The 52,674-nt window shown below is 73.3% G+C and carries 52 protein-coding genes; 25 read left to right on the forward strand and 27 right to left on the reverse strand.

Annotation, left to right across the window (positions count from 1 at the left end):
• Window positions 1–162 precede the first annotated feature (162 nt).
• Together KMS84_RS18290 and KMS84_RS18295 are read left to right on the forward strand one after the other, a co-directional pair.
• On the forward strand, window positions 163–1,794 hold the full coding sequence (locus KMS84_RS18290) for a phospho-sugar mutase (RefSeq protein ID WP_256917311.1): 1,632 nt from the start codon (window positions 163–165) through the stop codon (window positions 1,792–1,794).
• A 188-nt stretch (window positions 1,795–1,982) separates the two neighbouring features.
• Window positions 1,983–2,786 carry a DUF899 family protein gene (locus tag KMS84_RS18295; RefSeq protein WP_256917312.1) on the forward strand — a complete coding sequence of 268 codons (804 nt, stop codon included), beginning with the start codon at window positions 1,983–1,985 and terminating at the stop codon, window positions 2,784–2,786.
• A gap of 36 nt (window positions 2,787–2,822) precedes the next feature.
• On the opposite strand, the gene KMS84_RS18300 is transcribed toward KMS84_RS18295, so the two are convergent.
• A complete protein-coding gene (locus KMS84_RS18300; RefSeq protein ID WP_256917313.1) occupies window positions 2,823–4,640 on the reverse strand; it encodes a hypothetical protein in 1,818 nt (605 codons plus the stop codon).
• A gap of 306 nt (window positions 4,641–4,946) precedes the next feature.
• The gene (locus KMS84_RS18305) at window positions 4,947–5,642 is read right to left on the reverse strand and encodes a PH domain-containing protein (RefSeq protein ID WP_256917314.1); all 696 of its coding nucleotides are present in this window, start codon (window positions 5,640–5,642) and stop codon (window positions 4,947–4,949) included.
• Window positions 5,643–5,765: 123 nt separating this feature from the next.
• Here KMS84_RS18305 and deoC point away from each other — a divergent pair, with 123 nt between their 5' ends.
• The 3 genes from deoC to KMS84_RS18320 are packed head-to-tail and all read left to right on the forward strand — an operon-like array spanning window position 5,766 to window position 9,059.
• Entirely contained in the window at window positions 5,766–6,725 is a 960-nt protein-coding gene (gene deoC / locus KMS84_RS18310) for a deoxyribose-phosphate aldolase (RefSeq protein ID WP_256917354.1), read from the forward strand.
• A gap of 5 nt (window positions 6,726–6,730) precedes the next feature.
• Window positions 6,731–8,179, forward strand: a complete 1,449-nt coding sequence (locus KMS84_RS18315) for an aldehyde dehydrogenase family protein (protein ID WP_256917315.1) — start codon at window positions 6,731–6,733, stop codon at window positions 8,177–8,179.
• Window positions 8,172–9,059 (forward strand): aldehyde dehydrogenase family protein, encoded by an 888-nt coding sequence (locus KMS84_RS18320; RefSeq protein WP_256917316.1) that lies wholly within the window; start codon window positions 8,172–8,174, stop codon window positions 9,057–9,059. Before KMS84_RS18315 ends, KMS84_RS18320 begins: the two co-directional genes overlap by 8 nt.
• Before the next feature lie 114 nt (window positions 9,060–9,173).
• On the opposite strand, the gene KMS84_RS18325 is transcribed toward KMS84_RS18320, so the two are convergent.
• Complete coding sequence (locus KMS84_RS18325) at window positions 9,174–9,581, reverse strand: hypothetical protein (protein ID WP_256917317.1); 408 nt, start codon at window positions 9,579–9,581, stop codon at window positions 9,174–9,176.
• A gap of 59 nt (window positions 9,582–9,640) precedes the next feature.
• Between KMS84_RS18325 and KMS84_RS18330 the strand changes: the two genes are divergently transcribed.
• Window positions 9,641–10,348: a uridine kinase gene (locus tag KMS84_RS18330; protein WP_256917318.1), complete on the forward strand. Its 708-nt coding sequence runs from the start codon at window positions 9,641–9,643 to the stop codon at window positions 10,346–10,348.
• A 282-nt stretch (window positions 10,349–10,630) separates the two neighbouring features.
• Here the strand turns inward: KMS84_RS18330 and KMS84_RS18335 are convergent, their stop codons facing one another.
• Window positions 10,631–11,374, reverse strand: coding sequence for a SigE family RNA polymerase sigma factor (locus tag KMS84_RS18335; protein ID WP_256917319.1), 744 nt, complete (start codon window positions 11,372–11,374; stop codon window positions 10,631–10,633).
• A gap of 550 nt (window positions 11,375–11,924) precedes the next feature.
• Here KMS84_RS18335 and afsQ1 point away from each other — a divergent pair.
• From afsQ1 to KMS84_RS18360, 5 genes are all read left to right on the forward strand, one after another.
• Window positions 11,925–12,602, forward strand: coding sequence for a two-component system response regulator AfsQ1 (gene afsQ1, locus KMS84_RS18340; RefSeq protein WP_057584528.1), 678 nt, complete (start codon window positions 11,925–11,927; stop codon window positions 12,600–12,602).
• Window positions 12,599–14,203 carry a sensor histidine kinase gene (locus tag KMS84_RS18345; RefSeq protein ID WP_256917320.1) on the forward strand — a complete coding sequence of 535 codons (1,605 nt, stop codon included), beginning with the start codon at window positions 12,599–12,601 and terminating at the stop codon, window positions 14,201–14,203. The genes afsQ1 and KMS84_RS18345 overlap by 4 nt, the downstream gene beginning before the upstream one ends.
• Window positions 14,200–14,835 carry a hypothetical protein gene (locus KMS84_RS18350; RefSeq protein ID WP_256917321.1) on the forward strand — a complete coding sequence of 212 codons (636 nt, stop codon included), beginning with the start codon at window positions 14,200–14,202 and terminating at the stop codon, window positions 14,833–14,835. Before KMS84_RS18345 ends, KMS84_RS18350 begins: the two co-directional genes overlap by 4 nt.
• A 241-nt stretch (window positions 14,836–15,076) precedes the next feature.
• A complete protein-coding gene (locus tag KMS84_RS18355) occupies window positions 15,077–15,628 on the forward strand; it encodes a VanZ family protein (RefSeq protein ID WP_256917322.1) in 552 nt (183 codons plus the stop codon).
• A gap of 94 nt (window positions 15,629–15,722) precedes the next feature.
• Window positions 15,723–15,926: a PspC domain-containing protein gene (locus KMS84_RS18360; RefSeq protein WP_256917323.1), complete on the forward strand. Its 204-nt coding sequence runs from the start codon at window positions 15,723–15,725 to the stop codon at window positions 15,924–15,926.
• Window positions 15,927–16,011: 85 nt separating this feature from the next.
• Here KMS84_RS18360 and KMS84_RS18365 read toward each other — a convergent pair whose 3' ends face one another.
• Window positions 16,012–16,365 (reverse strand): ATP-binding protein, encoded by a 354-nt coding sequence (locus KMS84_RS18365; protein WP_256917324.1) that lies wholly within the window; start codon window positions 16,363–16,365, stop codon window positions 16,012–16,014.
• A 139-nt stretch (window positions 16,366–16,504) separates the two neighbouring features.
• Window positions 16,505–17,668 carry an adenosine deaminase gene (locus tag KMS84_RS18370; protein WP_256917325.1) on the reverse strand — a complete coding sequence of 388 codons (1,164 nt, stop codon included), beginning with the start codon at window positions 17,666–17,668 and terminating at the stop codon, window positions 16,505–16,507.
• Window positions 17,669–17,781: 113 nt separating this feature from the next.
• Here KMS84_RS18370 and KMS84_RS18375 point away from each other — a divergent pair, with 113 nt between their 5' ends.
• Complete coding sequence (locus KMS84_RS18375; RefSeq protein WP_256917326.1) at window positions 17,782–18,543, forward strand: prolyl oligopeptidase family serine peptidase; 762 nt, start codon at window positions 17,782–17,784, stop codon at window positions 18,541–18,543.
• A 19-nt stretch (window positions 18,544–18,562) separates the two neighbouring features.
• Here the strand turns inward: KMS84_RS18375 and KMS84_RS18380 are convergent, their stop codons facing one another.
• Window positions 18,563–19,525: a LysR family transcriptional regulator gene (locus KMS84_RS18380; protein WP_256917327.1), complete on the reverse strand. Its 963-nt coding sequence runs from the start codon at window positions 19,523–19,525 to the stop codon at window positions 18,563–18,565.
• A gap of 63 nt (window positions 19,526–19,588) precedes the next feature.
• Here KMS84_RS18380 and KMS84_RS18385 point away from each other — a divergent pair, with 63 nt between their 5' ends.
• Both KMS84_RS18385 and KMS84_RS18390 read left to right on the forward strand, forming a co-directional pair.
• Complete coding sequence (locus KMS84_RS18385; protein ID WP_256917328.1) at window positions 19,589–20,917, forward strand: MFS transporter; 1,329 nt, start codon at window positions 19,589–19,591, stop codon at window positions 20,915–20,917.
• Between the two features lie 203 nt (window positions 20,918–21,120).
• The gene (locus KMS84_RS18390; RefSeq protein ID WP_256917329.1) at window positions 21,121–22,137 is read left to right on the forward strand and encodes a sigma-70 family RNA polymerase sigma factor; all 1,017 of its coding nucleotides are present in this window, start codon (window positions 21,121–21,123) and stop codon (window positions 22,135–22,137) included.
• Here the strand turns inward: KMS84_RS18390 and KMS84_RS18395 are convergent.
• The 11 genes from KMS84_RS18395 to KMS84_RS18445 all read right to left on the reverse strand — a co-directional run bounded on the left by KMS84_RS18395 (window position 22,021) and on the right by KMS84_RS18445 (window position 34,179).
• Window positions 22,021–22,374: an STAS domain-containing protein gene (locus tag KMS84_RS18395; protein ID WP_256917330.1), complete on the reverse strand. Its 354-nt coding sequence runs from the start codon at window positions 22,372–22,374 to the stop codon at window positions 22,021–22,023. The two genes, KMS84_RS18390 and KMS84_RS18395, sit on opposite strands and share 117 nt — an antisense overlap.
• A gap of 53 nt (window positions 22,375–22,427) precedes the next feature.
• The gene (locus KMS84_RS18400; protein ID WP_256917331.1) at window positions 22,428–23,012 is read right to left on the reverse strand and encodes a Uma2 family endonuclease; all 585 of its coding nucleotides are present in this window, start codon (window positions 23,010–23,012) and stop codon (window positions 22,428–22,430) included.
• Between the two features lie 132 nt (window positions 23,013–23,144).
• Window positions 23,145–24,428: a thymidine phosphorylase gene (locus KMS84_RS18405; protein WP_256917332.1), complete on the reverse strand. Its 1,284-nt coding sequence runs from the start codon at window positions 24,426–24,428 to the stop codon at window positions 23,145–23,147.
• A gap of 86 nt (window positions 24,429–24,514) precedes the next feature.
• The gene (locus KMS84_RS18410; protein ID WP_256917333.1) at window positions 24,515–24,916 is read right to left on the reverse strand and encodes a cytidine deaminase; all 402 of its coding nucleotides are present in this window, start codon (window positions 24,914–24,916) and stop codon (window positions 24,515–24,517) included.
• On the reverse strand, window positions 24,913–26,172 hold the full coding sequence (locus KMS84_RS18415; protein ID WP_256917334.1) for an ABC transporter permease: 1,260 nt from the start codon (window positions 26,170–26,172) through the stop codon (window positions 24,913–24,915). The genes KMS84_RS18410 and KMS84_RS18415 overlap by 4 nt, the downstream gene beginning before the upstream one ends.
• The gene (locus KMS84_RS18420; RefSeq protein ID WP_256917335.1) at window positions 26,172–27,293 is read right to left on the reverse strand and encodes an ABC transporter permease; all 1,122 of its coding nucleotides are present in this window, start codon (window positions 27,291–27,293) and stop codon (window positions 26,172–26,174) included. The genes KMS84_RS18415 and KMS84_RS18420 overlap by 1 nt, the downstream gene beginning before the upstream one ends.
• A complete protein-coding gene (locus tag KMS84_RS18425) occupies window positions 27,290–29,059 on the reverse strand; it encodes an ABC transporter ATP-binding protein (RefSeq protein WP_256917336.1) in 1,770 nt (589 codons plus the stop codon). Before KMS84_RS18425 ends, KMS84_RS18420 begins: the two co-directional genes overlap by 4 nt.
• A gap of 174 nt (window positions 29,060–29,233) precedes the next feature.
• A complete protein-coding gene (locus KMS84_RS18430) occupies window positions 29,234–30,286 on the reverse strand; it encodes a BMP family lipoprotein (protein WP_256917337.1) in 1,053 nt (350 codons plus the stop codon).
• 233 nt (window positions 30,287–30,519) lie between these two features.
• Entirely contained in the window at window positions 30,520–31,551 is a 1,032-nt protein-coding gene (locus tag KMS84_RS18435; protein WP_256917355.1) for a BMP family lipoprotein, read from the reverse strand.
• Window positions 31,552–31,983: 432 nt separating this feature from the next.
• A complete protein-coding gene (locus tag KMS84_RS18440) occupies window positions 31,984–33,210 on the reverse strand; it encodes an amidohydrolase (RefSeq protein WP_256917356.1) in 1,227 nt (408 codons plus the stop codon).
• A gap of 282 nt (window positions 33,211–33,492) precedes the next feature.
• On the reverse strand, window positions 33,493–34,179 hold the full coding sequence (locus KMS84_RS18445; RefSeq protein ID WP_256917338.1) for a TetR/AcrR family transcriptional regulator C-terminal domain-containing protein: 687 nt from the start codon (window positions 34,177–34,179) through the stop codon (window positions 33,493–33,495).
• Window positions 34,180–34,252: 73 nt separating this feature from the next.
• Here KMS84_RS18445 and KMS84_RS18450 point away from each other — a divergent pair, with 73 nt between their 5' ends.
• On the forward strand, window positions 34,253–35,644 hold the full coding sequence (locus KMS84_RS18450) for an FAD-dependent monooxygenase (protein ID WP_256917339.1): 1,392 nt from the start codon (window positions 34,253–34,255) through the stop codon (window positions 35,642–35,644).
• A gap of 51 nt (window positions 35,645–35,695) precedes the next feature.
• Here the strand turns inward: KMS84_RS18450 and KMS84_RS18455 are convergent, their stop codons facing one another.
• The 8 genes from KMS84_RS18455 to KMS84_RS18495 all read right to left on the reverse strand — a co-directional run bounded on the left by KMS84_RS18455 (window position 35,696) and on the right by KMS84_RS18495 (window position 44,575).
• On the reverse strand, window positions 35,696–37,276 hold the full coding sequence (locus KMS84_RS18455; RefSeq protein ID WP_256917340.1) for an acyl-CoA mutase large subunit family protein: 1,581 nt from the start codon (window positions 37,274–37,276) through the stop codon (window positions 35,696–35,698).
• A gap of 297 nt (window positions 37,277–37,573) precedes the next feature.
• Complete coding sequence (locus KMS84_RS18460) at window positions 37,574–38,770, reverse strand: hypothetical protein (RefSeq protein WP_256917341.1); 1,197 nt, start codon at window positions 38,768–38,770, stop codon at window positions 37,574–37,576.
• Complete coding sequence (locus tag KMS84_RS18465) at window positions 38,770–39,429, reverse strand: RNA polymerase sigma factor (protein ID WP_256917342.1); 660 nt, start codon at window positions 39,427–39,429, stop codon at window positions 38,770–38,772. Before KMS84_RS18465 ends, KMS84_RS18460 begins: the two co-directional genes overlap by 1 nt.
• A 300-nt stretch (window positions 39,430–39,729) precedes the next feature.
• Window positions 39,730–40,683 (reverse strand): hypothetical protein, encoded by a 954-nt coding sequence (locus tag KMS84_RS18470; RefSeq protein WP_256917343.1) that lies wholly within the window; start codon window positions 40,681–40,683, stop codon window positions 39,730–39,732.
• A 111-nt stretch (window positions 40,684–40,794) separates the two neighbouring features.
• Window positions 40,795–41,448: an RNA polymerase sigma factor gene (locus KMS84_RS18475; protein ID WP_256917344.1), complete on the reverse strand. Its 654-nt coding sequence runs from the start codon at window positions 41,446–41,448 to the stop codon at window positions 40,795–40,797.
• 138 nt (window positions 41,449–41,586) lie between these two features.
• On the reverse strand, window positions 41,587–41,997 hold the full coding sequence (locus KMS84_RS18480) for a hypothetical protein (RefSeq protein WP_256917357.1): 411 nt from the start codon (window positions 41,995–41,997) through the stop codon (window positions 41,587–41,589).
• A 236-nt stretch (window positions 41,998–42,233) separates the two neighbouring features.
• Window positions 42,234–42,806, reverse strand: coding sequence for a hypothetical protein (locus tag KMS84_RS18490; RefSeq protein WP_256917345.1), 573 nt, complete (start codon window positions 42,804–42,806; stop codon window positions 42,234–42,236).
• Window positions 42,807–42,973: 167 nt separating this feature from the next.
• Window positions 42,974–44,575, reverse strand: coding sequence for a beta-N-acetylhexosaminidase (locus KMS84_RS18495; protein ID WP_256917358.1), 1,602 nt, complete (start codon window positions 44,573–44,575; stop codon window positions 42,974–42,976).
• A 273-nt stretch (window positions 44,576–44,848) separates the two neighbouring features.
• Here KMS84_RS18495 and KMS84_RS18500 point away from each other — a divergent pair, with 273 nt between their 5' ends.
• From KMS84_RS18500 to KMS84_RS18525, 6 genes are all read left to right on the forward strand, one after another.
• Window positions 44,849–45,403: a 2-oxo-4-hydroxy-4-carboxy-5-ureidoimidazoline decarboxylase gene (locus tag KMS84_RS18500; RefSeq protein ID WP_256917346.1), complete on the forward strand. Its 555-nt coding sequence runs from the start codon at window positions 44,849–44,851 to the stop codon at window positions 45,401–45,403.
• Window positions 45,404–45,674: 271 nt separating this feature from the next.
• Window positions 45,675–46,055: a succinate dehydrogenase, cytochrome b556 subunit gene (gene sdhC / locus KMS84_RS18505; RefSeq protein WP_078504082.1), complete on the forward strand. Its 381-nt coding sequence runs from the start codon at window positions 45,675–45,677 to the stop codon at window positions 46,053–46,055.
• A gap of 5 nt (window positions 46,056–46,060) precedes the next feature.
• A complete protein-coding gene (locus KMS84_RS18510; protein ID WP_256917347.1) occupies window positions 46,061–46,543 on the forward strand; it encodes a succinate dehydrogenase hydrophobic membrane anchor subunit in 483 nt (160 codons plus the stop codon).
• A 19-nt stretch (window positions 46,544–46,562) separates the two neighbouring features.
• Window positions 46,563–48,317, forward strand: coding sequence for a succinate dehydrogenase flavoprotein subunit (sdhA, locus tag KMS84_RS18515; protein WP_256917348.1), 1,755 nt, complete (start codon window positions 46,563–46,565; stop codon window positions 48,315–48,317).
• Complete coding sequence (locus tag KMS84_RS18520) at window positions 48,317–49,096, forward strand: succinate dehydrogenase iron-sulfur subunit (protein ID WP_069771348.1); 780 nt, start codon at window positions 48,317–48,319, stop codon at window positions 49,094–49,096. The genes sdhA and KMS84_RS18520 overlap by 1 nt, the downstream gene beginning before the upstream one ends.
• A 142-nt stretch (window positions 49,097–49,238) precedes the next feature.
• On the forward strand, window positions 49,239–49,838 hold the full coding sequence (locus KMS84_RS18525) for a Uma2 family endonuclease (RefSeq protein WP_256917349.1): 600 nt from the start codon (window positions 49,239–49,241) through the stop codon (window positions 49,836–49,838).
• Between the two features lie 6 nt (window positions 49,839–49,844).
• On the opposite strand, the gene KMS84_RS18530 is transcribed toward KMS84_RS18525, so the two are convergent.
• A complete protein-coding gene (locus KMS84_RS18530; RefSeq protein ID WP_256917350.1) occupies window positions 49,845–50,282 on the reverse strand; it encodes an SMI1/KNR4 family protein in 438 nt (145 codons plus the stop codon).
• Window positions 50,283–50,405: 123 nt separating this feature from the next.
• On the opposite strand from KMS84_RS18530, the gene KMS84_RS18535 reads away from it, so the two are divergent.
• The 4 genes from KMS84_RS18535 (at window position 50,406) to KMS84_RS18550 (ending at window position 52,648) form a co-directional block, all read left to right on the forward strand.
• Window positions 50,406–50,813, forward strand: coding sequence for a VOC family protein (locus KMS84_RS18535; protein WP_256917351.1), 408 nt, complete (start codon window positions 50,406–50,408; stop codon window positions 50,811–50,813).
• Between the two features lie 101 nt (window positions 50,814–50,914).
• Entirely contained in the window at window positions 50,915–51,331 is a 417-nt protein-coding gene (locus KMS84_RS18540; protein WP_256917352.1) for a hypothetical protein, read from the forward strand.
• Entirely contained in the window at window positions 51,328–51,852 is a 525-nt protein-coding gene (locus KMS84_RS18545) for a thiol-disulfide oxidoreductase DCC family protein (RefSeq protein ID WP_438818953.1), read from the forward strand. The genes KMS84_RS18540 and KMS84_RS18545 overlap by 4 nt, the downstream gene beginning before the upstream one ends.
• Window positions 51,853–51,862: 10 nt before the next feature.
• Window positions 51,863–52,648: a TetR/AcrR family transcriptional regulator gene (locus tag KMS84_RS18550; protein ID WP_256917353.1), complete on the forward strand. Its 786-nt coding sequence runs from the start codon at window positions 51,863–51,865 to the stop codon at window positions 52,646–52,648.
• Window positions 52,649–52,674: the final 26 nt, after the last annotated feature.

Raw genomic sequence — 52,674 nt, forward strand, 5'->3', positions numbered from 1 at the left:
CCCCCGTACGACCGCCCCACCCCGCACCACCGTCCCGGCCCCGAACGGGCCCGGCCCTCACACTCCCCCAGACCCCACAGGGGCGCCCTCCCGCAGGCCGGTCGCCCCCGGCCCGAGCCGGAAGACGACCGGCGTCCCCCACGCAACCGGAGGCTGACTCCCGTGCACGACGATCTCCTCTCCCGCGCCCGGTCCTGGCTCGCCGAGGACCCGGACCCGCAGACCCGCGCCGAACTGGCCCGGCTCATCGAGGCCGGCGACGTCGCCGAGCTGGCCGACCGCTTCGGCGGCACCCTCCAGTTCGGCACCGCCGGTCTGCGCGGCGAGCTGGGGGCCGGCCCCATGCGGATGAACCGCTCGGTCGTCATCCGCGCCGCCGCCGGGCTCGCCGCGTACCTCAAGGGCAAGGGCCGGCAGGGCGGCCTCGTCGTCATCGGCTACGACGCCCGCCACAAGTCCGCCGACTTCGCCCGCGACACGGCCGCGGTCATGACGGGCGCCGGGCTGCGCGCGGCCGTCCTGCCCCGGCCGCTGCCCACCCCCGTCCTGGCGTACGCCATAAGGCACCTGGGCGCGGTCGCCGGAGTCGAGGTCACGGCCAGCCACAACCCGCCCCGCGACAACGGCTACAAGGTGTACCTGGGCGACGGCTCGCAGATCGTGCCGCCCGCGGACGCCGAGATCGCCGCGGAGATCGACGCCGTCCGCGGCCTGGACGAGGTCCCCCGCCCGGAGGGCGGCTGGGAGATCCTCGACGACGCCGTCCTCGACGCCTACCTGGCCCGCACCGACGCCGTCCTCGCCCCGGACTCCCCCCGCACGGCCCGCACGGTCTACACCGCGATGCACGGCGTCGGCAAGGACGTCCTGCTCGCCGCGTTCGCCCGGGCGGGCTTCCCGGCGCCGGTCCTCGTGGCCGAGCAGGCCGAGCCCGACCCGGAGTTCCCCACCGTGGCCTTCCCCAACCCGGAGGAGCCCGGCGCGATGGACCTGGCCTTCGCCGCGGCCCGCGCGAACGCCCCCGACCTGATCATCGCCAACGACCCGGACGCCGACCGCTGCGCCGTGGCCGTCCCGCACGCGGGCGACTGGCGCATGCTGCGCGGCGACGAGGTCGGCGCGCTGCTCGCCGCCCACCTCGTCCGGCGCGGCGCGCAGGGCACGTTCGCCGAGTCGATCGTCTCCTCGTCCCTGCTCGGCCGGATCGCCGAGAAGGCGGGTCTGCCCTACGAGGAGACCCTCACCGGCTTCAAGTGGATCGCCCGCGTCGACGGCCTGCGCTACGGCTACGAGGAGGCCCTCGGCTACTGCGTGGACCCCGAGGGCGTGCGCGACAAGGACGGCATCACCGCCGCCCTGCTGGTCACCGAACTCGCCTCGGAGCTCAAGGAGCAGGGCCGCACCCTTCTGGACCTCCTCGACGACCTCGCCGTGGAGCACGGTCTGCACGCCACCGACCAGCTGTCCGTGCGGGTGGAGGACCTCTCGGTCATCGCCCGCGCGATGGAGCGGCTGCGCGCGCGGCCCCCGGCCTCGCTGGCGGGCCTGGCCGTCACCCGGGCGGAGGACCTCACCCAGGGCACGGACACGCTGCCGCCCACCGACGGCCTGCGCTACACGCTCGACGGCGCGCGGGTCATCGTCCGGCCCAGCGGCACGGAGCCGAAGCTGAAGTGCTACCTGGAGGTCGTGATCCCGGTCGCCGGCCACGACGGCCTGCCGTCGGCCCGCGCGCAGGCGGACGCCGTCCTCGCCACGATCAAGCGGGACCTGTCGGCGGCGGCCGGCATCTGACCCCGCGCTCCTCGGCGGACCCCGCCGGGGAGCGCACGCCGGGGCGGGCCCGCAGCAGGCCCGGCGGCCGGGCGCGCTCCGGGCCCGCCGCGATGAGTTCCACCCGCTTCTCCGGTCTGCACCCGTGACCGTGGGGACGTCGTCCGACGCCCCCACGGCGCCCGGCACCAGACACCACGGAGGACGCCATGACGACCACCCCGGACCGGCCGACCGCCGCGACGGACCGTCCCACCGCCGCCTCGCCCGGCCTCCCGCCCGTCGTCGACGCGGCCGCGTGGCAGGCCGCCCGCGACGAGCTCCTGCTGCGCGAGAAGGCCCACACCCGGGAGGGCGACGCCATCGCCGCCGCCCGCCGCCGGCTGCCGATGCTGGAGTGCGACGGCACGGTCGAGGTCGTCGGCCCGGACGGCCCGGTCCCCTTCCTGGACCTGTTCCAGGGCCGCGACGAGCTCGTGGTCTACAAGCACATGTGGTACGACGGCGCGCCGCACCAGGGGCAGTGCGAGGGCTGCACGATGGTGGCCTGGCACCTGAGGGACACGGTCTACCTCGACGCCCGCGGCGTGTCGTTCGCCGTGCTGACCACCGGCCCGTGGGAGGAGGTGGCCCCGTTCGTCGCGTTCATGGGCTACACCCGGCCGTGGTACTCGGTGCGCGACCTGGCCGAGCCGGTCGGCGGCGCCATGGGCCACCTCGCCTGCTTCCTGCGCGACGGCGACCGCGTCTTCCTCACGTACTCCACGACGGGCCGCGGCAACGAGGCGTTCAGCGGGTCGTTCGCCCTGCTGGACATGACGCCGTACGGGCGCCGTGAGGCATGGCAGGACGGTCCCGAGGGCCGGCCCGAGGGGGACCACCCCTGCTGGTACTGGCGCTCGGACGCGGACGGCGACGCCACCTGGGGTCCGACCAGCCGCCCCGTCCCGCAGTGGACCCGCCCCGACGCGACCCCCGTGGAGACCCTCGGCCGGCGCGGCCCCTGCCACTGACCCGACCGGGACCGGCCCGCAAATCCTGCGCCGCCGTCAGCGCAGGAAGACGACCGCGCCCGCCGCCAGCGCTCCGAGGACGACCGCCTGCGGCCACAGCGCCCGCCCGCGCAGCCGCTCGTCGGCCTGGCCCGCCGGCCGCGTCGCCGGGTCCCGCCAGAGCACGGTGATCTCGGCGGCCGTCCGCTCGTACGGGTGCGGCACGCCGAGCCTGCGCTCCAGCCACGGCCAGCGGAAGGAGACCACCCGCCAGTCGTCGAACGACGCGCGCGTGGCGCGTATCCGCAGCCGGCCGCCCTCGTACTCGACGGCCCGGACGTCCTCCCAGGCCAGGCGGCGGACGCCCCACAGCCCGTTGAACCACAGGCCGTCGCGGTCGGCCGTGATCCGCCACAGGAGCCGACGGGGCGCTATCAGGGCGGCGATCAGGGGCGCCGCGAGGCCGTACAGGGAACCCCGCCACGAGGGGTCCGTGCACAGGAGCGCGAGGAACAGCGCGGCCGGCGCGACCAGGAGCCAGTCGGCCCATCCGGCGCGCCACCGGGGTATCCGCTCGCATCCCCGCGGGCCGGCCTCCTCGGCCCGGGCGGCCGCGGCGGCGACGGCCGCCTCGCGCCGCTCCCCGCGACGGCCCTCGCGGACGGCCCGGTCCCGCTCGGCCCTGCCCCGCCGCCGCAGGGCGGCCCCGGTCACCGGCCGCACGGGTCCCAGGGACGTCTCCACCACGGGCGCGGCGCCGTCCTTCGCGGCGGCCGCGAGCAACACGACCTCGGCGCCGTCGTAGGGCGTCCCGTACAGCACGGCCTCCCGCAACGGCCCGGCCCGACCGGAGTCGGCCCGTTCGACCAGCTCGCGCAGCGCGCTCGCCTCGTCCGCCTCCCGGTGCTCCGCCCGACCGGCGTCACCCGCCTCCTGCGCGGACTCCGGCTCCGCCGTACGCGGGCCGTTCGCCCGGCCCGCGGCCTCCGCGAGGTCCCTGGCCGCCTGCTCCGTGTCCCCCGTCTCCCCCGTCTCCCCCGCCTTCTCGGCGCGGTCGTCCGGCGTGCCGGCGCCGTCGGCGGTGGACACCGTGAACAGGGGGCGCCGGGCGGCGAGGTCGTCGGCGGCGTAGACCTCCGTCTCCAGGTCGCCGTTCACCCGCGCCAGCACCCGCAGCACCGGGACCGGCCCACAGCGCGGCCCGACGGCACGGCGGCGGGCCAGGGCCGCGGAGAGCAGCACCGTGAGTCCGAGGCCGGCGAGGCACCAGCCCGCGGCCGGGACCGCGTTCGGGCCGCCGGGGCCGTCCCGCAGGGCCGCGACGGCCCGCAGGACGCCACCGGCGGCGAGCAGGACGAGCCCGCCCCCCAGCAGGAACGTCCCGCGCGGCGCGCGCCCGCCCATGCCGTCCGGCGCCACGGCCGTCGTGCCCCCGGCAGCGGCGAGGGCCGCCGCCCGCTGCCGTCGGCGCGCCGCCAGCCGCAGGCCGACGGCGGCCCAGAGGCCGGTCTGCCAGGCCGCGAGCCCGACGCGCACCGGCAGCGGAAGCCCGTCCCCGGTCGTCAGCACGAGGACGACGCCGACGGGAGCCCCGACGGCGGCCGCCTCGGGCCGGAGCACCGGCCACACCAGGCTCAGGGCGACCAGGGCGGCGCCCCACGCGGGCAGCCCGCCGTACCCGCCCAGCAGTCCCGCGCCCGCCACCGCCGCCGGCGGCAGCGCCGCGAAGGCCCACTCGGGCGCCCGCACGGGCACCCCGCGCGCGGGCAGCGCCCGTGTCCAGCGCAGCGCCGACCCGCCGTCCCACGCCGCGATCCCGTCGGGCGCCACCGCGCCGGACGGCAACCGCGACACTCCACCGGAGCGCGCACCCATCGTCTTCCGTCTCCCCCTGCCGTCCCGAAGCCCGTCCCGTCGAGGGCCGCACGCGACCGACCCGCGCCGTCGGGCGGCCCGGCGGCCCACCGGCCCCCGTCGCCGCCTCCGAAAAGCCGTGCACGACCGCCGAACGGCTCCCCCGCCGACACGGCCGCCCCGCACCCGACCGCCGCACCCGACCGCCGCACGCGACCGATCCGCCCGCGGCCACCGCACCCGCCCGTCCCGGGCGCCCGCACCGCACGACCGGGCCGGCCGCCCGGACTGCCGCGCCGGACGCCCTCGCCCGGCGACCGCCGTGGCTCAGCCCGCGGCCAGCAGGATCGCCAGGACGACGGCCCCCGCGGCGGCCGGGCCGAGGATCTCCCAGGCCCAGCGGACGCTCACCTCGCCCTGTGCGTTCTCGTCCTTCTCGTGCGCCTCCCACAGCTCGCGCAGGTCCTCCATGGCCCGGTCGCCGCCGGCGCGCGCGGAGGCGTCCCCCGAGGCCGCGCCCCCGCGTCCGAGACCGCCGCCGAGCGCGCCGCGGCCGCCCCGGCCCTCCTGCCCGGCGGCCGCACGCGTCTGCCGGCGGTTCGCCCGCTTGCGGGCCCGCAGCGAGACGGGGATGGACCACAGCTGGTACTTGGTCCCGGCGACGGTGAGGACCTCGTTGGAGTAACCGGAGCGCAGCGTGGCGACCTGTCCCCAGGGCAGCGTGATCACCCGGAAGGGGTTGCGCACCCGCACCTGCTCGTGACCGGCGAACACGGCGGGCCGCAGGGTCAGGGAGACGATCAGCGGGACGAGGAGGATCATCGCGGCGAGCGCCAGCCACGGGGTGCGCCCCTCGCCCGCGACGATCGCGTCGATGCCGAGCCAGCCGACGAGGGCGAGCATCACGACGCCGCCGGCGATGCCCGCGGACGACCGGTACACGCGGTCCCTGATCACGGGACCCGAGGGTTCCGAGGGCCCCGAGGGCCGCGGCGCTGGTGACTGGTCTTCCGGGCTCGTCATGGGCCCGATTCTGCCCGACGCCCGGCGCCCGGTCCCACGCGGAGCCCCGGCACGCCCCGAGCACCGCGACGACTTCCGGGGGTGTACACCCGCTACGCGCGTAGATATGCTCGTCTGGTGACCATGCCCACCAATGCACCCAGCGCGGCCCGCGCCCTCTCGGACGTCACCTCGTCCGACAGCACGCTGCGCCGCTTCCTCCACGGGCTGCCCGGCGTCGACGCGGTCGGCCTGGAGGCGCGCGCCGCCGCGCTCGGCACCCGTTCCATCAAGACGACCGCGAAGGCGTACGCCATCGACCTCGCCATCTCGATGGTCGACCTGACGACGCTGGAAGGCGCGGACACCCCGGGCAAGGTCCGGGCGCTCGGCGCGAAGGCGGTACGCCCCGACCCGACCGACCGCACGGCCCCCGGCACGGCCGCGGTCTGCGTCTACCCCGACATGGTGGCCGTGGCCAAGGAGGCCGTCGCCGGTTCCGGCGTGAAGGTCGCCTCGGTCGCCACGGCGTTCCCGGCCGGCCGCGCCGCCCTCGACGTGAAGCTGGCCGACGTGCGCGACGCGGTCGCCGCGGGCGCCGACGAGATCGACATGGTCATCGACCGCGGGGCGTTCCTCGCGGGCCGGTACATGAAGGTGTACGACGAGATCGTCGCCGTGAAGGAGGCCTCGGGGGCCGCACGCCTCAAGGTCATCTTCGAGACGGGCGAGCTGTCGACGTACGACAACATCCGGCGGGCGAGCTGGCTCGGCATGCTGGCCGGGGCGGACTTCATCAAGACGTCCACCGGCAAGGTCGCCGTCAACGCCACCCCCGCCAACACCCTGCTCATGCTGGAGGCCGTGCGCGACTTCCGCGCGCAGACCGGCGTCCAGGTCGGCGTGAAGCCGGCCGGCGGCATCCGCACCAGCAAGGACGCGATCAAGTTCCTGGTGCTGGTCAACGAGACCGCGGGCGGGGACTGGCTCGACAACCACTGGTTCCGCTTCGGCGCCTCCTCGCTCCTGAACGATCTGCTGATGCAGCGTCAGAAGCTGGCCACCGGCCGCTACTCCGGCCCCGACTACGTGACGGTGGACTGATCACCATGGCATCCGTATTCACCTCCGCGTTCGAGTACGCCCCCGCGCCCGAGTCCCGCTCGGTCGTGGACATCGCCCCCTCGTACGGCCTGTTCATCGACGGCGAGTTCACCGAGGCGGCCGACGGCCAGGTCTTCAAGACCGTCTCGCCGTCCACCGAGGAGGTCCTCTCCGAGATCGCCCGGGCGGGCGAGGCGGACGTCGACCGTGCCGTACGGGCCGCCCGCAAGGCCTTCGAGAAGTGGTCCGCGCTGCCGGGCGCCGAGCGTGCGAAGTACCTCTTCCGCATCGCCCGCATCATCCAGGAGCGCTCCCGCGAGCTGGCCGTCCTGGAGACCCTGGACAACGGCAAGCCGATCAGGGAGACGCGCGACGCCGACCTGCCCCTGGTCGCCGCGCACTTCTTCTACTACGCGGGCTGGGCCGACAAGCTCGGCCACGCCGGCTTCGGCGCGGACCCGCGCCCGCTGGGCGTGGCCGGCCAGGTCATCCCGTGGAACTTCCCGCTGCTGATGCTGGCGTGGAAGATCGCCCCGGCGCTCGCCACGGGCAACACGGTGGTCCTGAAGCCCGCCGAGACGACCCCGCTGTCCGCCCTGTTCTTCGCGGACGTCTGCCGTCAGGCGGGCCTGCCGAAGGGCGTCGTCAACATCCTCCCCGGCTACGGCGACGCCGGCGCGGCGCTCGTCGGCCACCCCGACGTGAACAAGGTGGCCTTCACCGGCTCCACGGCCGTCGGCAAGGAGATCGCGCGCACGGTCGCGGGCAGCCGCAAGAAGCTCACCCTCGAACTGGGCGGCAAGGGCGCGAACATCGTCTTCGACGACGCCCCGATCGACCAGGCCGTCGAGGGCATCGTGAGCGGCATCTTCTTCAACCAGGGACAGGTCTGCTGCGCGGGCAGCCGTCTGCTGGTCCAGGAGTCGATCCAGGAGGAGCTGCTGGAGTCGCTCAAGCGCCGTCTGTCGACGCTGCGCCTCGGCGACCCGCTCGACAAGAACACCGACATCGGCGCGATCAACTCCGCCGAGCAGCTGGCGCGCATCACCACGCTTGTCGAGCAGGGCGAGGCGGAGGGCGCCGAGCGCTGGTCCCCGGCCTGCGAACTGCCCACCTCGGGCTACTGGTTCGCGCCCACGCTGTTCACGAACGTCACCCAGGCCCACACCGTCGCCCGCGACGAGATCTTCGGCCCGGTCCTGTCGGTGCTGACCTTCCGCACGCCGGACGAGGCCGTCGCCAAGGCCAACAACACGCCGTACGGCCTCTCGGCGGGCATCTGGACGGAGAAGGGCTCCCGGATCCTCGCCGTCGCGAACAAGCTCCGGGCCGGCGTCGTCTGGTCCAACACGTTCAACAAGTTCGACCCCACCTCGCCGTTCGGCGGCTACAAGGAGTCGGGATTCGGCCGCGAGGGCGGCCGCCACGGCCTGGAGGCGTACCTCGATGTCTGACCGACTGTCCGTGCTGAAGACCTACAAGCTGTACGTCGGCGGGAAGTTCCCGCGTTCCGAGAGCGGCCGGGTGTACGAGGTGACGGACTCCAAGGGCAAGTGGCTGGCCAACGCGCCGCAGTCCTCCCGCAAGGACGCCCGTGACGCGGTCGTCGCCGCGCGCAAGGCGTTCGGCGGCTGGGCCGGGGCGACGGCGTACAACCGGGGCCAGGTCCTCTACCGCGTCGCCGAGATGCTGGAGGGCCGCCGGGGCCAGTTCGTCCACGAGGTGGCCGACGCCGAGGGCGTGTCGAAGTCCAGGGCGGCCGAGCAGGTCGGGGCGACGATCGACCGCTGGGTCTGGTACGCGGGCTGGACCGACAAGATCGCCCAGGTCGTGGGCGGCGGAAACCCGGTCGCGGGCCCCTACTTCAACCTCTCCTCGCCCGAGCCGACGGGCGTGGTCGCGGTCCTCGCGCCGCAGGAGTCGTCGTTCCTGGGGCTGGTGTCGGTGCTGGCCCCGGTGATCGCCACGGGCAACACGGCGATCGTGATCGCGAGCGAGCGCGCCCCGCTCCCCGCGCTCTCCCTCGGCGAGGTGCTGGCCACCTCGGACGTCCCCGGCGGCGTCGTCAACGTCCTGTCGGGCCGGACGGCGGAGATCGCCGCGCCGCTGGCCTCGCACCAGGACGTCAACGCGATCGACCTCGCGGGCGCCGACGAGGCGCTGGCGAAGGAGCTGGAGATCGCGGCGGCGGACAACCTCAAGCGCGTCCTTCGTCCACAGCCTGTGGACGACTGGTCGGCGGTTCCGGGCACCGACCGCCTGACGGCCTTCCTGGAGACGAAGACGGTCTGGCACCCGACGGGCTCGCTGGGCGCGTCCGGCTCGTCCTACTAGGGGCGCTCGCCCCGGGCCCGGCAGGAGCCCCGGGCGCCCCCGCGCACGCGGAAGCCGCGCCGCCCCTCCGTCCGGGGGCGGCGCGGCTTCCGTGCGCCGTGCCGTGCGGCGAGGTCAGCCGCCGAGCACCTTCGCGACGTCCCCCACCACCGGGATCGAACCGATCGACTGCGCCTGCGCCACCGGGCCGGTGAGCATCTGCGAGGTCAGCGGCTTGAAGTCGGCGAGCTGGGTGCCGACGCCGTTGTCGAGGGGGTCGACGCCGGTGCCCGCCAGCGGGTTGGGCTTGAGACCGGAGACCGCGCCGGTGACGTAGGTCAGGGAGCCCAGCGCGCCCTGCAAACCCGCCTGCGGGTCGATCCGGCCGACCGAGGTGGGGCTCGTGCGCACCAGATCGACGGCGGGCTCGCCGGTGGCCGCCGCGGCGCTCCCGGCGCCCGCGCCCAGCGCCACTCCGGCGGTCGCGAGGGCGGCGAGGGCGCGCCGGCCGGTGGAGGTCTGGGGGGATGCGTGTCGGGCCATCGTCAATGCCGCCTTCTGCTGCGCAAGGTGATCCGGTCGACACGAAGGGTAGTTGAGGTGTGACGCGCGCATCAAAGCCGACCCGCGGGGTCGTTGACGGCCCGGGGTATGCCTCACACTGGTGTCCCGTGACCTCCCCTCCGCCCATACCCACGCGAGTCGTGCTGCTCTGCGGCCCTTCCGGCTCCGGCAAGTCCCTGCTCGCCGCCCGCTGCGGCCTCCCGGTTCTGCGGCTCGACGACTTCTACAAGGAGGGCGACGACCCGACGCTGCCGCTCGTCGCGGGGAGTTCCGACATCGACTGGGACCACCCCGGCTCGTGGGACGCGGACGCGGCCGTCGCCGCGATCGTGGAGCTGTGCGCCACCGGCCGCACGAACGTTCCCGTGTACGACATCGCGCTCAGCGCCCGCACGGGCGAGGAGGAGATCGCGATCGGGCGGCCGCCGCTGTTCCTCGCGGAGGGCATCTTCGCCGCCGAGATCGTGAACCGCTGCCGGGAGCTGGGCGTCCTGGCCGACGCCCTGTGCCTGAGCCGCGGTCCGGTGAAGACGTTCCGGCGCCGCTTCCTGCGCGATCTGAAGGAGGGCCGCAAGTCGGTGCCCTTCCTGCTGCGCCGCGGCTGGCGCCTGATGCGCGCCGAACGCTCCATCGTGGCCCGCCAGACCGCGCTGGGCGCGCACGCGTGCGACCGCGACGAGGCGATGGCCCGGCTGGCCGCCGCGGCGTCGGCCGACAGCAGCCCGACGGCGCACACGACCGTCTAGGACGACAGGCGGGCGGGCGGCGGGCGACGCGGACCGGCCGGCCGTGCCGGCGGGCGGACGCGAAGAAGCGGGACTGGACGGACCCCCCGGCCCTCCAGTCCCGCTCCCTCTCTTTCCCCCGTGCTTCCCCTTTTCCCCTGTTTCCCCGTTCCCCCCCGGGGTGGTGCTTGCGCGGTACCGCTCCCCCTGACGTCCCCCGTCGGGTCCCCCCGGTACCGCTCCCCCGTGTTTCCCCCGTTCACCGGCTCCGTCGAGCGGAGCCGGGCCTTCCCCCGTTCACCCTCAGGCCACAAGCTCCCCGAAGGCGTCCTCCTCGTCACGGCCGAAGCTGAGGACCTCGTCCTCGCGCAGCCGGCGCAGCGAGCGCCAGATGCTGGACTTCACCGTGCCGACACTGATGTCGAGGATCTCCGCGATCTCCGGGTCGGTGCGGCCCTCGTAGTAGCGCAGGACCAGCATCGTCCGCTGGAGTTCGGGCAGCCGGGCCAGCGCCTGCCACAGGACCGCGCGCAGCTCCGTGCCGCGCATCGCGTCCGTGTCGCCGGGCGTCTCCGGCAGTTCCTCGGTCGGGTACTCGTTCAGCTTGCGGCGGCGCCACGCGCTGATGTGCAGGTTGGTCATGGTCCGGCGGAGGTATCCGCCGACCGCGGCCTTGTCGCTGATCCGCTCCCATGCCCGGTAGGTCGAGAACAGGGCGCTCTGCAACAGGTCCTCGGCCTCGAAGCGGTCGCCGGTGAGGTGGTAGGCGGTGGCGTACAGGGAGGCGCGGCGCTCCTGGACGTAGGCGGTGAACTCCGCCTCGGTCAGGGAGCGACGCTCCCCCGTGTCCTCCCCGTACGCGGCTCCCCCGTGAGCCGCCTGTTCCCCCGCGTCCACCACCGTCATGTAGGCGGTGTGCTGACGCCCGGCGCCACGACCGCACCCCCGAGCGGTCACCGCGCCGGACTTCTCGGAACCCCGGTTCACGTCGTGCAGACGCGTGACGACTGCGACTGCGTTGGTGCTCATACCGTGCAGCGTGTTCATCTCGCGCCCCCCGTCGTGGACTTACGGTGTTCGGTCTCCCACTCGGCCGGGCTCCGCTGTGCTGTTCGGCGTCGCCCTGCCTTGTGACGAAAAGATTGCCCGGGCCACTTCATCGCCGTGTCCGCCGACTGTCACAGACCTGTCACAGGGGCCCGTCACCGCGGACGCACGGATCGTCCACAGTCGTGCGCGGTACGGGGGCGCCGGGCCGGCGGCGGGTGTGTTCGACGGGGGCGGCGTCCTCGTGACCGGGTTCCCGGTCGGCCGGGACGGGGTGCGCGCCGTCCGGCGAGGGCGGCGGGGGTCGTCCGGTCGGGGCGGGCAGGCGGCCCCCGCGCGCTCCCGAGGGGTCGTCCGTGTGGCTCGAAACCGCAGGTCCAGGGGCTGCGGACCGGGCGGGCGCACGAATCGGGCGCCGGTGGCCGCGGGACGCCGACGGCCCGCCGCACGCCGTGCGCGCCCCCGCGGCCGCCCCGCTCCGGCGCCCGCCGCCGAACGGGCCCTGCCCCACAGGTCGAACGACAGCCCCCTCATGGGCCAGAATGAGCCCGTGCCTTCCCTGTTGCTGATCGAGGACGACGACGCCATCCGTACGGCCCTGGAGCTCTCACTGACGCGCCAGGGACACCGGGTGGCGACCGCTGCGAGCGGTGAGGACGGTCTGAAGCTGCTGCGCGAGCAACGGCCGGATCTGATCGTGCTGGACGTGATGCTGCCCGGCATCGACGGCTTCGAGGTGTGCCGTCGCATCCGGCGCACCGACCAGTTGCCGATCATCCTGCTCACCGCGCGCAGCGACGACATCGACGTGGTCGTCGGGCTGGAGTCCGGGGCCGACGACTACGTCGTCAAGCCCATCCAGGGCCGGGTGCTGGACGCCCGGATCCGGGCCGTGCTGCGCCGCGGCGAGCGCGAGTCGAGCGACGCGGCGACCTTCGGCAGCCTCGTCATCGACCGCGCCGCGATGACCGTGACGAAGAACGGCGAGGATCTTCAGCTCACGCCGACCGAGCTGCGGCTGCTGCTCGAACTGAGCCGGCGGCCCGGCCAGGCGCTGTCCCGGCAGCAGTTGCTGCGCCTGGTGTGGGAGCACGACTACCTGGGCGACTCGCGGCTGGTGGACGCCTGTGTCCAGCGGCTGCGGGCCAAGGTGGAGGACGTGCCGTCGTCGCCCGTCCTGATCCGTACCGTGCGCGGCGTCGGCTACCGCCTGGACGCCCCTCAGTGACCCAGGCGCAAGGGGGGCTCCGCGGCTGGTCCGCGGCGCGCAGGAAGAAAGTGTCACGGCTGCGTCTGACCAGCCTGCGCCTGCGGCTGGTCGTGGTCTTCGGCGCGGTGGCGCTGACCGCCGCGGTGTCCGCGTCCGGCATCGCGTACTGGCTCAACCGCGAGGCGGTGCTGACCCGCACCCAGGGTTCGGTGCTGCGCGACTTCGAGCAGGAGATGCAGAACCGGGCCGGTGCGCTGCCGGAGAACCCGTCACAGGACGAGCTCCAGCACACCGCCGGGCAGATGGCCAACAGCAGCCAGCGCTTCAGCGTGCTGCTGGTGGCCGCGGACGGCGGCGGCCACACCGTCTACGGCAGTTCGGGCGGCCTGAACGGGTTCTCGCTGGACGACGTGCCCGGATCGCTGCGCACCGCGGTGAACCGGCAGCAGGACGTCACGGGCGGCAACACGTCGCCGTACCACCTGTACTGGCAGCGGGTGGTGGACCACGGGACGCCGTACCTGGTGGCCGGCACGAGGGTGATCGGGGGCGGGCCGACCGGGTACATGCGCAAGTCGCTGGAGCCGGAGGCCAAGGACCTCAACTCGCTGGCGTGGTCGCTGGGGATCGCCACCGCCCTGGCGCTGGTCGGGGCCGCGCTGCTCGCGCAGGCCGCCGCCACGACCGTCCTGAAGCCGGTGCACCGGCTGGGCGTGGCGGCGCGCCGGCTCGGCGAGGGGCGGCTGGACACTCGGCTGCGCGTCTCCGGGACGGACGAACTGGCCGACCTGTCGCGGACGTTCAACCGCACGGCCGAGGCGCTGGAGAAGCGGGTCGACGACATGGCCGCCCGTGACGAGGCCTCGCGCCGGTTCGTCGCCGACATGTCGCACGAGCTGCGGACGCCGCTGACGGCCATCACCACCGTCGCGGAGGTGCTGGAGGAGGAGCTGGACGCCGAGTCAGGCAGCATCGACCCGATGATCGAGCCCGCGGTGCGGCTGGTGGTCAGCGAGACGCGGCGGCTGAACAACCTCGTCGAGAACCTGATGGAGGTCACCCGCTTCGACGCGGGAACGGCCCGGCTGGTCCTGGACGACGTCGACGTCGCCGACCAGATCACCGCCTGCATCGACGCGCGGGCCTGGCTGGACGCCGTCGACCTGGACGCGGAGCGCGGCATCCACGCCCTGCTCGATCCGCGCCGTCTGGACGTCATCCTGGCCAACCTCATCGGCAACGCGCTCAAGCACGGCGGGTCGCCGGTGCGGGTGTCGGTGTCGACGGCGGACGACTCGGTGGTGATCGCGGTGCGCGACCACGGGCCCGGCATCCCCGAGGACGTGCTGCCGCACGTCTTCGACCGGTTCTACAAGGCGAGCGCCTCGCGGCCGCGCTCCGAGGGCAGCGGGCTCGGCCTGTCCATCGCCCTGGAGAACGCGCACATCCACGGGGGCGAGATCACGGCCGCCAACTCCCCGCAGGGCGGCGCGGTGTTCACGCTGCGGCTGCCCCGGGGCGTCTCCGAGGAAACGGAACACGACGGCGAGGACGACGGGGTCGGCGACGCCGGCGAGCAGGGCGTGCGCCCCGTGCCGGACAAGGGGGACGCGACGTGACGACGAGCCGTGCGACCGTACGACGGCGGTGCGCCGGGCCGGTGCTGGCCGCCCTGGCGGCCACGGTGCTCGCCGGCTGCGGCATCCGGGCCACCGAGGTGCCGACCGACTTCGGGCCGGCGCCCTCCCGGGTGCGCTGCTCGCTCGCCGAGCCGGACGTCACGACGCAGGCCGCGCGCGCGGGCGTGCCGGTGCAGGTGTTCCTGCTGTGCGGTTCCTCGCTGGTGGCGGTGGACCGGTCCGTGCGGGTGCCGGACGGCGCGGCGGACTCCGCGCGGCGCGCGCTGGTAGCGCAGGGCCTGCTGGACGAGCTGGCCGAGTCGCCGTCGGCGGCCGAGAAGGAGGCCGGGTACACCACGGACGTGCGCGGCGGGATGACGGTGCACGGACCGGGCCCGAAGGACCCGGACGACACCCTGCGGCTGAGCACCCCGCCCGGGAACCTCACCTCGTACGCGCTCGCCCAACTGGTCTGCACCTTCTCGGACTCGGCGGCCGCGGAGGGGGACGGCTCGGTGGTCCTGGGCGGACCGGGGTCGACCCCGGTGCGCCGCTATGCCTGCACCGACGAGGTCCGTTCCCGCCCCGGGAGCGCCGGACCCCCGTCGGCGCCGGTCACGAACGACGGCTGAGCCGCCGGCCGCCGGTCCCCGGCAGGCAGGAGGCGGGTGTGACGGGCGGCAGGAGGCCGGACGGCGGGTGTGACGGGCGGCAGGGGGCCGGACGGCGCGTGTGGCGGACGCCTCACGCGAGGGCCCGCGGGCGTCGTCGTCGCAGGTCACCGTCCGTCCCGCGGCGGCGGGCGCGGGGGCGCGCGCCGACGGCGGGAAGCGGCCCGGAACCGATCGTGCCGGGGGGCGCGTCTTGGGGGGCGTGCAGCGTCAAGGCTCCATCGGCGGCAGCGCCGCGATCCGCATCCGCGCGACCGGGATTGTTCTCCTGGCCGCCCACCTCGTGTTCGTCGCCTGGGTCACGCTGCGCCCGCTGGACGTCCCCTGGGTGCTCCCGGCCAATCTGCATCCCTTCGACGGCATCCGCGCCGACCTGAGGCTGGGCTGGCCCGAGGCGGCCCGGCGGATCGGCACGGGGCTGGGGCTGCTGGCCCCGCTCGGCGTCCTGCTGCCGCTGGTGGGCGGACGGGTCCGGGTCTCGCCGTTCGCCTCCCTGGTCCGCACGGTCACGGCGGGCGCGCTGCTGTCGCTGGGGATCGAACTGTTGCAGACCGGGGTGCCCGGTCAGGTCGTGGACGTGGACTCGATGCTGCTGAACACCGTGGGCGTGGCGCTGGCGCATGTCGCGGTGGTGCCCGCGGTGCGCGCACGGCTGCGCCGCAGGGACGAGCACCGGCCGTCCGCCCCGGTCCGTCAGGAGGACGCGGCTCAGGGTCTGACCCCGAGGATTCCCAGGGTCGGCATCGCCCCATAGAGCGACGCTTCGTCCCCTTCGTCACCGTAGCGTTGACGTCAGATGGAGCAGCCGCAAGGGCCGTCTCCCCCAGACGCTCACGAAGGAGCCGCAGATGTCCCGCCTCGCCCGCCCCACCAACGGCCGCATGATCGGCGGAGTGTGCGCCGCGCTGGCCCGGCGCTTCGGCACCTCCGCGACCACGATGCGCGTGATCTTCGTGCTCTCCTGTCTGCTGCCGGGCCCGCAGTTCCTGCTCTACATAGCGCTGTGGGTGCTGTTCCCCTCGGAGGACAAGGCGGCCCGCGCCGCCTGGTGACGGCCGCTCGGCCATGACGCCGTCGGGGCGCACCCGGGACCACCGGGTGCGCCCCGACGGCGCGGTGCGTGGAGGGCGGAGCCGCTCAGCCCAGCGGGATGCCGTTGACCGGCAGACCGTGCGTGGGCAGGCCCTGCAGCGGCAGTCCGCCGAGCAGACCGGCGACGGGCGCGGTGGGGCCCCCGGCCAGCAGCTTCCCGGCGACCGGCTGGGCGGCGGTCAGGCCCGCGGCCAGCGCCGGCTGGGCCTGGGTCAGCGCCTGCCCGGCGCCGGGCAGCGCCTGGGCCACGTTCTCCGCCGGCAGCGTCCTGGTGACGCCGTCCAGGGCCTGGGTGGCGTCCGGGACCGCGGGGGCGGCGTTCGCGGCGCCCGCACCGACGGCGGCGAAGGCGGCGCCGAGAGCGGCGACGCCGAGGGTCTTGGCAGCAGACTGCTTCATGATGAATGCGTCCTCGAATGGGATACGGGGAACTGAGCGGTTCTCGACCGTAAACACGTGGAGGGGTCGGCGGCAAACATCGAAATGCGGACGGATGGTGGACACCCGCCCGCATTCCGCACCGGGTAAAACCCGGGGATCAGCCTTCCTCCGCCACGGAACCCCTGGTGGAGGCGGTCTGCTGGAACAGCCATTCGGACTTGAGCTCGGCGTATCCGGGCTTGATCACGTCATTGATCATGGCCAGTCGTTCATCGAAAGGAATGAATGCTGACTTCATAGCATTGACGGAGAACCATTGCAGGTCGTCGAGCGTGTAGCCGAATGCGTCGACCAGGTGCTCGAATTCCCGGCTCATGCTGGTGCCGGACATCAGCCGGTTGTCGGTGTTCACCGTCGCCCGGAAGTGCAGCCGGCGCAGCAGCCCGATGGGGTGCTCGGCGTAGGACGTGGCGGCCCCGGTCTGGAGGTTGGAGCTCGGGCACAGCTCCAGCGGGATGCGCTTGTCGCGGACGTAGGAGGCGAGCCGGCCGAGCCGCACGCCGCCGTCGGCGTCGACCTCGATGTCGTCGATGATGCGGACCCCGTGCCCGAGCCGGTCGGCGCCGCACCACTGGAGCGCCTGCCAGATGGACGGCAGCCCGAAGGCCTCGCCGGCGTGGATGGTGAAGTGGTTGTTCTCGCGCTTGAGGTACTCGAAGGCGTCGAGGTGCCGGGTGGGCGGGAAGCCGGCCTCGGCGCCGGCGATGTCGAAGCCCACCACGCCCTGGTCCCGGTAGCGGTTGGCGAGTTCGGCGATCTCCAGGGCGCGCGCGGCGTGCCGCATGGCGGTCAGCAGCGCGCCGACGCGGATGCGGTGGCCGTTGCGACGGGCCGTCAGCTCGCCTTCCCGGAAGCCCTGGTTGACGGCTTCGACGACCTCTTCGAGGGTGAGGCCGCCGTCGAGGTGCTGCTCGGGCGCGTAGCGCACCTCGGCGTAGACGACGCCGTCTTCGGCGAGGTCCTCGGCGCACTCGCGGGCGACCCGCACGAGCGCCGCGCGGGTCTGCATCACGCCGACGGTGTGCGAGAACGTCTCCAAGTACCGTTCCAGGGAGCCGGAGTCGGCGGCCTCCCGGAACCAGACGCCCAGCTTGTCGGCGTCGCTCTCGGGGAGTGGGGAGTACCCGCCGTCCCGGGCGAGGTCGACCACCGTGCCGGGGCGCAGCCCGCCGTCGAGGTGGTCGTGCAGCAGAACCTTGGGTGCCCGCCGGATCTGGTCCGAGCTGGGGGCGGTGCCCGACTGGATGCTCTGGCTCGTCATTGGCGCACTCTAACTCCTACGCGCGTAGACGGCGCGTTGTACAACCGCGCCGATATGTAACGGTGACCGCACGGACGGGTGGAGTACATCGGCGCTTCTGACACTGTTCTGTCATGGGACAGGAAGTGACGCCGGTTCGGCAGGTCCGGCTGGGGCGGGCGCTCGGCCCGGAGCCGACGGCGGTGAGCGCGGCGGTGCTGCTGCTCCCGGGCGGCGAGGAGGTCTCCAGCCGCAGGCCGTCCTCGCTGTGGGCCGCGGCCTCCGTCCGGGGCCTCGGACGCGGACTGGCGCGGGCCGGACGCGGGGAGGGCCTGGCCGTCCACGCCGTGCGCTACCGCTACCGCGGCTGGAACGGCAGCGAGGCGCACCCCGCCGCCGACGCCGCCTGGGCGGCCGACGAGGTGGTCCGGCGCTACGGGGACGTCCCGGTGTGTCTGGCCGGCGTCGGCATGGGCGCACGGGCGGCGTTGCGCGCGGGCGGCCACCAGGCCGTCGAGTCGGTGCTGGCGATCGCTCCGTGGCTGCCGGAGGAGGACATGGCCGCACCCGCCGAACCCGTCAAGCAACTGGCGGGCCGTCGGGTGCTGATCGTGCACGGCACCCACGACGGGCGCTGCGACCCGGAGCTGTCGTTCCGGCTCGCGGCGCGGGCGAAGAAGGCCAACCGGGACGTGTGCCGCTTCGAAGTCCACGCAGACGGGCACCGGTTGCACCAGTACCGCAGCGAAGTCCACGCGCTGGCCGAGGACTTCGTCATGGGCACCCTGTTCGGGCGGCCGTTGTCCCGTCCGGTCGTGGACGCGCTGGCGGCGCCGCCGCCGCTCGGCCTGCGGATGCCGCTCGCGGCCGGGTTCGGCAGGTCGCTGCGCCGGTGACGGGCGCGCCGCGCCGCGTTCAGGTCGGCAGCAGGCTGCCGCGCCTCGACAGCAGGAACTTCTTGAACGCCGCCACCGGCGGGGTGTCCGGGTGGCCGTCCAGCCAGGCGACGCCGATCTCGCGGGCGGCGCGCGGGGCGGTCACCGTCAGTTCCACGACCCCCGGGCGGGCCACGGCGGGCGGCGGCAGCAGCGCCACCCCCAGCCCGGCCGCCACCAGCCCTCTCAGGGTCTCGGCCTCCTCGCCCTCGAAGGCGACCCGGGGGCGGAAGCCGGCCTCCTGGCACAGGTCGTCGGTGATGCGGCGCAGGCCGTAGCCGGGCTCCAGGGTCACGAAGGTCTCGTCGGCGGCCTCGGCGAGACGGACCCTCCTGCGGGCGGCCAGACGGTGGTCGGCCGGGACGACCAGGCGCAGCTTCTGCTCGTCGAGCCGGCGGGCGACCAGGTCGGGGGCGTCCGGGACCGGGGAGGTCAGGCACAGGTCCAGCTCGCCCGCCCGCAGCCGCTCGATCATCGCCTCGCCGTAGTTCTGGACGAGGCTGAAGCGCACGCGCGGGTGGTCCGCGCGGAAGGCGTGGATCAGTCCCGGCACCGTCTCCGCGCCCATGGTGTGCAGGAAGCCGAACGCGACCTTTCCGGTGGCCGGGTCGGCGTCGGCCCGCACCTCGTCGGCGGCCCGCTCGACCTCGGCGAGGGCCCGCTCCACGGAGGAGAGGAAGGTGCGCCCCGCGGGCGTGAGGGAGACCGTGCGGCCGCGGCGGGCGAACAGGTCGACGCCGAGGTCCTGTTCCAGACGGACCATGGCCCGCGAGAGCGTCGACTGGGGCACGTTCATCTCCTGGGCGGCCCGGGTGACGTGCTCGGTGCGGGCGACCCCGGCGAAGTACGCGAGCCGGGGAGCGAGCAGCCTCGACATGTCCGTCGTGTCTTCTGTGTCACCGGACGGTGACAGCCGGGCCCGTGACCTCTGCTGATGCGCCATGGGAACGATTATGACGATTCCGTGCATTGGACGGATGAGCGGGGCCGTACCTACCTTCGAGGCATGTCTCCCGCCAGTACCGGGGCGTCCACGACCGTGGGCGCCGCATCGTCCGTCCCCGCCGCCTCCCCCGTCGTCGCCTCCTCCGCCGACCGCTGCCGCCCGGCCCCCGCCGACTCCCGGATGACCCCCGGCGGTCCCGGCTACCGCCGGATGAGCCTCGCCCTCTTCCTCGCCGGGGTCGCGACCTTCGCCCTGCTGTACTCCACGCAGGCGCTGCTGCCGCTGATCTCCGACGACCTCGGGGTGGCGGCCGGCCGGGCGAGCTGGACCGTGGCGGCGGCGACCGGCGGACTGGCCCTGTTCGTGCTGCCGATGAGCGCCCTGTCGGAGCGCTACGGCCGCCGCACGGTGATGACGGCCTCGCTGGCGGTCGCGGTGGCCGTGGGCGTGCTGGTCCCCTTCGCCCCCTCGCTGGGCTCGCTGGTCGTGCTGCGGGCGGTCCAGGGCGCCGCGCTGGCCGGGCTCCCGGCCTCGGCGACCGCCTACCTCGCCGAGGAGGTCCGGCCGAAGGCGCTCGTCACGGCCATCGGCCTGTTCGTGGCGGGCAACAGCGTCGGCGGGATGAGCGGCCGGGTCATCACCGGCTGGGTCGCGCAGGAGTGGGGCTGGCGGATCGCGGTCGGGGTGATCGGCGTGCTGGCGGTGGCCTGCGCGGTCGCCTTCCGGCTGCTGCTGCCGGCGCCGAAGCACTTCCGGCCGGGCTCCCTGGCCCCCCGGGTGCTGGCCCGTACCGTCCGCGACCACCTGGCCGACCCGCTGCTGCGCCGTCTGTACGCGATCGGCGCGCTGTTCATGACCGTCTTCGGCGGCGTGTACACCGTCATCGGCTACCGGCTGACGGAAGCGCCGTTCTCGCTGCCCCAGGGCATCGTCGGCTCCATCTTCCTGGTGTACCTGGTGGGCACCGTGTCGGCGTCGACCGCGGGCCGGCTCGTCGGCCGGCTCGGCCGCCGGGGCGCGCTCTACCTGGCGGGCGGCACCACGGCCGCCGGACTGCTGCTGTCGCTCGCGGACTCGCTGGTCCCGGTCCTGCTGGGCCTGGTCCTGATCACGGCGGGCTTCTTCGCGGGCCACGCGGTGGCCTCCTCGGCGGTCGGCAAGACGGCCACCACCGGTCGGGCGCAGGCCTCCGCCCTCTACCAGTCCTCGTACTACGTCGGCTCCAGCGTCGGCTCCACGGTGGGCGCCACGGCCTTCCACGCGGGCGGCTGGTCCGCCACGGTCGCCGTGGGCGTCCTGGCGGTGCTCGGTGTCGTGGCGATCACCGCGCTCGGGACCCGCGCCGCGCGGGTCGCCGCCCGACGGGACCTGCTGGTGGCCGCCCGCTGACGCGGTCCGGGCCGCCCGGATCCGGCGCCGCCGTGGCGGCAGCCGGTCCGAGCGGCCGTCACACCGCCGTCCACGCCGACTCTCACACCGCCTCCCACCTGCGCTTTCATCGACTCGCCGGGCCATTGTCAGTGGGCTGCGGTAGCTTCCGAAGTGCTGGGCGCGACGACGCGTGACAGAACAGCCACAGGGGTGGGTGGACGATGGGCGACAGCACGGCGACGACGACGGACATCGACGTCGCACTGGAGAAGCACCGGACCGAGCTGACCGGTTACTGCTACCGCATGCTCGGCTCCTCCTTCGAGGCGGAGGACGCGGTCCAGGACACCCTGGTGCGCGCCTGGCGCAGCTACGACAAGTTCGAGGGCCGCTCCAGTCTGCGCTCCTGGCTGTACCGGATCGCCACGAACGTCTGCCTGGACATGCTGACGGCCGGCAACAAGCGGGCCCGTCCGATGGACCTCACCGAAGCCACCCCGCTCGCCCGGGCCGCGCTCTCGCCCCGCCCCGACAACACCTGGCTGGAGCCGATGCCCGACGCGCGCGTGCTGCCCACGGTGGAGGACCCGGCCGAGGCGGCCGTTGCCAAGGAGTCGGTGCGCCTGGCCTTCATGGCCGCGTTGCAGCAGCTCCCGCCCAAGCAGCGGGCGGTGCTGATCCTGCGGGAGGTGCTGGCGTGGCGGGCGAGCGAGGTCGCCGAGCTCCTCGACACCTCGGTCGCCTCGGTCAACAGCGCGCTCCAGCGGGCCCGGGCGACGCTCGCCGAGCAGAAGGCCTCCGGCGCGGACGCGGCCGTGTCGGACCCGCTGGACGAGGCACAGCAAAAGCTCCTCGAACGCTATATGGCGGCCTTCGAGGGCTACGACATGACCGCGCTGACGGCCCTGCTGCACGAGGACGCCGTCATGACGATGCCGCCGTTCGACCTGTGGCTGACCGGCCATGACGACATCACCGGCTTCATGACCACGTTCGGCTCCGCCTGTGAGGGCTCGCGGCTGCTGCCGGTCCAGGTCAACGGCCTGCCGGGCTTCGCCCAGTACAAGCCGGACCCGGACAAGGGCGGTCACACGCCCTGGGCGATCCAGGTCCTGGAGATCTCAGAGGGCCGCCTCACCGGGTTCCACTTCTACCTCGACACCCAGCGCTGGTTCCCCCTCTTCGGCCTCCCCCTCCACCTCGACGGGGATCCCGACGAGGTCGAGCAGGGCGCGTAGCGCCGGGTCAGGGCCGCGCAGCCGTATCCGTCCGCCGGCCCGCCGGGCGGCCAGCTGGAGCCGCGCCAGCAGCTCGACGGCGGCCAGCCCGGGCGGCCCGATGCCGGCGACGTCGCAGACGACGACCCCGGTCTCCTCGCCGGCGAGCAGCGCGAACACGGCGTCGCCCAGCCCGGTCGCCTGCTCTCGGGCGACCGGTCCGGTCAGGGTGAGCACGGGGGGTGTCGTCGCTTCCACGATCGGTAGACCGCGCCCGGCGCCTCAATTCATCGCCGCCGAACGGGACCGGCCTACGCGGCGGGGAACTCAGCGGTGTCGACGACCACGTCGAAGGGCGCGGGAAGCTTGAGGGCCTCGCCGAACTTCGCGGTGCCCAGCAGGCGGTAGACGTCGCCCTTCGGTTCTCCGTAGAGCGTCGCGCTCGCGCCTTCGGGGGCCCAGCGGTCGACGAGGAGGTAGAACGGGATGCCCGCCGAGGCGTAGGCGGCAGGCTTGCTGATGCGGTCGTGCCGGGCGTCGGACCTGGACGTGACCTCCACGACCAGCTCCGCCAGTGCGGCCGGGATGTGGGTGTCCGCCTCCGTGTGCTCCCGCACGGGGGCCACCACGAGGTCGGGGATGAGCATGCCCAGACGGGACGGCACGGCGATGGCGAGCGTCTGGAAGATCCCCCAGTTCTCGGGGATCACCGAGTAGAGGCGACGCTGAATGCGTTCAGCGATCACGTTGTGGCGGTACGCGGGAACAGGTGCCACGGTGACGATCCCCTCGATGATCTCCACCTTGCTGCCCTCGGGCCAGTCCATCTCCTCCCAGAACCGGACGAGGCCGTCCCAGCTCTGCTCGGGGTCGTGGCCCACGGTGAGTGCGCTCATGGCGGTCTCCCTGTCGGTGCGTCACCGAGTCCAGCATGCCGAACGGGACCGGCGGCGGTCCACCGATCCCGTTCACCCGAAAGGGGGCTGTGACGCCGACGGCCCTGCGGCCGCGGGTCGGACAAGGCCAGGTCAGGCGATGCGCTCCAGCACGACCGGGGAGGCGGTGAAGGCCGTCCCGGGGGCCTCGACGTCGTACGCGCCCTCGACGGCCTGGAGGGCGTAGTCGAAGCGCTCCGGGGTGTCGGTGTGCAGGGTCAGCAGCGGCTGGCCGGCCGTGACCGTGTCGCCGGGCTTGGCGTGCAGCTCGACGCCCGCGCCCGCCTGCACCGGGTCCTCCTTGCGGGCGCGGCCCGCGCCGAGGCGCCAGGCGGCGACGCCGATGTCGTAGGCGTCCAGGCGGGTGAGCACGCCCGACGACGGGGCCTTGATCACGTGCTGTTCCTTCGACGTGGGCAGCGGCGCGTCCGGGTCGCCGCCCTGGGCCGCGATCATGCGGCGCCAGACGTCCATGGCCGAGCCGTCGGCCAGGGCCTTGGCCGGGTCGGCGTCCTTCACGCCCGCCGCGTCCAGCATCTCGCGGGCCAGCGCGAGGGTGAGCTCCACGACGTCCGCGGGGCCGCCGCCGGCCAGGACCTCGACCGACTCGCGGACCTCCAGGGCGTTGCCCGCGGTCAGGCCGAGCGGGGCGGACATGTCCGTGAGCAGCGCGACGGTCTTCACGCCGTGGTCGGTGCCCAGGCCGACCATGGTCGAGGCGAGCTCGCGGGCGTCCTCGATGTTCTTCATGAAGGCGCCGGTGCCGACCTTCACGTCCAGGACGAGCGAGCCCGTGCCCTCGGCGATCTTCTTCGACATGATCGACGAGGCGATCAGCGGGATCGCCTCGACCGTGCCGGTGACGTCCCGCAGGGCGTACAGCTTCTTGTCGGCCGGGGCCAGGCCGTCGCCCGCCGCGCAGATCACCGCGCCCGTGCCGTCGAGCACGGAGAGCATCTCCTCGTTGGAGAGCAGCGCACGCCAGCCGGGGATGGACTCCAGCTTGTCCAGCGTGCCGCCGGTGTGGCCGAGGCCGCGGCCGGAGAGCTGCGGGACGGCCGCGCCGCAGGCCGCCACCAGGGGGGCGAGCGGCAGGGTGATCTTGTCGCCGACGCCGCCGGTGGAGTGCTTGTCGGCCGTGGGACGCGACAGGGCGGAGAACTCCATGCGCTCGCCGGAGGCGATCATGGCGGCGGTCCAGCGGGCGATCTCACGGCGGTTCATGCCGTTGAGGAGGATGGCCATCGCGAGCGCGGACATCTGCTCGTCGGCGACCTCCCCGCGGGTGTACGCGTCGATGACCCAGTCGATCTGAGCGTCGCTGAGCTCGCCGCGGTCCCGCTTGGTGCGGATGACGGAGATGACGTCCATGGCCATGGCTTGGCTTCCTTCCGAGGGTTCCAGAAGCCGTACGGCCCCTCGGAGCGAGTCGCCGGGGACGACTCGGAGGGGCCGCACGGGAATCACTTGGTGAGATGGTCCGGGCCGAAGGCCTGGGGCAGCATCTCGGACAGGGGCAGGATGCCCGCCGGGGTTTCCAGGAGCAGGTCGGGGCCGCCGAACTCGTGGAGCAGCTGCCGGCAGCGGCCGCACGGGACGAGGACCTCGCCCCGGCCGTCGACGCACGTGAAGTGCGTCAGCCGGCCGCCGCCGGTCCGCTGAAGCTCCGAGACCAGTCCGCACTCGGCGCACAGGCCGAGCCCGTAGGAGGCGTTCTCGACGTTGCAGCCGGAGACCGTGCGGCCGTCGTCGACCAGGGCGGCGACCCCGACGGGGTAGCCCGAGTAGGGGGCGTACGCGTGGGACATGGCCTCGCGGGCCAGCTCGCGCAGCGCCGCCCAGTCGACGTCGGACCGCGGGCTCACTTGCCCTGGCCCTTCCGGTACGGCATGCCGTCCGCCTTGGGCATCCGCAGGGACTGCGCGGACAGCGAGAGCACCAGCAGGGTGACGACGTACGGCGCGGCCGTGACGACCTGGCGCGGGACCTCGTCGGTGCCGACGTACCAGACGAACATCAGCGCCGAGACGAGCGCGGTGACGACGGCGGGGACGAACTTCTTCTTCCACGCCAGGTAGGCCGCGCCGAACACGAGCAGGATCGCGAGCAGCAGGATCAGCGCGTGCACGTTGGTCGTGCCGCCGCGCAGGTTGAGGCTGTCGGTGTAGCCGAACAGGCCCGCGCCGAGGGCGAGGCCGCCCGGCATCCAGTTGCCGAAGATCATCGCGGCGAGACCGATGTAACCGCGTCCGGCCGTCTGGCCGTCCAGGTACACGTTCGAGGCGACGATGGAGAGGAACGCGCCGCCGAGGCCGGCGAAACCGCCCGAGATGATCACGGCGATGTACTTGTACTTGTACACGTTGACGCCGAGGGACTCGGCGGCCACCGGGTTCTCGCCGCAGGACCGCAGGCGCAGGCCGAACGCGGTGCGCCACAGCACCCACCAGGTGACCGGGACGAGGGCGACGGCGACGACGGTCAGCGGCGACAGGTCGGTGATCAGACCGCCGACCAGACCGGCGACGTCCGAGATCAGGAACCAGTGCTTCTCGTTGAGCGTGTCCAGCCAGCTCGACAGGCCGGGGACGTCGAAGGTGCCCAGCGAGTCGATCGGCGGGGACTGCTTGGAGGAGCCCTGGGGGGCGCCCTCGAAGGTGAACTTCGACAGGTAGCGGGTGGTGCCCAGCGCGAGGATGTTGATGGCCACACCGGAGACGATGTGGTTGACGTTGAACGTGACGGTCGCGATGGCGTGCAGGACGGCGCCGAGCGCGCCGCCGACGATGCCGAAGACGACGCCCGTCCACGGGCCCCACTGGTAGCCGGCCCAGGCGCCGAACCAGGTGCCGAGGATCATCATGCCCTCGAGGCCGATGTTGACGACGCCCGCGCGCTCGGCCCACAGACCGCCGAGGCCGGCGAGGCCGATCGGGACGGCGAGGCGCAGGGCCGTGGACATCTGGCCGGTGGAGGTGATGCCGTCCGCGCCGGTGATGAGGCGGACGACGGAGGTCAGCACCAGGACGCCCGCGATGACCAGCAGGAGGACCGGGAGCGACATGCGGCGGCCCTTGCCGGGCTTCTTCGCCTGCGGCTTGGCGACGGTGGTCGTGGACATCAGGCCGCCACCTCCTTCTTGGTGTTCTGGGCGGCGGCCGCGGCGAGCTCGGCGCCGACGCGCTTCTGCTGGCGGCGCAGCCCCCACTGGCGTACGGCCTCGTACGAGATGACGACCGCGAAGACGATGAGGCCCTGCATGATCGTGGCGATCTCCTTCTCGTACGCGACCGGGGTCGCGTAGTCGAGGGCGGGAGAGGCCTTGTCGAGGAAGGCGATCAGCAGCGCGGCGAAGGCGATGCCGACCGGGTTGTTGCGGCCGAGCAGCGCGATGGTGATGCCGGTGAAGCCGAGGCCCGTCGGGAAGCTCAGGCTGTAGGTGTGGGCGTCGCCGAGCAGCAGGGGCAGGCCGGACAGGCCCGCGATGCCGCCGGAGATCAGCATGGCGGTGAGGACCATCTTCTTGGCGTCGACGCCGGAGGCCGCGGCGGCCGTCTCGGACTCGCCGGTGGCGCGCAGGTCGAAGCCGAAGCGGGTGCGGTTGAGGACGATCCAGTAGACGATGCCGAGGGCGACGGCGAGGAAGACCAGACCGTAGATCTCGCCGACGTCCGCGCCCAGGTCGATGCCGGGCACCCAGCCGGAGTCCTTCATGATGCCGGTGGTGTTGTTGTTGCCGACCTGCACGCCCCAGATGTTGTCGAGGGTGAGGTAGCCGATGACGCTGGTGGCGATGGCGTTCAGCATGATCGTCGCGACGACCTCGCTGACGCCGCGGGTGACCTTCAGGACGCCCGCGATGCCGGCCCAGAAGGCGCCGGTGAGCACGCCGACCAGGAGCAGCAGCGGGATCTGGAGGGCCGACGGCAGGGCGATGTTGGCGCCGACCACCGCGGTCATCATGGCGGCGAGGCGGTACTGGCCGTCGACGCCGATGTTGAACAGGTTCATCCGGAAGCCGATGGCGACCGACAGGGCGGCGATGTAGTACATCGAGGCCTGGTTGACGATCAGCACCTGGACGTCGGAGTAGCCCGCCTGCTCCAGCATGAGCGTGTAGGGCTCGATCGGGCTCTTGCCCGAGGCGATCAGCACGACCGAGGTCAGCAGGATCGCCGCGACGATCGCGATGACCGGGCCGGCCACCGCGAGGAGCACGCGCTCCTTGTCGAACTTCTTCATCGGGCCTCGTCCTCCGGACCGGCAGCTTCCTCGGTGGTTTCCGCGTCGTCGACGTGTTCCAGGTGACCGGTCGCGGCGCCGGTCATGGCGGAGCCGAGCTCCTCCGGGGTGACGGTGGCGGGGTCGGCGTCCGCGACCAGCCTGCCGTTGTAGATCACGCGCAGGGTGTCCGACAGGCCGATCAGCTCGTCCAGGTCGGCGGAGATCAGCAGCACGGCCAGGCCCTCGCGGCGGGCCTCGCGGATGCGGTCCCAGATCTGGGCCTGCGCGCCGACGTCCACACCGCGGGTGGGGTGGGCGGCGATCAGGAACTTCGGGTTGTGGCTCATCTCGCGGCCGACGATCAGCTTCTGCTGGTTGCCGCCGGAGAGCGAGGCGGCGGTGACGTCGATGCCGGGGGTGCGGACGTCGTACTCCTCGACGATCCGGCGGGTGTCGGCCTGGGCGCCCCTGGGGTTGAGCCAGAAGCCCTTGGCGTTGGGGGCCTCGGTGACGTGCCCGAGGATGCGGTTCTCCCAGAGGGGGGCCTCCAGGAGCAGGCCCTGGCGGTGACGGTCCTCGGGGATGTAGCCGACGCCGGACTCGCGGCGCTTGCGGGTCGGCCAGGGGGTGATGTCCTCGCCGAGGAAGGCGATGGTGCCGGAGTCGGCGTTCTTGGTGCCGATCAGGGCGTCGATCAGCTCGGTCTGGCCGTTGCCCTCGACGCCGGCGATGCCCATGACCTCGCCGGCGTGGATGGTGAAGGTGACGCCGTCGAGCGCCTTCTTGACCTCGCCGCCGAGCGCGACCTCGGGCGCGATCATGCCGCTGACGCCGCCGGAGGGCTCGGAGTCGGCGCCGAGGGAGGCGCCGCCGCTGGCGTAGACGGTGAGGTCGGCGACCTCGATGACGGGCTGGTCGGTGACCGTGGACTCGGCGGTCTCCGGGGTGGGCAGCTCGCTTCCGACCATCATCTCGGCGAGCTGACGCGGGGTCGTCTCGGCCGGGACGGCGGTGCCGACGGTCGTGCCGCGCCGGATGACGGTGATCTCGTCGGCGACGGAGAGGACCTCGCCCAGCTTGTGGGAGATGAAGATGACCGACAGGCCCTCGGACTTCAGCTCGCGCAGGTTGTCGAAGAGCGCGTCGACCTCCTGCGGCACGAGGACGGCGGTCGGCTCGTCGAGGATGAGGGTGCGGGCGCCGCGGAAGAGGACCTTGAGGATCTCCACGCGCTGGCGGTCGGCGACGCCGAGGTCCTCGACGAGGGCGTCGGGGCGGACGCCGAGTCCGTAGCGGTCGGAGATCTCCTTGATCTTCCTGCGGGCGTTGCCGCCGATGCCGTACAGCTTCTCGCTGCCCAGCACCACGTTCTCCAGGACGGTCAGGTTGTCGGCCAGCATGAAGTGCTGGTGGACCATGCCGATGCCGCGCACGATGGCGTCGGCGGGGCTGGAGAAGGTCACCTGCTCGCCGTCGATCGCGATGGTGCCCTCGTCCGGCTTCTGCATGCCGTAGAGGATCTTCATCAGCGTCGACTTGCCGGCGCCGTTCTCGCCGACGAGGGCGTGCACGGTGCCTTTGCGGACGGCGAGGTGGATGTCGTGGTTGGCGACGACACCGGGGAAGCGCTTGGTGATCCCCGCCAGCTCAACCGCGATCGTCGACTGTGCGGTGAGCGGAGGGCTGCTGGACGCGTCGATGGCGCACTCTCCTTGGGAAAGGGGCCGCTCTACGCGCGTAGCGCCCCTGCTTTGAATAGTGCCCGGATCCGGTCGGCCTTTCATGATCTTGACAGCCGTATCGTGGGGCCATCTCGATCAGGTTCGATCGGTTCCGAGCATTCTGCCGCGCGAACGGGGCGCGAGGAGACATTCTCTCCGCGCCCCGTTCCGTGGCCGTAACGCTGTCATTGCAGCGGGTCCTCGGCCAAGGGTTCTGACCGGTTCAGCACCGTGGGGTCAGGAGGTCTTCACCGTGATGGCGCCGCTCTTGATGCCCTCTTCGGCCTTCTTGATCGCGGCCTGGATGTCGGCGTTGCCCGCGAAGGCCGGGTTCGAGTTCGACACGCTCACGCCGCCGTTCTCCAGGCTGCCGCGGACGACGCCCGTGGCCGGCTTGCCGTCGTGCACGGACTTGGCCAGCGTGTAGACCGCGCCCTCGACGTTCTTCATGGCCGACGTCAGGATCGACGCCTTGTAGGCCTTCAGCGCGTCCTGCTTGTACTGGTCGGAGTCGACGCCGATGGCCCAGACCTTGTGGGCGTTGGCGGCCTTGATGACACCCTGGCCGGACAGGCCGGCGGCGGCGTAGACGACGTCCGCACCGGCGTCGATCTGGCCCTCGGCGGCGCTCTCGCCCTTGTCGGGGCTGGAGAAGCCGCCCTCGGCGGCGGTCTCGGTCAGGTACTGCGACTTGACCTTGACGCCCTTCTTCGTGTCCTCGACGCCCTGCTTGAAGCCGGCCTCGAACTTGTGGATCAGGGGGACGTCCACGCCGCCGACGAAGCCGACGGTGTTGGTCTTGGTGGCCTTGGCGGCGGCGACGCCGGCCAGGTAGGAGGCCTGCTCCTCGTGGAAGACGAGGTCGGCGACGTTGTCGGCCTTGATCTGCTCGTCGTCGACGATGCCGAAGGTGGTCTTCGGGTACTTGGCCGCGACCTCCTTGACGGCCGGCGCGTAGGCGAAGCCGACGCCGATCACCGGGTTGTAGCCCTGCTTGGCGAGGCTCTCCAGACGCTGCACCTTGTCCGCGTCGGACTCGCCGTCCTGCGGCTCGACCGCGGAGGACTTGTAACCGAAGTCCTTGTCGGCCTTCTCCAGGCCGGCCGTGGCGGCGTCGTTGAAGGACTGGTCGCCCTTGCCGCCGACGTCGTACGCGAGCGCGAGGCCCATGTTCTTGTCACTGCTGTTGGACGAGGACGACGACGTGGACGAGCTTCCACAAGCGGAAACGGTCACGGCGAGAGCTGCGGTGGCTACACCCGCAGCCGCGATTCGGGACACCCGGCGCATGGAACTTGACTCCTTTGTGCAAGCGCCCAAACCAGGCGCTGGTTCCGCCGCAGCGTAACGCGCGTAGACCAGACGGAAAAACCCTTCTGTCCGGTCCGTTACCGAGCTGTGGCCACAGATGGAGCCCAGGTTACGGACAGCAGAACGCCCCTTGCGGGAGGCAAGGGGCGTATGGGCTGCGAAGACGCTCGTAAGGGCGCAGCCGCCGGGTGGCGTAAGGGGTTTTCCGGCCGTTACTTCGTGTTGACCGTGACCTTGCCGTCGACGATGTCCTTCTTGGCCTTGTCGACGGCCGTGACGACGTCGGTCATGGCCTTGTACTTCGGGTTGCTGTCGGCGAAGCCCACGCCGTCGTTGGAGAGGCTGCCGCGCACCACGCCGGACAGCGGCTTGCCGTCGACGACGGACTTCACCAGGTCGTAGACCGCGCCGCCGACGTTCTTGAGCGCGGAGCCGAGGATGTAGTCCTTGTAGGCCGCCAGCGAGCTCTGGCTGTACTGGTCGGAGTCGACGCCGACGACCCACACCTTCTTGGCGGCCGCCTCGGAGATCACGCCCTGCCCGGACAGTCCGGCGGCGTGGTAGAGGACGTCGGCGCCTGCCTCGATCTGACCGCTGGCCGCGTCCTTGCCCTTGTCGGGGCTGGAGAAGCCGCCCTCCTGGGGGGTCTCCGTCAGGTACTGCGACTCGATCTTGATCTTCGGGTTGACCGACTTGGCGCCCTGGACGTATCCGGCCTCGAACTTGTGGATCAGCGGGATGTCCACGCCGCCTATGAAGCCGATGTGCGCCTTCTTGGAGGCCTTGGCGGCGGCGACGCCGGCCAGGTAGGAGGCCTGCTCCTCGTGGAAGACCAGGTCGGCGACGTTCTTGGCCTGCACCTGCTCGTCGTCGATGATCCCGAAGGTGGTCTTCGGGAACTTGGCCGCGACCTCCTTGACGGCCGGCGCGTAGACGAAGCCGACGCCGATCACCGGGTTGAAGCCGGACTGGGCGAGCTGGGTGAGCCGCTGCACCTTGTCGGCGTCGGACTCGCCGTCCTGCGGCTCGATGTCCTGGCCGCCGACCTTGAACTCCTTCTCGGCCTTCTGGAAACCGGCGTAGGCGGCGTCGTTGAACGACTGGTCGCCCTTTCCGCCGATGTCGTAGGCGAGGCCGATGCCCTTGCCCGAGTACTTGCCGGACTCCGTGTCACCGGCCTTGCCGGAGTCGCTGCTGGACTTGCCGCAGCCCGCGGCGGCGAGTGCGACGACCGCGACGGTCACCGCGGCCCGGGTCAGTCCGGTCCTCCGAGAATTCAGACGCACAGCAAGCACCCCTTCGATCCCCACGGCGCCGTCACCGGCCCGCTGTCCCCATGCTGGAGCCCTCGGCGAAGGGCTTCCCCGACAAGCCGTTCCCGGTGGCGATTCCGGCGCACAGTAACGCGCGTAGAAGGCGAGGGGAACGGGGTTTCTCCCGGCCGTTATCGATTCGTGCCGCCATGGGGTCCGGGACGCGTCCCGCCGGTTACGACCGGATCACCCAAGGGGACGAAGGGACGGTTTTTGGACAGGGTGCGGGTGGCGGCCGGGTGCGGGTGGCGGCCCCGGGGCCGCCGTCGCCGGGGCGCCGCGCGACGGCGGGCGCGCGCGACGGCGGGGGCCGCCCGGCCGGCTGGTCGGGCGGCCCCCGCCGTCACGGGGTGTGCGCTCGGCTCACCTGGTCGACGCGTCCAGCAGGGCCGCCGCGGTGAAGAGCTCCACGCCCGCGGTGATGGCCGACTCGTCCGCGTCGAAGTCGCCCTGGTGCAGGTCGCGCACGGTGCGCTCGCCGGGCGGACGCACGCCGAGGCGGGCCATCGCGCCGGGCACCCGCTCCAGGTACCAGGAGAAGTCCTCGCCGCCCAGGCTCTGCTCGGTGCCCTCGACGGCGCTCTCGCCGCGCCGGGCGACCATGGCGTCGTGCAGCAGGCCGGTGACGTCGGCGTCGTTGACGACCGGGGGGACGCCACGGACGTAGTTGATCTCGGACTTGGCGCGGTGCAGGTTGGCGACCTCGTCGATGGCGGCGACGACGATGTCCGGGGCCTGCCGCCACGCGTCGATGTCCAGGCAGCGGACGGTGCCGGACAGCTCGGCGTGCTGCGGGATCACGTTGGGCGCGTGGCCGCTCTCGATCCGGCCCCAGGTGACCGCGAGCCCGGCGCGGGTGTCGACCCGCCGCCCGACCAGCGCGGGGACGTCGGTGACCACGCGGGCGGCCGCCGTGACCAGGTCGGTGGTGAGGTGGGGGCGGGCGGTGTGGCCGCCGGGCCCGTCCAGCGAGATCTCCAGCCGGTCGCAGGCGGAGGTGATGGCCCCCTCGCGCAGACCGATGCGGCCCGCGTCGACCCGCGGGTCGCAGTGCACGGCGATGATCCGGCCGACGCCGTCCAGCGCGCCGTCCGCGATGGCGTCGGCGGCGCCGCCGGGCAGCACCTCCTCGGCGGGCTGGAAGATCAGCCGCACGGGCCGCGGGAGGCGGCCCTGGCGGTGCAGCTCGGCCAGGATCAGCCCGGCGCCGAGCACGACGGTGGTGTGCACGTCGTGGCCGCAGGCGTGCGCGCGGTCGGGGACGGTGGACCGGTAGGCGCACTCGGTCTTGGTGTCCGGGATGGGCAGCGCGTCGATGTCGGCGCGCATGGCCAGGACGGGAACACCGGCCGCGCCCACGGTCCCGATGTCGCAGATGAGGCCGGTCCCGACGGCGAGCACGCGTGGTGCGAGCCCCGCCTTCTCCAGGCGGGCCTTGATCGCGGCCGTCGTACGGAACTCCTGGTTGCCCAGCTCAGGATGCATGTGCAGGTCTCGGCGGAAGGCCACGAGCTCTGCGCGCAGCGCCTCCGGCAGGGCGCCGGGAAGGGTGTCTTCCCCTGAAGGATCGGCCTCGGACTCTCGGGACATCAGTTGCTTCACCCTCTGAAGGGTAGGACGCCGAAGCGGTCGACCGACCTACGATCAACAAAACTTCAACCCGTCAGGCGAAGAAAAGTCGGCCGCGCGGCGCATGGCTGCTGTGGGGGGTGGGTAAACTCCGCCGATTTCGGTTCGGCTCCCCCACTTCTTCCTCCTTTCACGGATACCACGGACGACTCGAGGCACGCCGGACCTGTCCACGTTCCGGGATCGCCCGGGGCCCGCCCGGGGAGTCGCCCCGGGATCCCTCGGGGACCGATCCCGGCATCATCACCCGCGCCCGGCGCTCCCGCCACGCGGAGCGGCGCCGGGGCTCACGTACCGCGCGGCGATTCCGGCCAGCACGATCTCCAGGCCTTCCTCGAAGTGGCGGTCGTAGTCGGCGAAGATCTCCGCTCCCGCCTGGGCGGCCAGCGGGAACTCCCGCATCCGCCGCGCCCGCTCGTCGACGTCGTACCCCTCGCGCCGCTCGTCGGGCAGCGGCTGGACGCCCTGCTCCTCGGTGACGAAGCCGAGGGTGTACGCGTAGCTCGTCGAGGTGGCGCGGACGGCCTGGGCGAGGGTGAAGCCCGCGGCCGTGAACAGGCGCAGGGTGTCCTCCATCTGCTCGGCGTGCACCAGAGCGGTGAAGCGTGAGCCGCTGAAGACCTTCGCGCCGTCGCGGTAGCGGCGCAGCGCCTCGCGCAGACCCCGGTTGGACGTGCGCAGCCGCTCCTGCCACGTGTCGCCGGGGTCGAGCGCGGCTCCGGCGAGCATCCGCCGGTACATCTCGGTGGCCATCTCGTCGAGCAGGGCCTGCTTGTCCTTGAAGTGCCAGTAGAGGGCGGGCGCCTTGACGTCCAGCTCACGGGCGATGGCCCGCAGCGTCAGGCCGTCGAGGCCCACCTCGTTCAGCAGTCGCAGGGCGGTGTCGGCGACCCGTCCGCGGTCCAGGGGCGTGCGTCGTTCGGTGCTCACCCTTGACAGCTTAACGCCGTTAAGGCCACTCTCGGGGAACGGCATCACTTAACAACGTTAAGGAGACGGGGACATGAACCTGCCCCAGAACACGTCGGTGGACGTCCTGATCGTCGGCGCGGGCCCCACCGGCCTCGCCCTCGGCATCGACCTGGCCCGGCGCGGCGTGGACGCGCTGGTGGTGGAGCGGGGCGCGGCCCTCGCCGCCGGCTCCCGCGGCAAGGGCCTGCAACCGCGCACCCTGGAGGTCTACGAGGACCTCGGCGTCCTCGACGCGATCCTCGACGCCGGCGGCCCCTACCCGGTGGGCGCGCTGTGGACGGACGGCAGGCAGACCGGGGAGCACCGCCTCTTCGACCCGGTGGAGGAGAGCGAGGAGGGCTGCCGGTTCACCGTCCCGTGGATGGTCCCGCAGTGGCGCAACCAGGAGATCCTGCGGGCGCGGCTGGAAGAGCTCGGCGGCACGGTCGCCTTCGGCCGCGAGCTCGTCGGCGTGGACCAGGACGGGGAGGGGGTGACCGCGCACTTCGCCTCCGGCGAGCAGATCCGCGCCCGGTACGCGGTCGCGGCCGACGGGGGCCGCTCGACGGTCCGCCGGGCGCTCGGCATCGCCATGACGGGCGAGACGGTCGACCCGGACCCGCTGCTGGTGGCCGACGTGCGCGTCCCCGCGCTGGACCGGAACCGGTGGCACGTCTTCCCGCCGGGCGCGGGCAGCCCGGGGTACGCGTCGCTGTGCCCGCTGGCCGGCACGCGGGACTTCCAGCTCGTGGCCCGGTTCCCGGCGGGTACGGAGATCGACCCCTCCCCGGCCGGCGTCCGCGCGGCGGTCGCCGAGCGCACGCATCTCGCCGCCGAGGACGTCACCGAGGTCGGCTGGTCCTCCGACTTCCGCCCGCGCGCCGCCCTCGCGGACCGCTTCCGGCAGGGCCGCGTGTTCCTCGCCGGCGACGCGGCGCACATCCACTCCCCGGCCGGCGGCCAGGGCCTGAACACCAGCGTCCAGGACGCGTACAACCTGGGCTGGAAGCTGGGCGCGGTGCTGGGCGGGCGGGCGCCGCACACGCTGCTCGACACCTACGAGGAGGAACGGCGTCCGGTCGCCGAGCACGTCCTCGGCCTGTCCACGGCGATCCACCGGGACCAGGCGCGCCGGGGAGCCGGGACCCGGCAGCTGGGTCTGCACTACCGGGAGTCGTCGCTGAGCGAGGAGACACGGCCGGCCCCGGGGGCGCTGCGCGCCGGGGACCGCGTCCCCGACCTGACGGTGGACGGCGTCCGCCTCTTCGACCGCCTCCGGGGCCCGCACTGGACGCTGCTCACCCTGGACGACGGGGCGTTCCTGGTCCGCCCGGACGGTCACGTGGGCTGGGCCGGCGAGTCGGAGACGGGGGCGGCCGCCTACCGCGAGCGGCTCGGAGTGCGCGAGGAGCCGTCCCTGCGCGCGGTCGCCCGCCGGGTGTGACGGTCCGGCGGGCGCCCGACCCGGTCGCCCGTGCGAAGGCCGCCCGGCCCGTCAGAACGCGTCCGAGGGCACGTACGTCCCCCAGACCTCGCGCAGGGCGTCGCACACCTCGCCCACCGTCGCCCGGGCCCGCAGGGCGTCCTTCATCGGGTACAGGACGTTGTCCTCGCCGCGGGCCGCCGTCCTCAGGGCGTCCAGGGCCGCGTCCACCGCCGCCGTGTCGCGCTCGGCCCGCAGCCTCGCGAGCCGTTCCGCCTGCCGGGCCTCGATGGCCGGGTCGACGCGCAGCGGCTCGTAGGGCTCCTCGGCGTCGAGCCGGAAGCGGTTGACGCCGACCACGACCCGCTCGCCGGAGTCGGTCTCCTGGGCGATGCGGTAGGCGTTGCGCTCGATCTCGCCCTTCTGGAAGCCGTGTTCGATGGCCGCCACCGCGCCGCCGAGGTCCTCGATGCGGCGCATGAGGCCGACGGCCGCGGCCTCGACGTCGTCGGTCATCCGCTCGACGGCGTAGGAGCCGGCGAAGGGGTCGACGGTCGCCGTCACGTCCGTCTCGTGGGCCAGCACCTGCTGGGTGCGCAGGGCGAGACGGGCGCTCCTGTCCGTGGGCAGCGCGAGCGCCTCGTCGAAGGAGTTGGTGTGCAGGGACTGGGTGCCGCCCAGGACCGCGGCCAGCCCCTGGACGGCGACCCGCACCAGGTTCACCTCCGGCTGCTGGGCCGTGAGCTGCACGCCGGCCGTCTGGGTGTGGAAGCGCAGCATGAGCGACCTGGGGTCGCGCGCGCCGAACTCCTCCCTCATCACGCGGGCCCAGATCCGGCGCGCGGCGCGGAACTTCGCGACCTCCTCGAGGAGCGTCGTGCGGGCGACGAAGAAGAAGGAGAGGCGCGGGGCGAAGTCGTCGACGTCCATCCCCGCGGCCACCGCCGTGCGCACGTACGCGACGCCGTCCGCCAGGGTGAAGGCGATCTCCTGCGCGGGCGAGGCGCCGGCCTCCGCCATGTGGTAGCCGGAGATCGAGATGGTGTTCCACTTCGGGATCTCGGCCCGGCAGTACCGGAAGACGTCGGCGATCAGCCGCAGCGACGGCTTCGGCGGGAAGATGTACGTGCCGCGGGCGATGTACTCCTTGAGGACGTCGTTCTGGACCGTGCCGGTGAGGCTCGCGGCCGGGACGCCCTGTTCCTCGGCCACCAGTTGGTACATCAGCAGGAGCAGCGCCGCGGGCGCGTTGATCGTCATCGACGTCGAGACCTCGTCCAGCGGGATCCCGTCGAACAGCACCCGCATGTCCTCGACCGAGTCGATCGCCACGCCCACCTTGCCGACCTCGCCGTGCGCGATCGGGGCGTCGGAGTCGTAACCCATCTGGGTGGGCAGGTCGAAGGCGACCGACAGGCCCGTCGTGCCGTGGGCGATCAGCTGCCGGTAGCGGGCGTTGGACTCCACCGCGGTGCCGAAGCCCGCGTACTGGCGCATGGTCCAGGGGCGGCCGGTGTACATCGACGGGTAGACGCCGCGGGTGAAGGGGTAGCCGCCCGGCTCGCCCAGCTTCTCGGCGGGATCCCAGCCGGTCAGGTCCCCCGGCCCGTAGACCGGCTCGACGGGCAGTCCGGACTCCGATTCACGCGCCATGGGTGCGATGCCTCCCGCTGGTCTGCCCGCTCCGGGACCTCCCTCACAGGATGGCCGCGGGCGACGCTCCCCACAACGCCGCAAGGCGCGGGGCGGGATGTCGGGGAGATGTCAGGGGCGCGGGCGGGACCGGGGGAACGTGTCCCGCCCGCGCCAGGCGCACGAGCCGAAGGTACGGGGGGAACCCCGGCTCAGTGCAAGGGCCGATGACCAGTCGGCTCACTTGTTACTGCGTTCCACCGGCAGAAAACGTCACACCTCTCGCCGAAAAATTTCGAAGAATCACAAAACCGCAGGTCAGTGACCGTGATGACGGTGGCCGTCGTGAGGGCCGCGGCCACTGCCGCCGCCGGCGTCCGCGCCGCCTGCGCCGTTCGCGCCCTTGCCGCCGTTCGCGCCCCTGCCGGGCTTCGCGGCGGTCCCGCCTCTTCCGTCGTGGGAGGCGCCCCGGTGCCCGAACCCGTGCCGGTGGCCGCCGTCGCGGTCGTCGTCGCCGTCGTCGCCCCGGCCGGACCCGCCGTCCGAGCCGCCGTGGCCGCTCGCTCCGTCCCGGTTCCCGCCCGCGCCCCGGCCCTTTCCGGCATCCCGGCCCTTGGTGGCGCCCCGGCCCTTCGTGGCGCCCTTCCCCGTGCCGCGGCCGTCGCCCCGGCCGCTCGCGCCCGCGCCGTCGAGGACGCCCGCGCAGTACGCCGGCACCCGCTTCGCGCCGCCCGCCCGGTGCTCCAGGGCTCGCCGGTGATCGGCGTCCGGGACCCCGCCCGCGCTCAGCTCACGGCAGGCGGCGACCACACCGGGGGGCCACGCACCGCTCGTGCCCGGAGCCGTCGGGACGCCGTCCTTCGTGCCGCCCGTGGCCGTCGCGTCGCCGGCCTCCGTCCCGTCGCCGCCCGTCGTCGCCGGGGCCGAGGCGCCCGGGGACGGCGGGACGAGCGCGGGACCGGGGGACGCCGGCGCGGAGACGGAGGCGCCGGGACGGCTCGGCTCCGCGCGGCCGAACGGGTTCGGCAGCAGGCCCGTCCCGCTCGCGACCGCCACCCCGCCGGCCATGCCGACGGCCAGCGCCGCCGCGAGGCCCAGTCGCACGGGGCGGCTCCAGCGCGCGGGCCGGCCGGGCCGCGGGAGCGGCCCGCCGATGCGCACCAGGCCGGCGTCGGCGCACACCTCGGCGCGCGCGGACCGTCCGGCACGGGCGGCCGGTGCCGTCCGCTCCCCCGCGCCCGTGCCCGCGGCGCGCGACGCGAGATCGGTGCGGTCGGCGTGCGCCTTGCGGAAGGCGGCCATCGCCGCGGCCTCGCCGGGAAGTTCCTCGTCGTCGCGCGGACGCCCCGCGGCCGACGCCGGAAGCCCCCGCAGCGCGGACAACGCGCCCAGGGTCCGGGCGAGCCGTTCGGCCTCCTCGCCCGCCGCGCCGCCGACAGCGTTGTCCGGTGACTCACCTCGCAGCAGACGCTCCGCCGTCTCCCGGTCGAGCCACCTGTCGTGCTTGTCGGCCATCACATGTCCTTCTGCGTCCGCGTACGCCCATGCGTCACACCCGCGGACGTCACCGCGCGCGAGCGGGGACCCGGCTGCGGGGGCAGCGCGTCGAGCGCCCCGCTCGACTCCGGATCCTCGCGGAGCAGTTCGGCGAGCTTCTTCAGGCCGCGGTGCGCGGCCGTGCGGACCGCGCCGGGCCGTTTGCCGAGCGTCTCGGCGGCCGTCTTGGCGTCCAGCCCCACCACCACGCGCAGGACGACGGCCTCCGCCTGGTCCTGCGGCAGCCGGGCGATGAGGCCGAGGGTGCGGCCGGTCGCCAGCGCCTCCATGGCCTCGCCCGCGGTGTCGGACGCCGCGGCACGGCCGGTCAGCTCGGTCTCGTCGGCGACCGTCGCCGGGCGTCTGCCGCGCATGCGCACATGGTCGAGGGCGCGGTTGCGGGCGATGCGCGCGGCCCAGCCGCGGAAGCGGTCCGCGTCCCCGCTGAACCGCTCCATGTCCCGGGCGACCTGGAGCCAGGCCTCCGAGGTCACGTCCTCGGCGTCGGGATCGCCGACCAGCGTGCGCACGTAGCCGAGCAGCCGCGGGTGCACCGCGCGGTACACGGTCCGGAACGCACTCTCGTCCCCGTTCTGTGCCGCGAGCACCGCGGCTGTCAGCTCCGCGTCGTCCCCCACGTCGTGGTTCCTCGGTCGATGGTGCGCGGTTCTGAGGACCGCAGGTCGTTTGCGGTGGTCTGCCGCTTGGCCGTCCGGCGCGAAAGGCACGTTACGACCTGAAACAGCCGCACGTCCATGTCCGTAGAACATGCAACTAACTCGTGACGCAGTGAGTGTGCCCGGGGTGTGACAGAAAACGCACGCACGGCGCTGTAGGGAGTACGGGCCGCCGCGCGGCCCGTGCCGCGCGACGGCCGGGGCCTCTCCTGTGGGGGGTGGCGGCCTCGGCCGTTGCCTTGGCGGCTCCGCGCGTCCGCCTCATGCGCCGTCGCCGGCCCCGGTGTCCTTCGCCTTCGCCGTCGGGCTGTCGCCCCCCGTGCCGGACCCGTCCTGCGAGGGGTCCCCCTGCGGCCGGGCGTCCTTGCCGCTCCCGGCCGGGGCGCCGCCCGTGCCGGTCCGCCCTGATGTTCCGGGCCGCCCGGACGCGCCGCTCTCCCCGGCCCCGCCGGACCCCTCGCCGCCGCCGGACGCGCCCGTCCGGCCGTTCTCGCGGGCGCCGCCCGCCGTGCCGTTCGCGGCGCCCGTCCGCCGACCGGCGGCCGCACAGTACGCCTCGACGTTCTTCTCGCCGCCGGCCGCCGTCACGAGCCGCTGCCGGGCGGCCGGGGCCAGCTCGCCGCCGTGCCCCCGGGCCGTCCCCCAGGCGTGGCAGAGGGCAGCCTCGTCCGCCGCGCTCCCGCGCTCGGCGGGACCCTCGCGGTCGGCGTCCCGCGTGGCGGAAGGGACGGCCGAGGGCGCCCCGGAGGGGGCCACGGCCGCCCCGGCCGACGGCCGGGCACGCCCCGCGCCACCGCCACCGCTGCCGTCGCCGACCCCGACCCCGGCGCCCTCGGCGCGGTCCGTGCCGGAGTCGATCGCCGCGAACGCGGCCCCGCCGAGCGCGAGCCCGGCGACCAGCGCGCAGAGGGTGACCCGCAGCGAGCGGGCGGTGCGCCGCCGGGCCCGGGGCCGCCAGTCGTCGCGACGCCGGGCGCGGACCGGGCGCCCCCCGTCCCCGGCGGCCCGGGCCGCCCGGAAGGCGGCGACGGCCCGCTGCTCGCCCTCGCAGGCCTCCCCCGTCCGGCTGCTTCCGTCCCCTTCGTGCGGACGGCCGGCCGGCGCGCGCAGGGCGCGGGCGAGCATTTCCTCCAGTCCCGGCGGGGCGGCGAGGGCGTCGTCGGGGCGCGCGCGCCGACGGCCGAGGCCCGCGCCGTCGTTCAGCCGTTCACCCATGTCGCTTTCCGTCTCTGTCCCTGTCATCCGTCGCGGCCGCCGGCCCCGCCGCGCGCCCGGCGGGCGCGCATCGATCTCTCGGTGATCGATACGGCCCGGGGGCGTCACCGTTCACGTCGACTCCCCCAGCGTCCGGGGCCCGCCATCCGTCACACCCTCGCCCGCGCGCCCGTGCGCGCCTTCCTCGCCCATGGCGCCCAGCTGTCCGGCGAGCTTCTTCAGTCCCCGGTGCGCGGCCGTGCGCACGGCGCCGGGCCGCTTGCCGAGCACCCGGGCCGCGGCCGGACCGTCCAGTCCGATGACGACCCGCAGCAGCACGGCCTCCGCCTGGTCCCGGGGCAGGCCCCGCACCAGGTCCAGGGCCTGGGCGGTGGAGAGGGACTCCAGGGCCAGGTCGTGGGTGCTGTGCGGGCCGGGCAGTTCCAGGACGACGTCCTGTTCCAGCGCCGCCGAGCGCGGCCGCACCCGCAGCCGGCGCAGGTGGTCCAGGGCCCGGTGCCGGGCGATCGTCGCCGTCCAGCCCCGGAACCCGGCGCCGTCGCCGCGGAACCGCCCCAGGTCCCGGGCTATCTCCAGCCAGGCGTCGGAGGCCACGTCCTCCGCCTCCTCGCCGACGATCCCGCGCAGATAGCCGAGCAGGCCGGGCTGGACGATCCGGTAGGCCACGGCGAACGCGGCCTCGTCCCCGTCCTGGGCCCGCGCCACGGCCGCCCCCAGTTCCCCGTCGTACGCGTGCGCGCGCCGGGGTTCCCCTCCCTGGCCCAAGGCTTTCCTCGTTCGTACGGTGTGCGGTGCGGACGCGCGGCTCCCCCGCCGGACACCGGGTCCGGATGCGGCCGCGCTCCCACGGTCATCAGCGCCGCCCCGCACGGAAGTGTCACAGCGCGCGGTCGCGGCGCGCGGTCACGTCGCGGTCGGCCGCCGGCCCCGCCCGCCCGTCGCGTCCCGGCACAGCAGACGCAGGGAGCCGTGTCCGGCGTGGCAGCGGCGCGCCTCGTCGAGCGGGTCCCAGAGGCGCCCGTCCGGGGTGCGGACCCAGTGGTCGCCGCCGGAGGCCCACCACTCGGCGCCGGTCTGCCGGACGATCACCTCGCCCGCGTACGCCCCCAGTCCGCGCAGCACGCCCGCCACGGAGGCCTGCGGCGCGCCCTCGCGTCGCAGGTCCTCGATCAGCCGGTCGACGCGCCACAGGCTCTGCGCCGAGTGGTCGAGGTGCGGGCGCACGCCGTCGGGGGCGGCGGCCACCGCCTCGGCGGCCCACCGCACCGGTCTGCCGGCCGCGGAGGGGCGCGCGGGCCGCTCGGCGCGGCTCACGGCGGCGGACCCGTCGGTCCGGTCGGGCCGGTCGAGCGGGCCGGTTCGGTCGGGCCGGTCGGTGGAGGCGGGCCGCTCGGGGCGGTCGGTCGGGGCGGGCCGCTCGGGGCGGCCGGTGGTCCTGCGGGTCACACGGGGAAGAGCGAGGGCGCCGCTGGTTGTGTCACTCGGATCCGGGGCCGTCCCCGGGACCGGTGCAGGACCGCCCCAGGTTCCCCGCACCCCCCGCACCTCCCTCACGCGTCTCCCGTGTCTCCCGTGCGCCCGCGGGCGCGCCGCGACACCACCGCGCGCAGCACCCGGCGGCCCTCGGTGGACACCTCCAGGGCCCGGCGCAGTCCGCTCGCGCCGTGGCCGGCGAGGACCTCCAGGACGGTGACCTGGCGGCGCAGCTCGGCGGCCACGAGGGGCGACATGCCCTCGGTGCGGCCCTCGCGGCGGGCGTCGACCGGAGCGGCGTCGGACGCCGGGTCGAGGAGCCGGTGGATCTGGAGGGAGGCGACGGAGCAGGCGTCCGCCCACACCCGCACCCCGGCGGCACGGCGGTCGTCCGGCGCGGCGGCCAGCATCCGGTGGGCGAGGAGCCCGGCCTCGTCGTCCTGCGCCGGCGGCGCGCCGAGCTTGTCGCGCGCCCGTTCCACCAGGTCGCCCCAGTCGGCGGCGTCGGAATCCTCCGTGAGGTTGCCCCACAGGGGGCGCAAGATCTCGTCGTCGCCCCCCAGCAGGGGTATGCAGCGATCCAAACAAGCCAGCCCGCTGGCCGCCAGTCCGCGCTCGTCGGCCTGTGCGATCAGTTCCACCAGGCTCATCCACGCCTCCCTCGCCAGGGCGCCTTCCTTACGGAGCCCGCATTTCCCCTTACTGCGTGCGACGGGCCAGGAGTGTCACAGGGAGCTCGTTTCGGCCAACGGCGAGGGCGGGCGGCGGGGGCCGCGAGCACCCCCGGCGGGGCGCTCGCGGTGAGCGGCCGGGCGGCTCAGCCCAGCCGGTTCGCCAGCGCCGTGAACTGCGTCCACGACAGCTGGGGCGTCCGGGCGTCCCACAGCTTCTGCGAGGTCGCCCGCAGCGGCATCCGGATGCCGGCCGCGACCTGTGCCTGCGTCTGCGCGTTCGCGAGGTCGCACCAGACCGACAGGGAGCCGCCGAGGATCTGGGAGTCGTACCGCGCGGCCACGGGCGTCGTGCCGCGCAGCACCCGCGGGGTCCACTGCTCGTAGATGCGCCGGCCCGTGGGGTAGGCGAAGTCGTTGGGCTCGCCGAGGACGTAGTACAGGTACTCGTCGTTGTAGTTGAGCATCTTGCGCCCCGCGCCCAGGTACTCGGCCGGCGGGCGCGCCCCGATCTCCTTGCCGGTCCAGTAGGCGACCACGAGGTCGGAGGCCGGTTTGACCGACGTGCCGCGGAAGAAGCCGTCGTTCCACACCCGCATGGCGCGGTCGTGGGCGCGGACGGTGTCGGCGCGGTCGTTGAGCCAGCCCGTGGTGAGGTCGGCCACGCCCGCGCCGGCTCCGTAGCGGGCGCGCGCCGCGGCGGCGAGCTGGGGGTAGGAGGCGGCCGGGCTGGACACCGTCAGGGCCTGGTACTCGTCGCCGCCGAGGTGCCAGTAGGCGCCGGGGAACACGGGGGCGTACTCGTCGAGGAGGTCGTCCAGGAGGTTCGCGGAGTCCTCCTTGGAGATGTCGATCGCCCCGCGGGTGGCCACCCCGTTCACGTTGCGCAGTTGCAGCTCGGGGTGGGCGGCGAGGACCGCGCCCAGGTGCCCGGGCGAGTCGATCTCGGGCACGACGGTGATGTGCCGGCTCGCCGCGAGGTCGACGATCCTCTTCACCTGGGCCTTGGTGAGGTGCTGGCGGGAGACGATCTCGGGGTGCGTGTCGGACTGGATCCGGAAGGCCTGGTCGTCGGAGAAGTGCAGGCCGAGCTGGTTGTACTTGAGGTCGCCGAGTTCACGGACCCGGTCCTCGATCCAGGCGGGGCTGAAGTACTTGCGCGCGATGTCGAGCGTGAATCCGCGCTGCGGCTTGGCCGGCTGGTCGCGCACGACGCCCTCGGGGGCCGTGCCGCCGCCGTGCACCTCCTGCTTGAGGGTGCGGGTGCCGTAGAACACGCCGGCGTCGGAGGGCCCGCTGATGGTGACCCGTCCGCCGCGCACGGTCATCGTGTACGACTCCGGGTTCGCGCCCTCGTCGTCGTTGAGCGCCAGCCGCAGGTCCCCGGCGCGCACGTCGTTCTTCTGCCCGGCGTAGGTCAGCCCCAGCTCGCCGGCGACCAGCCGGCCCTCGTCGGCGAGGCCGGCGTCGCTCACCACGACCCGGCGGGCGGCGGCGGGGCGCCAGCCCGGGCCGCGCGCCGGGGTGTGGGCGCGCACGGCGGGGATGGTCCGGGGCGCGGTCGACAGGGCGTAGGAGCGGCTGGGCGTCGGCGCGGCCGGGGGCGGCGCCGCCGCGGTGGCGGCGGCGCTCTGGCTCCTGGCGGCCTGCCGGGAGGCGGCCGACCCGGCCGGCGTCCCGGCGTCCTCGTCCGACGAGGCCCACAGGCCCAGTCCGACGCCCAGCGCAGCGACCAGCCCGCCCGCCAGCAGCGCCCGCGGCGCCGCCGCGCCCCGTGTCCCGCGCCGCGGTCCGCGCTGCGGCTCCGTCTTCGGCGTCGAACGCCGATGCCTGTGCCTGCTCACCCCGCCAACCGTACGACTCCCGTCCCGGACAGGCGCGTCGAAGACCGCGCGACGGGGTCCACGACACGTGCTGAAACTCTCTCGTTCGAGTGAAATTCGGGCGTCCGTCAGACACGTACTGACCGCTCTCGATAACGTAGCGACACATCCTTCACTGCATCCCCTGCCACATCACACGTGACGCGAGGATCCACGCTGCCTGCGCACCCTCCCTCCCCACTCTCCGGCTGCCTCGCCATACCGGCGCAGACCCGGACCTCACGCGCACCCCTGCTCGACGGCTTCAACTCCGCGCCCGTCGACGAGGCCCACCGCACCCTCCTCGCCTGTCTGCGCAGCCCGAGCTGGGCCCGCCGGGTCGCCGCCCACCGGCCCTACCCGACCCTGGACGCCCTGCTGGCCGCGTCGGACGAGGCGGCCTACGACCTGACCTCGGGCGATCTGGCGGAGGCGCTGGCCGCGGAGACCCTGCCCGCCCTGCCGGAGGACGTGTACGGCGCGGCCCACACGGCCCTGCGCGCGGCGCACGCCGCCTACGAGGCCCGCTTCGGCCACGCGTTCGTCATCAGCCTGGCGGCCGTCCCGCCGGACGAGCGCCTGGACCACGTCCTGGAAGGCATCCGGTCACGATTGGCGAACGATCCCGAGGACGAGCGGGTGGTGGCGGCCGAGGAACTGCGCCGTCTGGGGAAGGCGCGGCTCGCGAGCCGCTTCCGGGGCACGGGAGCGTGATCCGCGCGGCGGCGCGCCGGGCCGCGACCTGCCACGACGGACCCGCGCGGGGCGCATAGGCGCCCATTGCGGGGCAGAAGCCCCCTCGATCCGCCCCGCGGGCCGCGGACGCTCACCCATACGCGTGCCACTTTGATCACACCGGTAGGCCCGGCGTAAGCCCAGCGCCGGTGCATCGCTACGATGCTGGGGGCCGGTGGACCGTACCCGGCCGGGCCCGTCCGACACCGAAGCCGGCCGGCCCTGATCCCCGCTCCCGGAGGGTTCTTCCGTGCCGGCTGGAACGCTGTACCGCGGCCGGGAAGGAATGTGGTCCTGGGTGGCTCATCGAGTCACCGGCGTCCTCATCTTCTTCTTCCTGTTCGTCCACGTGCTCGACACCGCGCTCGTGCGTGTCTCCCCCGAGGACTACGACAAGGTCGTAGCCACCTACAAGACCCCGATCGTCGCGCTGCTGGAGTACGGCCTCGTCGCCGCCATCCTCTTCCACGCGCTCAACGGTCTGCGCGTCATCGCCGTCGACTTCTGGTCGAAGGGCCCGCGCTACCAGAAGCAGATGCTCTGGAGCGTCGTGGGCCTGTGGCTCGTGCTGATGCTCGGGGCGATCTACCCCGTTCTCGGGCACGCCGCTCGTGAACTGTTCGGGAGCTGACACCGATGGCCACCACTGAATCCACCGCAGCCGGGATCGGCCCCGTCGAGGACGGCGCGTTCTACGGCGTCGACAACCCGGCGCCCGTCATCGAGGCCCCGCGCAAGCGCACGAAGAAGACCCCGAAGTCCACCCGGGGCAACTTCGAGATGGCCGCCTGGCTGTTCATGCGCCTGTCCGGCGTCGTGCTGGTCGTCCTGGTCCTGGGCCACCTGCTGATCCAGCTCGTCCTGGACGGCGGCGTCTCCAAGATCGGCTTCGCCTTCGTGGCCGGCCGCTGGGCCTCCCCGTTCTGGCAGGTCTGGGACCTGCTGATGCTGTGGCTCGCGATGCTGCACGGCGCGAACGGTCTGCGCACGGTCGTCAACGACTACGCGGAGCGCGCGAACACCCGGCTCTGGCTGAAGGGCCTGCTCTACACCGCCACGGTGTTCACCATCCTGCTGGGCACGCTGGTGATCTTCACCTTCGACCCGAACATCCGCTAGGCACGGGGCTGCGAGAATCATGAAGATCCACAAGTACGACACCGTCATCGTCGGCGCCGGCGGCGCCGGTATGCGCGCCGCCATCGAGTCGACGAAGCGCAGCCGCACCGCCGTGCTGACCAAGCTCTACCCCACCCGCTCCCACACGGGCGCGGCGCAGGGCGGCATGGCCGCCGCGCTCGCCAACGTGGAGGAGGACAACTGGGAGTGGCACACCTTCGACACGGTCAAGGGCGGTGACTACCTGGTCGACCAGGACGCCGCCGAGATCCTGGCGAAGGAGGCCATCGACTCCGTCCTCGACCTGGAGAAGATGGGCCTGCCGTTCAACCGGACGCCCGACGGCACGATCGACCAGCGCCGCTTCGGCGGTCACAGCCGCAACCACGGCGAGGCCCCGGTCCGCCGGTCCTGCTACGCGGCCGACCGCACCGGTCACATGATCCTTCAGACGCTGTACCAGAACTGCGTGAAGGAGGGCGTGGAGTTCTACAACGAGTTCTACGTCCTCGACCAGCTGATCACCGAGGTCGACGGCGTCAAGCGGTCGGCCGGCGTCGTGGCGTACGAGCTGGCCACCGGCGAGATCCACGTCTTCCAGGCGAAGGCCGTCATCTACGCCTCCGGCGGCTGCGGCAAGTTCTTCAAGGTGACGTCGAACGCGCACACCCTGACCGGTGACGGCCAGGCGGCCGTGTACCGGCGCGGGCTGCCGCTGGAGGACATGGAGTTCTTCCAGTTCCACCCGACCGGCATCTGGCGCATGGGCATCCTGCTGACGGAGGGCGCCCGCGGTGAGGGCGGCATCCTGCGCAACAAGGACGGCGAGCGCTTCATGGAGAAGTACGCGCCGGTCATGAAGGACCTGGCGTCGCGTGACGTCGTGTCCCGGTCCATCTACACGGAGATCCGTGAGGGCCGCGGCTGCGGTCCCGAGGGCGACCACGTCTACCTCGACCTCACCCACCTCCCGCCGGAGCAGCTGGACGCCAAGCTGCCCGACATCACGGAGTTCGCGCGGACCTACCTCGGCATCGAGCCCTACACGGACCCGATCCCGATCCAGCCCACCGCGCACTACGCCATGGGCGGCATCCCGACGAACGTCGAGGGCGAGGTCCTCAGCGACAACACGACGGTCGTCCCGGGCCTGTACGCGGCCGGCGAGGTCGCCTGCGTGTCGGTGCACGGCGCGAACCGTCTGGGCACGAACTCGCTGCTGGACATCAACGTGTTCGGCCGCCGCGCGGGCATCGCCGCCGCCGAGTACTCCCAGAAGGCCGACTACGTCGAGCTGCCGGAGAACCCGGCCGAGCTGGTCGTCGCCCAGGTGGAGCGGCTGCGGGCGTCGACGGGCACCGAGCGGGTGTCGGTCCTGCGCCGCGAGCTTCAGGAGACCATGGACGCCAACGTCATGGTGTTCCGCACGGAGCAGACGATCAAGACGGCGGTCGAGAAGATCGCCGAGCTGCGCGAGCGCTACAAGAACGTGTCGATCCAGGACAAGGGCAAGCGGTTCAACACGGACCTGCTGGAGGCCGTCGAGCTGGGCAACCTGCTGGACCTGGCCGAGGTCATGGCGGTCTCCGCGCTGGCCCGCAAGGAGTCCCGCGGCGGTCACTACCGCGAGGACTACCCCAACCGCGACGACGTCAACTTCATGCGCCACACCATGGCGTACCGCGAGGTGGGCGACGACGGCACCGAGACCGTCCGTCTCGACTACAAGCCGGTCGTCCAGACCCGCTACCAGCCGATGGAGCGTAAGTACTGATGGCAACCCCGACCCTCGACAAGGCGGACGCGGCCGGCGCCCCCGAGCCCGGCTTCGCCGACTCCCCGTACATCACGGTCACCCTCCGTGTGCGCCGCTTCAACCCCGAGGTCTCGGCCGAGGCGGTCTGGGAAGACTTCCAGCTGGAGATCGACCCGAAGGAGCGTGTCCTCGACGCCCTCCACAAGATCAAGTGGGACGTCGACGGCACCCTCACCTTCCGCCGTTCCTGCGCCCACGGCATCTGCGGCTCGGACGCGATGCGGATCAACGGCAAGAACCGTCTGGCCTGCAAGACGCTGATCAAGGACATCAACCCCGCGAAGCCGATCACGGTCGAGCCCATCAAGGGTCTGACGGTCCTGAAGGACCTGGTCGTCGACATGGAGCCGTTCTTCCAGGCGTACCGGGACGTGATGCCCTTCCTGATCACGAAGGACACCAACGAGCCGACGCGCGAGCGTTTCCAGACCGCGGAGGACCGCGAGCGGTTCGACGACACCACCAAGTGCATCCTGTGCGCGGCGTGCACGTCGTCCTGCCCGGTGTTCTGGAACGACGGGCAGTACTTCGGCCCGGCGGCGATCGTCAACGCCCACCGCTTCATCTTCGACTCGCGTGACGAGGCGGGCGAGCAGCGGCTGGAGATCCTGAACGACAAGGACGGCGTCTGGCGCTGCCGTACGACGTTCAACTGCACGGACGCCTGCCCGCGTGGCATCGAGGTCACGAAGGCGATCCAGGAGGTGAAGCGGGCGCTGATCACGCGCCGCTTCTGACGCCGACCTGAGGCATGTCGTTCCGAGGGCCCCGCTTCCCGGTTTCCACCGGGAAGCGGGGCCCTTCGGCGTACGGCACCCGCACGGGTGAGGTGCTGCCGGGAGAGCCCCGCCCAGCCGCAGGGACCAGGACAATGCCCGCATGGCGACGACGCGACCGACCCGCCCCACCCTCACCACGTGGGCCGAGCACCTCGCCGAGCGCAATCCCGGACACCGTTTCGAGATCATCGGCGGAGTCCTGATGGTGACGCCGCTGCCCGACAGCGCACATGCAGCCGTCCTCACCGCCGTGACGGCGGCATACCTGAGGGCGGGCATCGACGACTCCGACGGCGTCGTCCTGCAGAGGGTGGCGGTCCGGCTCCCCACCGGCCCCGAGGATTACGCCGTTCCCGACCTCTCGATCGTGGACGCCGACGTCGACGCCCATGCGGTGACGGACGACCGCTATGCCCCTGCCTGCTTCCGCATGGTCCTCGAGGTGACGTCGGACAACCCCGGCCTGGACCTTCGTCACAAGGTCCCCGCCTACGCGGTCGCGAGCATCCCGGTGTACGTGATCGTCGACCGTGAGAACGAACGCATCCACGTTCTCACCGGCCCCTCCGGCGACGGGTACTCCATCCACCGCCGTTACTCCCCGGGGGAGGCGGCCGTCCTCCCCGGCTCGGTGGGGGCCGAGGTCACCCTGGAGGCCGCCGAGACCCTCGCGGCGGGCCGCCCGAAGAAGAGCGACTGACCAGGCTCACCACGACGCGTACCACTCCGGGTCGTCGCCGAGGCGGCGGCGCAGGTAGTCCTCCAGGTCGTTGGCGACCCAGCGGCGGCTGTCGCTCTCGTGGTCCCAGAGGAAGACGTCCGGCCGCTGCGGCCTGACGACGCAGGCGAACAGGTCGCCCCCGCCGCTCTCGCCGAACAGCAGCAGCGGATCGAAGGGCATGTACAGGTCGCGGAAGTCGGCCGAGCTCCTGAACTCCAGGTTGCGGCCCATCACTTCGCCGACCGAGCACACGAGGGCGAACCCGTGCTCGTCGTGCGCGCCGTCCGCGACCCGCCAGAAGTCCTTGAGCGCGGCCGGAAGCGGGTGCCCCAGCACGGCCTCGGCCGCCCGCATTTCCTCCTCGCATCCAGGTCCGCCGAGCTTGACGTCGGCGGACAGCGAGGAGATGAGATCGATCCACATGCGGCCATCTTTCACGGATCCGCGTGGCGCACAACCCCTTTCGCCCGCCGCCCCTCCCCCGCCCGGGTGACCCCTCGGTCAAGCCCTCCGGGGCCGCCCGGCCGGTGTACCTAATGTGACCGCATGTCAGATGACGAGTCGTACGAACTGCTCGGGTTCGACAACGTGCTGCTGCCGGTCGGGAACCTCGCCGAGGCCGTGGGCTTCTACGAACGGGCCGGGTTCACGACGGCGTTCCGGTTCGACGAGGGCGGCATCGCCGCGCTGAGGGTCGGAGGCGAGACCCCCGGCGTCCTGCTGCGGCAGGAGGAGGCCCTGGGGCACCGGCCGCCGCCGTGGCCGGCCACACGCGTGTGGCTGGAGGTGGCGGACGCGCGGGCGACGGCCGGGCGACTGGCCGAGGCCGGCATCCCCCCGCTCGACCCGCCGTTCGCCGTCGCCACCGGGTGGACCGTCGAGATCGCGGACCCGTGGGGGAACGTCCTGGGGTTCTCGGACTACTCCAAGCGGCCCGAGCTGGGCCGGCGTTAGGGACCGGACCTCCGGCCCACCCCCCTGTTGAACGCGTTCAAAAACAGCGCTAGAGTCATCCCCGACAGCGTTTTGAACGCGTTCAAGAAGGGGTGGGGAACATGGACCGCACGGTCATCGCCTACGTCATCTACCTGGTCGTCAGCATCGGGCTGACGATCTGGGTGGCCAGGACCCTCAGTCGCAACGGGCGCGTCTTCCTCGCCGACGTGCTCCAGGGCGACGAGAAGCTCGCCGACGCCGTCAACCACCTCCTGGTGGTCGGCTTCTACCTGATCAACCTCGGCTTCGTCGCCCTCTACCTGAGCGGCGACGAGACGATCGAGGACGCCCGGGGCGTCTTCGAGGCCCTGTCGACGAAGCTCGGCGTGGTGCTGCTGGTGCTCGGCGCGATGCACCTGGCCAACGTGTACGTGCTGAACCGGATCCGGCGGCGCGGGGTGATGGAGCGCGAGCAGGTGCCGCCGGTCGGCCCCCAGGGGTGGACGACCCCGTCGGCGCCCGCGACCGGGGCGTGAGGACCGTGCCGGCCCGCGAGGCCGACCGGGCGGACCGGGACGCCCGCCGCGTCCCGGTCCGCCGGCTCACCGTCCTCTACGACGCCGGGTGCTCGCTGTGCCGGTTCCTGCGCGAGTGGCTGGGCCGGCAGCCGCAGCTGGTGCCGCTGGAGTTCGTCCCGGCCGGCTCCGCCGAGGCGTGCGCCCGCCTGCCCGGCCTCGACCACCGCGCCACCCTCGAGGAGATCACCGTCGTCGGCGACGCCGGTCAGGTCTACCGGGGGGCCGCCGCCTGGATAGTCGTCCTGTGGGCGCTGCGCGAGCACCGCCCGCTGGCCCACCGGCTGTCCACCCCCGCCGGGGCGAGGATCGCGCGGGCCGCGGTCCTCTCCGCCGCCAAGTGGCGACAGGGACAGGAGCGCGGCGGCGTCGGCTGGGGCGGGGGCGTCTACCGGCGCGGCGACGGGTGGACGTACGACCCGTTCGTGGGCTGGACCCATCACCCGCCCGCCTGTGCCGACGGCCACTGCGCCACTGACTAGGCTTTCGTCCGTGCCCGCTGACAACGACGGCCCCGCCGAGGCCGCTTCCCCGTCCCCCTCCCGCGAGGGCGCTCCCGCGTCCAAGTCCGAGCAGACGCGCGCGCTGATCCTGGAGACCGCGATGCGGCTGTTCCAGGAGCGCGGCTACGACAGGACGACGATGCGGGCCATCGCCCAGGAGGCCGGGGTCTCCGTCGGCAACGCCTACTACTACTTCGCCGGCAAGGAACACCTGATCCAGGGCTTCTACGACCGGCTGGCCGCGGAGCACCGGGAGGCGGTCCGGGACGTCCTGGCGCGGGAGACGAGCCTGGAGGCCCGGCTGGCGGGCGTGCTGCGCGTCTGGCTGGAGGTGGCGGAGCCGTATCACGAGTTCGCCGTGCAGTTCTTCAAGAACGCCGCCGACCCGGACAGCCCGCTCAGCCCCTTCTCCGCCGAGTCGGAGCCCGCCCGCGTGCAGGCCATCGCCGTCCACAAGGAGGTGCTGGCGGGCTCGAAGGCGAAGGTGCCGGAGGAACTGCGCGAGGTGCTGCCGGAGCTGATGTGGCTCTCGCAGATGGGCCTGGTCATGTACTGGATCTACGACCGCACCGAAGGGCGCGAGCGCAGCTACCGGCTGGCCGGGCGGGGCGCCCGGCTGACCGCGCGGGGCGTGGCGCTGGCCCGGTTCCGGGTGCTGCGCCCGCTCGTGCTGGAGGTGCACGACCTGTTCACGGACTTCCTGCCCGGCATGACCAACGCGCTGCCCGACCCGGGGAGGAAGAAGAGCGCGGGGGACGAGACCGCCGGACCGTAGGCGCCCGGCCCCGGCCCCGCCCCCCC

It is taken from the genome of Streptomyces hilarionis (genome assembly GCF_024539675.1).
Taxonomy (GTDB): domain Bacteria; phylum Actinomycetota; class Actinomycetes; order Streptomycetales; family Streptomycetaceae; genus Streptomyces; species Streptomyces hilarionis.

What these genes read in the sequence shown, in the direction of transcription:
- KMS84_RS18295 (WP_256917312.1), top strand. Translation starts at nt 1,983, where the DNA reads ATGACGACCACCCCGGACCGGCCGACCGCCGCGACGGACCGTCCCACC.
- KMS84_RS18300 (WP_256917313.1), bottom strand. Translation starts at nt 4,640, where the DNA reads ATGGGTGCGCGCTCCGGTGGAGTGTCGCGGTTGCCGTCCGGCGCGGTG.
- KMS84_RS18305 (WP_256917314.1), bottom strand. Translation starts at nt 5,642, where the DNA reads ATGACGAGCCCGGAAGACCAGTCACCAGCGCCGCGGCCCTCGGGGCCC.
- deoC (WP_256917354.1), top strand. Translation starts at nt 5,766, where the DNA reads ATGCCCACCAATGCACCCAGCGCGGCCCGCGCCCTCTCGGACGTCACC.
- KMS84_RS18315 (WP_256917315.1), top strand. Translation starts at nt 6,731, where the DNA reads ATGGCATCCGTATTCACCTCCGCGTTCGAGTACGCCCCCGCGCCCGAG.
- KMS84_RS18320 (WP_256917316.1), top strand. Translation starts at nt 8,172, where the DNA reads ATGTCTGACCGACTGTCCGTGCTGAAGACCTACAAGCTGTACGTCGGC.
- KMS84_RS18325 (WP_256917317.1), bottom strand. Translation starts at nt 9,581, where the DNA reads ATGGCCCGACACGCATCCCCCCAGACCTCCACCGGCCGGCGCGCCCTC.
- KMS84_RS18335 (WP_256917319.1), bottom strand. Translation starts at nt 11,374, where the DNA reads ATGAACACGCTGCACGGTATGAGCACCAACGCAGTCGCAGTCGTCACG.
- KMS84_RS18360 (WP_256917323.1), top strand. Translation starts at nt 15,723, where the DNA reads ATGTCCCGCCTCGCCCGCCCCACCAACGGCCGCATGATCGGCGGAGTG.
- KMS84_RS18365 (WP_256917324.1), bottom strand. Translation starts at nt 16,365, where the DNA reads ATGAAGCAGTCTGCTGCCAAGACCCTCGGCGTCGCCGCTCTCGGCGCC.
- KMS84_RS18370 (WP_256917325.1), bottom strand. Translation starts at nt 17,668, where the DNA reads ATGACGAGCCAGAGCATCCAGTCGGGCACCGCCCCCAGCTCGGACCAG.
- KMS84_RS18375 (WP_256917326.1), top strand. Translation starts at nt 17,782, where the DNA reads ATGGGACAGGAAGTGACGCCGGTTCGGCAGGTCCGGCTGGGGCGGGCG.
- KMS84_RS18380 (WP_256917327.1), bottom strand. Translation starts at nt 19,525, where the DNA reads ATGGCGCATCAGCAGAGGTCACGGGCCCGGCTGTCACCGTCCGGTGAC.
- KMS84_RS18385 (WP_256917328.1), top strand. Translation starts at nt 19,589, where the DNA reads ATGTCTCCCGCCAGTACCGGGGCGTCCACGACCGTGGGCGCCGCATCG.
- KMS84_RS18390 (WP_256917329.1), top strand. Translation starts at nt 21,121, where the DNA reads ATGGGCGACAGCACGGCGACGACGACGGACATCGACGTCGCACTGGAG.
- KMS84_RS18400 (WP_256917331.1), bottom strand. Translation starts at nt 23,012, where the DNA reads ATGAGCGCACTCACCGTGGGCCACGACCCCGAGCAGAGCTGGGACGGC.
- KMS84_RS18405 (WP_256917332.1), bottom strand. Translation starts at nt 24,428, where the DNA reads ATGGCCATGGACGTCATCTCCGTCATCCGCACCAAGCGGGACCGCGGC.
- KMS84_RS18415 (WP_256917334.1), bottom strand. Translation starts at nt 26,172, where the DNA reads ATGTCCACGACCACCGTCGCCAAGCCGCAGGCGAAGAAGCCCGGCAAG.
- KMS84_RS18420 (WP_256917335.1), bottom strand. Translation starts at nt 27,293, where the DNA reads ATGAAGAAGTTCGACAAGGAGCGCGTGCTCCTCGCGGTGGCCGGCCCG.
- KMS84_RS18425 (WP_256917336.1), bottom strand. Translation starts at nt 29,059, where the DNA reads ATGAAAGGCCGACCGGATCCGGGCACTATTCAAAGCAGGGGCGCTACG.
- KMS84_RS18430 (WP_256917337.1), bottom strand. Translation starts at nt 30,286, where the DNA reads ATGCGCCGGGTGTCCCGAATCGCGGCTGCGGGTGTAGCCACCGCAGCT.
- KMS84_RS18440 (WP_256917356.1), bottom strand. Translation starts at nt 33,210, where the DNA reads ATGTCCCGAGAGTCCGAGGCCGATCCTTCAGGGGAAGACACCCTTCCC.
- KMS84_RS18450 (WP_256917339.1), top strand. Translation starts at nt 34,253, where the DNA reads ATGAACCTGCCCCAGAACACGTCGGTGGACGTCCTGATCGTCGGCGCG.
- KMS84_RS18455 (WP_256917340.1), bottom strand. Translation starts at nt 37,276, where the DNA reads ATGGCGCGTGAATCGGAGTCCGGACTGCCCGTCGAGCCGGTCTACGGG.
- KMS84_RS18460 (WP_256917341.1), bottom strand. Translation starts at nt 38,770, where the DNA reads ATGGCCGACAAGCACGACAGGTGGCTCGACCGGGAGACGGCGGAGCGT.
- KMS84_RS18470 (WP_256917343.1), bottom strand. Translation starts at nt 40,683, where the DNA reads ATGGGTGAACGGCTGAACGACGGCGCGGGCCTCGGCCGTCGGCGCGCG.
- KMS84_RS18490 (WP_256917345.1), bottom strand. Translation starts at nt 42,806, where the DNA reads ATGAGCCTGGTGGAACTGATCGCACAGGCCGACGAGCGCGGACTGGCG.
- KMS84_RS18510 (WP_256917347.1), top strand. Translation starts at nt 46,061, where the DNA reads ATGGCCACCACTGAATCCACCGCAGCCGGGATCGGCCCCGTCGAGGAC.
- sdhA (WP_256917348.1), top strand. Translation starts at nt 46,563, where the DNA reads ATGAAGATCCACAAGTACGACACCGTCATCGTCGGCGCCGGCGGCGCC.
- KMS84_RS18520 (WP_069771348.1), top strand. Translation starts at nt 48,317, where the DNA reads ATGGCAACCCCGACCCTCGACAAGGCGGACGCGGCCGGCGCCCCCGAG.
- KMS84_RS18525 (WP_256917349.1), top strand. Translation starts at nt 49,239, where the DNA reads ATGGCGACGACGCGACCGACCCGCCCCACCCTCACCACGTGGGCCGAG.
- KMS84_RS18530 (WP_256917350.1), bottom strand. Translation starts at nt 50,282, where the DNA reads ATGTGGATCGATCTCATCTCCTCGCTGTCCGCCGACGTCAAGCTCGGC.
- KMS84_RS18535 (WP_256917351.1), top strand. Translation starts at nt 50,406, where the DNA reads ATGTCAGATGACGAGTCGTACGAACTGCTCGGGTTCGACAACGTGCTG.
- KMS84_RS18540 (WP_256917352.1), top strand. Translation starts at nt 50,915, where the DNA reads ATGGACCGCACGGTCATCGCCTACGTCATCTACCTGGTCGTCAGCATC.